General features: G+C 62.4%; 51 protein-coding genes (1 of these 51 running past the window's edge). 18 read left to right on the top strand and 33 right to left on the bottom strand.

From position 1 onward, the window contains the following. Together lexA and NKI31_RS26490 are read right to left on the bottom strand one after the other, a co-directional pair. Positions 1–246: the 5' portion of a transcriptional repressor LexA gene (gene lexA / locus NKI31_RS26495; RefSeq protein ID WP_023724387.1), read on the bottom strand. Its footprint begins 537 nt before the window's first position; only the first 246 of its 783 coding nucleotides appear in the window; the start codon lies at positions 244–246; the stop codon falls past the left edge of the window. Positions 247–450: 204 nt separating this feature from the next. After that, complete coding sequence (locus NKI31_RS26490) at positions 451–1215, bottom strand: GntR family transcriptional regulator (RefSeq protein WP_352652939.1); 765 nt, start codon at positions 1213–1215, stop codon at positions 451–453. Positions 1216–1380: 165 nt separating this feature from the next. Here NKI31_RS26490 and kynU point away from each other — a divergent pair, with 165 nt between their 5' ends. Then, positions 1381–2628, top strand: coding sequence for a kynureninase (gene kynU, locus NKI31_RS26485; protein WP_352652938.1), 1248 nt, complete (start codon positions 1381–1383; stop codon positions 2626–2628). Between the two features lie 103 nt (positions 2629–2731). Here the strand turns inward: kynU and kynA are convergent, their stop codons facing one another. Together kynA and NKI31_RS26475 are read right to left on the bottom strand one after the other, a co-directional pair. Continuing rightward, a complete protein-coding gene (kynA, locus tag NKI31_RS26480) occupies positions 2732–3568 on the bottom strand; it encodes a tryptophan 2,3-dioxygenase (protein ID WP_027049448.1) in 837 nt (278 codons plus the stop codon). Then, positions 3565–5190, bottom strand: a complete 1626-nt coding sequence (locus NKI31_RS26475) for an AMP-binding protein (RefSeq protein WP_023671045.1) — start codon at positions 5188–5190, stop codon at positions 3565–3567. The genes kynA and NKI31_RS26475 overlap by 4 nt, the downstream gene beginning before the upstream one ends. Before the next feature lie 166 nt (positions 5191–5356). On the opposite strand from NKI31_RS26475, the gene NKI31_RS26470 reads away from it, so the two are divergent. Further along, a complete protein-coding gene (locus tag NKI31_RS26470; protein WP_023736581.1) occupies positions 5357–6187 on the top strand; it encodes a hormone-sensitive lipase in 831 nt (276 codons plus the stop codon). Positions 6188–6232: 45 nt separating this feature from the next. Here NKI31_RS26470 and NKI31_RS26465 read toward each other — a convergent pair whose 3' ends face one another. Genes NKI31_RS26465 through NKI31_RS26445 form a run of 5 tightly spaced genes read right to left on the bottom strand, consistent with a single transcriptional unit; the run spans position 6233 to position 11677 of the window. Then, positions 6233–7438: a molybdopterin molybdotransferase MoeA gene (locus NKI31_RS26465; RefSeq protein WP_023806111.1), complete on the bottom strand. Its 1206-nt coding sequence runs from the start codon at positions 7436–7438 to the stop codon at positions 6233–6235. After that, complete coding sequence (moaC, locus tag NKI31_RS26460; protein WP_023738722.1) at positions 7439–7921, bottom strand: cyclic pyranopterin monophosphate synthase MoaC; 483 nt, start codon at positions 7919–7921, stop codon at positions 7439–7441. A gap of 2 nt (positions 7922–7923) precedes the next feature. Continuing rightward, positions 7924–8736, bottom strand: coding sequence for an indole-3-glycerol phosphate synthase TrpC (gene trpC / locus NKI31_RS26455; protein ID WP_023684711.1), 813 nt, complete (start codon positions 8734–8736; stop codon positions 7924–7926). A gap of 3 nt (positions 8737–8739) precedes the next feature. Continuing rightward, entirely contained in the window at positions 8740–9750 is a 1011-nt protein-coding gene (gene trpD, locus NKI31_RS26450) for an anthranilate phosphoribosyltransferase (RefSeq protein ID WP_023684712.1), read from the bottom strand. A 31-nt stretch (positions 9751–9781) separates the two neighbouring features. After that, on the bottom strand, positions 9782–11677 hold the full coding sequence (locus NKI31_RS26445; protein ID WP_352652937.1) for a peptidylprolyl isomerase: 1896 nt from the start codon (positions 11675–11677) through the stop codon (positions 9782–9784). Positions 11678–11824: 147 nt separating this feature from the next. Between NKI31_RS26445 and tpiA the strand changes: the two genes are divergently transcribed. The 5 genes from tpiA to NKI31_RS26420 all read left to right on the top strand — a co-directional run bounded on the left by tpiA (position 11825) and on the right by NKI31_RS26420 (position 16960). Continuing rightward, the gene (gene tpiA, locus NKI31_RS26440; RefSeq protein WP_023671052.1) at positions 11825–12595 is read left to right on the top strand and encodes a triose-phosphate isomerase; all 771 of its coding nucleotides are present in this window, start codon (positions 11825–11827) and stop codon (positions 12593–12595) included. 196 nt (positions 12596–12791) lie between these two features. Further along, positions 12792–13277 (top strand): preprotein translocase subunit SecG, encoded by a 486-nt coding sequence (gene secG, locus NKI31_RS26435; protein ID WP_352652936.1) that lies wholly within the window; start codon positions 12792–12794, stop codon positions 13275–13277. 201 nt (positions 13278–13478) lie between these two features. Beyond that, the gene (locus NKI31_RS26430; RefSeq protein WP_352652935.1) at positions 13479–14597 is read left to right on the top strand and encodes a L,D-transpeptidase; all 1119 of its coding nucleotides are present in this window, start codon (positions 13479–13481) and stop codon (positions 14595–14597) included. 154 nt (positions 14598–14751) lie between these two features. Beyond that, positions 14752–16389, top strand: a complete 1638-nt coding sequence (pyrG, locus tag NKI31_RS26425) for a CTP synthase (protein ID WP_081725397.1) — start codon at positions 14752–14754, stop codon at positions 16387–16389. A 25-nt stretch (positions 16390–16414) separates the two neighbouring features. Next, positions 16415–16960: a DUF1697 domain-containing protein gene (locus NKI31_RS26420; RefSeq protein WP_352652934.1), complete on the top strand. Its 546-nt coding sequence runs from the start codon at positions 16415–16417 to the stop codon at positions 16958–16960. Between the two features lie 104 nt (positions 16961–17064). Here NKI31_RS26420 and NKI31_RS26415 read toward each other — a convergent pair whose 3' ends face one another. The 5 genes from NKI31_RS26415 to NKI31_RS26395 form a co-directional block, all read right to left on the bottom strand. Beyond that, positions 17065–18522 (bottom strand): NCS1 family nucleobase:cation symporter-1, encoded by a 1458-nt coding sequence (locus NKI31_RS26415; RefSeq protein WP_023688556.1) that lies wholly within the window; start codon positions 18520–18522, stop codon positions 17065–17067. A 200-nt stretch (positions 18523–18722) separates the two neighbouring features. After that, complete coding sequence (otsB, locus tag NKI31_RS26410) at positions 18723–19511, bottom strand: trehalose-phosphatase (RefSeq protein ID WP_352652933.1); 789 nt, start codon at positions 19509–19511, stop codon at positions 18723–18725. After that, the gene (locus tag NKI31_RS26405; protein ID WP_352652932.1) at positions 19508–21289 is read right to left on the bottom strand and encodes an alpha,alpha-trehalose-phosphate synthase (UDP-forming); all 1782 of its coding nucleotides are present in this window, start codon (positions 21287–21289) and stop codon (positions 19508–19510) included. The genes otsB and NKI31_RS26405 overlap by 4 nt, the downstream gene beginning before the upstream one ends. Before the next feature lie 144 nt (positions 21290–21433). Further along, complete coding sequence (locus tag NKI31_RS26400; RefSeq protein WP_352652931.1) at positions 21434–23596, bottom strand: amylo-alpha-1,6-glucosidase; 2163 nt, start codon at positions 23594–23596, stop codon at positions 21434–21436. A 43-nt stretch (positions 23597–23639) separates the two neighbouring features. Beyond that, complete coding sequence (locus NKI31_RS26395) at positions 23640–24701, bottom strand: glycosyltransferase family 4 protein (protein ID WP_023724402.1); 1062 nt, start codon at positions 24699–24701, stop codon at positions 23640–23642. On the opposite strand from NKI31_RS26395, the gene NKI31_RS31870 reads away from it, so the two are divergent. Next, a complete protein-coding gene (locus tag NKI31_RS31870) occupies positions 24687–25193 on the top strand; it encodes a DUF982 domain-containing protein (protein ID WP_502899201.1) in 507 nt (168 codons plus the stop codon). The genes NKI31_RS26395 and NKI31_RS31870 overlap by 15 nt on opposite strands. Positions 25194–25378: 185 nt before the next feature. Beyond that, positions 25379–25537 carry a hypothetical protein gene (locus NKI31_RS26385; protein ID WP_023672685.1) on the top strand — a complete coding sequence of 53 codons (159 nt, stop codon included), beginning with the start codon at positions 25379–25381 and terminating at the stop codon, positions 25535–25537. Between the two features lie 598 nt (positions 25538–26135). Here NKI31_RS26385 and NKI31_RS26380 read toward each other — a convergent pair. From NKI31_RS26380 to NKI31_RS26360, 5 genes are all read right to left on the bottom strand, one after another. Next, positions 26136–26336 (bottom strand): hypothetical protein, encoded by a 201-nt coding sequence (locus NKI31_RS26380; RefSeq protein ID WP_081725396.1) that lies wholly within the window; start codon positions 26334–26336, stop codon positions 26136–26138. Positions 26337–26338: 2 nt separating this feature from the next. Beyond that, positions 26339–26524, bottom strand: a complete 186-nt coding sequence (locus tag NKI31_RS26375) for a hypothetical protein (RefSeq protein ID WP_023688550.1) — start codon at positions 26522–26524, stop codon at positions 26339–26341. A gap of 647 nt (positions 26525–27171) precedes the next feature. Beyond that, the gene (locus tag NKI31_RS26370) at positions 27172–28644 is read right to left on the bottom strand and encodes a protein adenylyltransferase SelO (RefSeq protein ID WP_352652930.1); all 1473 of its coding nucleotides are present in this window, start codon (positions 28642–28644) and stop codon (positions 27172–27174) included. A 282-nt stretch (positions 28645–28926) separates the two neighbouring features. Further along, a complete protein-coding gene (locus NKI31_RS26365; RefSeq protein WP_023682452.1) occupies positions 28927–30303 on the bottom strand; it encodes an NAD(P)/FAD-dependent oxidoreductase in 1377 nt (458 codons plus the stop codon). A 30-nt stretch (positions 30304–30333) separates the two neighbouring features. Next, on the bottom strand, positions 30334–31161 hold the full coding sequence (locus NKI31_RS26360) for a DUF2243 domain-containing protein (RefSeq protein ID WP_352652929.1): 828 nt from the start codon (positions 31159–31161) through the stop codon (positions 30334–30336). Positions 31162–31473: 312 nt separating this feature from the next. Between NKI31_RS26360 and ctaD the strand changes: the two genes are divergently transcribed. Then, positions 31474–33132: a cytochrome c oxidase subunit I gene (gene ctaD, locus NKI31_RS26355; RefSeq protein WP_352652927.1), complete on the top strand. Its 1659-nt coding sequence runs from the start codon at positions 31474–31476 to the stop codon at positions 33130–33132. A 104-nt stretch (positions 33133–33236) separates the two neighbouring features. Here ctaD and sdhD read toward each other — a convergent pair whose 3' ends face one another. Further along, the gene (sdhD, locus tag NKI31_RS26350; RefSeq protein ID WP_352652926.1) at positions 33237–33626 is read right to left on the bottom strand and encodes a succinate dehydrogenase, hydrophobic membrane anchor protein; all 390 of its coding nucleotides are present in this window, start codon (positions 33624–33626) and stop codon (positions 33237–33239) included. 656 nt (positions 33627–34282) lie between these two features. Here sdhD and cphA point away from each other — a divergent pair. The 3 genes from cphA to NKI31_RS26335 are packed head-to-tail and all read left to right on the top strand — an operon-like array spanning position 34283 to position 38780. Further along, a complete protein-coding gene (gene cphA / locus NKI31_RS26345; RefSeq protein WP_352652924.1) occupies positions 34283–37060 on the top strand; it encodes a cyanophycin synthetase in 2778 nt (925 codons plus the stop codon). After that, a complete protein-coding gene (locus NKI31_RS26340) occupies positions 37060–37959 on the top strand; it encodes an isoaspartyl peptidase/L-asparaginase family protein (protein ID WP_352652923.1) in 900 nt (299 codons plus the stop codon). The genes cphA and NKI31_RS26340 overlap by 1 nt, the downstream gene beginning before the upstream one ends. Continuing rightward, complete coding sequence (locus NKI31_RS26335; protein ID WP_023710470.1) at positions 37956–38780, top strand: cyanophycinase; 825 nt, start codon at positions 37956–37958, stop codon at positions 38778–38780. The genes NKI31_RS26340 and NKI31_RS26335 overlap by 4 nt, the downstream gene beginning before the upstream one ends. Before the next feature lie 196 nt (positions 38781–38976). Here NKI31_RS26335 and NKI31_RS26330 read toward each other — a convergent pair whose 3' ends face one another. After that, entirely contained in the window at positions 38977–39474 is a 498-nt protein-coding gene (locus tag NKI31_RS26330; protein ID WP_352652922.1) for a metallophosphoesterase, read from the bottom strand. Positions 39475–39513: 39 nt separating this feature from the next. After that, positions 39514–39684 (bottom strand): hypothetical protein, encoded by a 171-nt coding sequence (locus NKI31_RS26325; protein ID WP_023672674.1) that lies wholly within the window; start codon positions 39682–39684, stop codon positions 39514–39516. A gap of 935 nt (positions 39685–40619) precedes the next feature. Between NKI31_RS26325 and NKI31_RS26320 the strand changes: the two genes are divergently transcribed. Further along, entirely contained in the window at positions 40620–41444 is an 825-nt protein-coding gene (locus NKI31_RS26320; protein WP_023696169.1) for an SIR2 family NAD-dependent protein deacylase, read from the top strand. A 129-nt stretch (positions 41445–41573) separates the two neighbouring features. Here NKI31_RS26320 and NKI31_RS26315 read toward each other — a convergent pair whose 3' ends face one another. From NKI31_RS26315 to NKI31_RS26305, 3 genes are all read right to left on the bottom strand, one after another. Then, positions 41574–42641: a M42 family metallopeptidase gene (locus tag NKI31_RS26315; protein ID WP_023696168.1), complete on the bottom strand. Its 1068-nt coding sequence runs from the start codon at positions 42639–42641 to the stop codon at positions 41574–41576. Between the two features lie 47 nt (positions 42642–42688). Further along, the gene (locus tag NKI31_RS26310; protein WP_050587750.1) at positions 42689–43117 is read right to left on the bottom strand and encodes a GFA family protein; all 429 of its coding nucleotides are present in this window, start codon (positions 43115–43117) and stop codon (positions 42689–42691) included. A 69-nt stretch (positions 43118–43186) separates the two neighbouring features. Continuing rightward, positions 43187–43798: an ATP-dependent Clp protease proteolytic subunit gene (locus NKI31_RS26305; protein ID WP_023672669.1), complete on the bottom strand. Its 612-nt coding sequence runs from the start codon at positions 43796–43798 to the stop codon at positions 43187–43189. A 445-nt stretch (positions 43799–44243) separates the two neighbouring features. Between NKI31_RS26305 and NKI31_RS26300 the strand changes: the two genes are divergently transcribed. Next, positions 44244–45644, top strand: coding sequence for a Do family serine endopeptidase (locus NKI31_RS26300; RefSeq protein ID WP_023707500.1), 1401 nt, complete (start codon positions 44244–44246; stop codon positions 45642–45644). Positions 45645–45827: 183 nt separating this feature from the next. On the opposite strand, the gene NKI31_RS26295 is transcribed toward NKI31_RS26300, so the two are convergent. The 6 genes from NKI31_RS26295 to NKI31_RS26270 form a co-directional block, all read right to left on the bottom strand. After that, positions 45828–46793 (bottom strand): ABC transporter permease, encoded by a 966-nt coding sequence (locus NKI31_RS26295; protein WP_023682464.1) that lies wholly within the window; start codon positions 46791–46793, stop codon positions 45828–45830. A gap of 3 nt (positions 46794–46796) precedes the next feature. Then, positions 46797–47801, bottom strand: a complete 1005-nt coding sequence (locus tag NKI31_RS26290) for an ABC transporter permease (protein ID WP_023693472.1) — start codon at positions 47799–47801, stop codon at positions 46797–46799. Continuing rightward, positions 47798–49342 (bottom strand): sugar ABC transporter ATP-binding protein, encoded by a 1545-nt coding sequence (locus tag NKI31_RS26285; RefSeq protein ID WP_352652920.1) that lies wholly within the window; start codon positions 49340–49342, stop codon positions 47798–47800. Before NKI31_RS26285 ends, NKI31_RS26290 begins: the two co-directional genes overlap by 4 nt. Positions 49343–49402: 60 nt before the next feature. Beyond that, positions 49403–50383: an ABC transporter substrate-binding protein gene (locus NKI31_RS26280; protein WP_023672664.1), complete on the bottom strand. Its 981-nt coding sequence runs from the start codon at positions 50381–50383 to the stop codon at positions 49403–49405. A 103-nt stretch (positions 50384–50486) separates the two neighbouring features. Then, positions 50487–52106 carry a GMC family oxidoreductase gene (locus tag NKI31_RS26275; protein ID WP_352652919.1) on the bottom strand — a complete coding sequence of 540 codons (1620 nt, stop codon included), beginning with the start codon at positions 52104–52106 and terminating at the stop codon, positions 50487–50489. Next, entirely contained in the window at positions 52103–52852 is a 750-nt protein-coding gene (locus NKI31_RS26270) for an FCD domain-containing protein (protein ID WP_023707502.1), read from the bottom strand. Before NKI31_RS26270 ends, NKI31_RS26275 begins: the two co-directional genes overlap by 4 nt. Positions 52853–53039: 187 nt before the next feature. Between NKI31_RS26270 and NKI31_RS26265 the strand changes: the two genes are divergently transcribed. Then, positions 53040–54134 (top strand): mandelate racemase/muconate lactonizing enzyme family protein, encoded by a 1095-nt coding sequence (locus NKI31_RS26265; RefSeq protein WP_352652918.1) that lies wholly within the window; start codon positions 53040–53042, stop codon positions 54132–54134. Positions 54135–54425: 291 nt separating this feature from the next. After that, a complete protein-coding gene (locus NKI31_RS26260) occupies positions 54426–54836 on the top strand; it encodes a hypothetical protein (RefSeq protein ID WP_023738748.1) in 411 nt (136 codons plus the stop codon). 661 nt (positions 54837–55497) lie between these two features. Here NKI31_RS26260 and NKI31_RS26255 read toward each other — a convergent pair. Both NKI31_RS26255 and NKI31_RS26250 read right to left on the bottom strand, forming a co-directional pair. Beyond that, a complete protein-coding gene (locus NKI31_RS26255; RefSeq protein WP_245263955.1) occupies positions 55498–56235 on the bottom strand; it encodes an SDR family oxidoreductase in 738 nt (245 codons plus the stop codon). 70 nt (positions 56236–56305) lie between these two features. Further along, complete coding sequence (locus NKI31_RS26250; RefSeq protein ID WP_023710477.1) at positions 56306–56803, bottom strand: 2,4'-dihydroxyacetophenone dioxygenase family protein; 498 nt, start codon at positions 56801–56803, stop codon at positions 56306–56308. Positions 56804–56997: 194 nt separating this feature from the next. On the opposite strand from NKI31_RS26250, the gene NKI31_RS26245 reads away from it, so the two are divergent. Further along, positions 56998–57671, top strand: a 674-nt coding sequence (locus NKI31_RS26245) for an IS256 family transposase (protein WP_352652917.1), incomplete at its 3' end; no start/stop codon positions are given.

Genomic DNA, 57671 nt, shown 5'->3' with positions numbered 1-57671 from the left:
CTTCCTCGCCGCATTGAGGCCTGGTGCGATCGAGTCGGGCAGCCGCAGCACTTCCAGCGCGCGCGCCCGGTTCGGCAGCCGGCGAATGAAACCGCGCTCCTCAAGCGCCGTGATCAGGCGGTGGATGCCGGACTTGGAGGCGAGGTCAAGCGCTTCCTTCATCTCGTCGAAGGACGGCGGGATTCCGCTCTCCTTCAGGCGTTCATGGATGAACATCAGAAGCTCATGTTGTTTGCGCGTCAGCATCGCGGCCCCCAGGGGTTCTGAAACCAGAATCAAAAAAACAAACCCAGAACAAACACTATCTGTTCCAGTTGTGTTCCGCAACCTTTTAAAGTTTAATGAATGTGTTGACGTTTTGTTCAGCGTAACGTTCGGCACCGCGAGCGGCGCTCGTAGTCGTTGGCCGGCAACGGGGTGAAACGAAGACAAAGTGCCCTGCGTCGTCGGCTACGATCGCCGCTTCCTTTTCGGACGGGGCTGCGCAGCATCCGCGCCGGGTTCACTCTGGGCATAGACCTGCATCGTGTAGCCGATGTGAGCGGTCATCAGAGTTTTCGCACGTTCGACGTCGCGATCGAGGGCCGCTTCCATCAGGGCGGTATGGTGTTCGATCGCGACGGCGTCGCGCAGGGCCGCCACGGCCTTCCGGTGTCCATCCGTGCGGCCGGCGGCGGCGCGCAGCGTCGGGGCCAGACCCAGAAAGCGGTGATGGCGATGCAATTGGTCGGAAATCGTCGCATTGAAGCGCAGCAGCCAACTGGATGTCGCGGCACTGAGCAGCGCCGCATGGAAGGCATCGTGTTTTTCGTACCACGCGTCGACCGCATCATCCGATGGATCGTCGAGAACAGACCCGCACCGTGAGAGACGATAGTGGGCTGCAACGACCGCGTCTTCCCACTCGCGGTCGCCCTTCTCGACCGATTCCACCAGCAGGGGCAGTTCGACCACCAGCCGCGCACGCGCCAGATCCTCGAGCTCCGCCCGAGAGACGGGAGCGACCGCAAACCCACGGTTGCTGATGGCGGTCACAAGCCGTTCCGCATCCAGCCGCGACAGCGCCTCGCGCAACGGCGTCCAGCCGATGCCGTAGGTGTTGCGCAGCGTGCTCAGCTTCAACGGCGCGGCAGGCGCCAGCCGGGTCGCAAGAATATCGCGCCTGAGCAGGCGATAGGCCACTTCCGTCTTCGAGGTCTGCTCGTCATCCAGCATCGTGATCCATCAGACATAAACGCTCGGCGGATCATTATATATCAAAGTCTTTCAATGGGTGAATTATATAATGTTTGACAGCTCAAGGGCGACCACTCAAGATCGCCGGCATGTTTGGGCGGCAGGCTCCGCCGCGCGCGTTTGTCCATGGAAGGGCGCCGGATCATGAGCACGACACCCGATCTCGCTACAATCGAAGCAATGGATGCCGCCGATCCGCTGCGCTCCATGCGTGAACGCTTTGTCTTGCCGCAAGGCGTGATTTATCTCGACGGCAATTCGCTGGGTGCCGCGTCACCAGCCGTCTTCAGCGAATTGCAACAGGCCGCCACGCAGGAATGGGCGCAGGACCTCATTCGCGCCTGGAACACGGCTGGCTGGTTCAACATGCCGGTGGAACTGGGAGATCAGCTCGGACGACTGATCGGCGCGGCTGACGGGCAGACGGTGGTCTGCGACACAACCTCGATCAACATCTACAAGCTGCTGCACGCCGCGCTCGGCATGCGGCCGAATCGGTCGGTCATCGTTGCCGAGGGCGACAGTTTCCCGACCGACCTCTACATGGCCGAAGGCGTCGCCTCGACCCGGCCGGGAACGCGGCTGCGGCTGGAGGGCGTCGACGCGGCCGCAATCGAGGAGCTGATCGACGACAGCGTTGCCGTCATCCTGGTCAACCACGTAAACTACAAATCCGGCCAGTTGCGCGACATGGCGGCGCTGACGCGCAAGGCACATGACGCCGGCGCGCTGATCATCTGGGACCTCTGCCACACCGCCGGCGCCTTGCCGGTCGAACTCGACCGTGCCAATGCCGATTTCGCTGTCGGCTGCACCTACAAATACCTCAATGGCGGCCCGGGCTCGCCGGCCTTCATCTACGCGGCCGAGCGCCACCATGGTGATATCAGGCAGCCGCTCAGCGGCTGGTGGGGCCATGCGCGGCCCTTTGCCTTCGAGCAGGGCTTTGCCGTCGGCAGCGGGATCCGCCGCTTCCTGTGCGGAACGCAGCCGGTGCTGTCGATGCGGGCGCTCAAGGGCGCGCTCGATATCTGGAACGACGTCGACATGGCGGCGGTGCGCAGAAAAAGCATCGCACTGACCGACCTGTTTATCCAGCTCGTCGAAGCCAGATGCGGCGCCTACGGCCTTGAACTCGAAAGCCCGCGCGACGGCAGCCAGCGCGGCAGCCAGGTGTCGTTCCTCCACCCGCATGGCTACCAGGTGATGCGGGCGCTGATCGAGCGCGGCGTGATCGGCGATTTTCGGGCGCCGTCGACCATCCGTTTCGGCTTCACGCCGCTCTATGTCGGTTATGGCGATGTCTGGCAGGCGGTCGAAGCGCTGGAGGATATTTTGCGCACCGGCGCCTGGCAGGACGCCCGCTTCGCGGTGAAGACCGCGGTTACGTGAGAAACTAGAGCAATTTCAGGAAGTGTGAAGCGGTTTTCCGTCCGAAATTGCGTCAATCAAAGAGCTAGAGCATTTCGCCGTTTCCGTTAAACGGTGAAATGCTCTAGAGCCGGGTGCGGACCGTCCAGAGCTCCGGAAACAGCACGACCTCCAGCATCTTCTTCAGATAGGAGGCGCCTGAGGTGCCGCCCGTGCCGCGCTTCAAGCCGATGATGCGCTCGACCGTGGTGACGTGGTTGAAGCGCCAGCGGCGGAAATAATCCTCGAAGTCGACCAGCTTCTCGGCCAGTTCGTAGAGCATCCAGTAGCGCTGCGGGTCGCGGTAGACGGTTTGCCAGGCAGCCAGCACTTCTTCGTTCTCGACGCGCGTCTCGCGCCAGTCCGTGCGACTGGCGTCGGCGCCGATGTCGAAGCCATTGCGCGCCAAAAGCAGAAGCGCCTCATCATAGAGCGACGGCGTGGCCAGGATGGCTTCCAGCCTGTCCGTAAGGTCGGGCCGGTGCTTGTGCGGCCCGAGCATGGCAAGGTTGCGGTTGCCGGCCATGAACTCGATAGCGCGGTACTGCCACGACTGGAAGCCCGAGGATTGGCCGAGCGCGTCGCGAAACTCGGTGTATTCGCTTGGCGTCATCGTGCGCAGCACGTCCCAGGCATTGTTGAGCTGCTCGAAGATGCGCGCGACGCGAGACAGCATCTTGAAGCTCGGTTCGAGGCGGTCGGCGCGGATAGAGCGGATCGCGGCGCCGATCTCGTGTAAAGCGAGCTTCATCCACAATTCCGATGTCTGATGCTGGATGATGAACAGCATCTCGTCATGGGCCGAAGACAGCGGCGCCTGCGCATCGAGCACCTTGTCCAGCTGCAGATAGTCGCTGTAGGACATCCGCTCCTTGAACGACATCTGCGCGCCATCGGACGCCGGATCGTGCGGCTTAATCAATTGCTCTTCTCCGCGCGCAACCGGAAGCGCTGGATCTTGCCGGTCTGGGTTTTGGGCAAGGCGTCGATGAACTTCACCGAACGCGGATATTTGTAGGGCGCGATCGTTGCCTTGACGTGGTCCTGCAGGCGTTTGACGGTCAATGCGTCCGGCGAAACACCTTGCACAAGCACGATATGCGCCTCGACGATCTGGCCGCGTTCACCGTCCTCGGCGCCGGTCACCGCGCATTCGGCGACGTCGGGATGCGAGAGCAGCGCCGCTTCGACCTCGGGGCCGGCGATGTTGTAGCCGGCGCTGACGATCATGTCGTCGGAACGCGCGGCGAAGTGGAAGAAGCCATCCTCGTCCTGCGTGAACGTATCGCCGGTGAGATTCCAGCCGTCGCGGACATAGTCCTTTTGCCTGGCATCGGCCATGTAGCGGCAGCCGGTCGGGCCGCGCACCGCCAGCCGGCCAGTAGAGCCGCGCGGCAACTCCCGCATCTCGTCATCGACGATGCGTGCCTGATAGCCGCCGACGGGTTTGCCTGTGGAGGCCGGCTTCATGTCGTCGAAGCGGTTGGAGATGAAGATATGCAGCATCTCGGTGGCGCCGATCCCATCGAGGATCGGCTTGCCGGTCTTCTCAGTCCATTCCTCGAAGACAGGCGCCGGCAGCGTCTCGCCCGCCGAAACCGCGACGCGCAGCGAGGACAGGTCAGCGCCTTGATCCATGGCCTTGAGCATGGCCCGATAGGCGGTTGGAGCGGTGAAGGAAATGGTCGCTTTGTAGGTCTCGATGATGTGGATCATGTTGGGTGGCGTCGCCTGTTCCAGCAACGTCGCCGCGGCGCCGAAACGCAGCGGGAAGATGGCGAGCCCGCCAAGACCGAAGGTAAAGGCAAGGGGCGGGGAGCCGACGAAGATGTCGTCGGGCGTCACCTCCAGGATTTCGCGGGCATAGGCGTCGGCGACGATCAGCAGGTCGCGGTGGAAATGCATCGTCGCCTTCGGCACGCCGGTGGTGCCGGAGGTGAAGCCGAGCAGGGCGACATCGTCGCGGCCGGTGTTGACGGCAGTGAAGGTGACCGGCTTGTCGAGGGCGGCGCGGTCGAGTTCCGCGTCATGGTTGGCCGTGCCGTCGAAGCCAATGACCTGCTTGAGATACGCACTGCCCTTGGCGCAGGCGGTCATCTCGTCCATCAGCCTTGTATCGCAAAGCGCAACCGTGATTTCCGCCTTGTCGACGATCTTGGCGAGTTCGCCGGCGCGCAGCATCGGCATGGTGTTGACGACCACCGCGCCAACCTTGGTGGCGGCCAGCCAACAGGCGACCATGGCCGGGTTGTTGGCCGAGCGGATCAGCACCCGGTTGCCCGGCTTGACGCCATAATTCTCGACCAGGGCATGGGCGAGCCTGTTGGTCCAGTCGGACAGTTCCTTGTAGGTGCGGCGGCGGCCATTGCCGATCAGCGCGGTGTGGTCGCCGAACCCTTTTTCGACCAGCCTGTCGGTCAATTCGACGCCGGCATTTATGTGGTCGGGATAGTCGAAGCCGTCGAGCAAAAACTCCGGCCATTGCTCCGGCGGCGGCAGGTTGTCGCGCGTGAATGTGTCGATATGCGCTGATGGCCCAAGCATTTTCGGCTGCCCCTGTCTGCCTCGCGCCCATGGCTGAACAAGGCGCAGGATCGCACCAGTCGAAATTTGTTTCAAGCCTAAAATGTTTTTAGGTCGCAGGATTGACGCCGCCCTGTTCGGCGGCCATTCCTGTCGACTGAACTGAAGCCATCCGGGAGGGATGCAGATGCTCCAACATCGTGTTGCCGATTGGGACAATGCCTACGCCAACGGCGACAACATTGCCGGCAGCAATCGCTGGCCGGCCGCGTGGGACACACCGGCACAGGCTTTTCGCGACACAATGTCGGCGTCCGGTCGGGCCAAGCTCGACATCGCCTATGGCGACAGCCCGCGCAACAGGCTCGATCTGTTCCTTCCCGATGTCATGCCCAAAGGGCTCGTCGTCTTCATCCATGGCGGTTACTGGAAGGCGTTCGACAACAAGCCATGGTCGCATCTGGCCAACGGCGCGGTTGCCAATGGCTTTGCCGTGGCAATGCCGACTTACACGCTTTGTCCCGACATACGCATTTCCGGCATCGTCAGGGAAATCGCGGCGGCGATCGGCAAGGCGGCGACGATGGTCGGCGGGCCGGTGATGCTGACCGGGCATTCCGCCGGCGGCCATCTCGCCTCCAGGATGGTGACGACAACGACACCCCTGGCCGCCGATGTGGCGGGCCGCGTGCGCAATGTCGTCTCGATCTCCGGCGTCCATGACCTGCGGCCAATCATGCGCACCGGGATGAATGGGACACTGGCCATCGATGAAGCGGAAGCACTGGCCGAAAGCCCGGCGCTGCTGCGCCCGATGGATGGCGCACGCATCACCTGCTGGGCCGGCGGCGGTGAGCGGGCGGAGTTCCTGCGCCAGAATGCGCTGCTTGCCAACATCTGGATCGGCCTCGGCGCCACGACCAGCACAGTGGTCGAGCCGGACCGGCATCATTTCAGCATCGTCGACGGGCTTGCCGATCCGACACATCCGCTGACGCGGACATTGCTGGCGGAGTAACAACCAGTCTTGTCTCTTGGAATTAACGGTTTGGATCCGCGACCTTCAGCGCAACATCAGAACGCTGCAAGCGGCGCCTGCTTCTGCCGCCGGAGCGAAGGGCTCGCGCACGATCAGGCCGTTGGCGTCGGCCAGCATTCTCAGCATCGAGGAATCCTGGATGCCGAATGGTGTCGCCACCAATGCGCCGGCTTCTTCCCGGACCACGGCGCGCACATAGTCTTGCCTTAGATCATTGGCCGGCATCGCGGCGCCAAGCTGAGCCTGGCGGATGTCCTGCCGGTGGGGACGGCCGCCGAGCTGCGCCAACAGCGGCTTCAGGAACAATTGCGAGCAGACCAGGCTCGCCACCGGATTGCCGGGCAGGCCGATGCACCTGATATCGCCCAGCCGCCCGAACATCAGCGGCTTGCCCGGGCGCATGGCGAGCTTCCAGAAGTCGAGGTTCATGCCTTCGCCGGTCAGCACGTCATGAACGAGATCATGGTCGCCGACCGAGGCGCCGCCGAGCGTGACGATGACGTCGGCTTTCGCATCGACCGCCTTTTTCACCAGCGCCGCGATCGCTTCCTTGCGATCGGCCGCTATACCGAGATCGAGGGCGCGGGCGCCGACCGACTGCGCCACAGCAGCGACGCCATAGGCGTTGGACGAGATGATCTGGTCGGGGCCAGGTTCGCTGCCCGGTGGCAGCAATTCGTCGCCGGTGGCGATGATGGCGACCAGCGGCCGTTGCACCACGTTCAACCGGGGATGATTGGCCGACGCCGCCAGCGACAATGCAGCCGGATCGAGCACGCGGCCTTTCTCCAGCAGCACGTCGCCTTGGGCAAAATCCAGTCCAAGGCGGCGGATGTTGCGGTTCTTCGCCGTCGGTTCGGTGACCTCGATCCGGCCACCGCCGAGATCGCGAACATTTTCCTGGATGACGATGGTGTCTGCGCCTTCAGGCAGCGGCGCGCCGGTGAAGATGCGCACGGCTTCCGCCTTGCCGACAGCGCCGTCAAAGCCGCGCCCTGCAGGCGCCGTGCCGATCACCGAAAGCCTCGCCGGGAGGGTCGCCACATCCTGCGCCCGTGCGGCATAGCCGTCCATGGCAGATGCATTGAAAGGCGGCTGGGTACGCAGCGCCACGACCGGCTCCGCCAGCACCCGGCCGGCCGCATCCGCCAGCGCGACGCTTTCACCGGGCAACGCCACAGCGCCGTCGAGTAGGCGTTGAAGCGCCTCGGCGACTGGAACCAGCGCCATTTACGAACCCGCCTTGTAGCCGCCGGACTTGCCGCCGGTCTTTTCCACCAGCTTTATACCGGAAATCACCATGGCGCGGTCGACCGCCTTGGCCATGTCGTAAATGGTCAGGCACGCGACAGATGCCGCGGTCAGCGCCTCCATCTCGACCCCGGTCTTGCCGGTGACGCGGGCGAGCGCGGTGACCCTGAGGCCGGGCAGCGTGGTGTCCGGTTCGATGTCGACCGACACCTTGGTCAAAAGCAGCGGATGGCAGAGTGGGATCAGCTCATGCGTTTTCTTGGCAGCCATGATGCCGGCAATGCGCGCGGTACCCAGCACATCGCCCTTCTTGGCGTCGCCGTCGAGGATCATCTTCAGGGTTTCGGCCCGCATCGAGACAAAGCCCTCGGCGACCGCCGTGCGCGTCGTCTCCGCCTTCTCGCCGACATCGACCATGTTGGCCTCGCCCTTGGCGCCGAGATGGGTGAGGGCGGCTGCCATCCTCAGATGGCCTCTGCTTTCGCCTTGCCTGTCAAAAGCAGCCGCGTTGCCGCAGCGACATCCTCTTGCCGCATCAGGCTCTCGCCGACGAGGAAGGTGCTGATGCCGGTCTTTTGCATCCTGAAGCAATCGTCGTGGGTGAAAATTCCGCTCTCGCTAACCAGCAATCGGCCGCCCGGCACCATCGATGCCAGCCGTTCCGAGGTCTCGAGGCTGGTCTCGAATGTTCTGAGATTGCGGTTGTTGATGCCGATCAGCTGCGACGAGAGTTTTACCGCGCGCTGCGTCTCGGCCTCGTCATGCACCTCGATCAGCGCGTCCATGCCAAGTTCGAACGCGGTCGCTTCCAATTCGCTCGCCAAGGCATCATCGACGCTGGCCATGATGATCAGGATGGCATCGGCGCCCCATGCGCGAGCCTCGTAGACCTGGTAAGGGTCGAACAGGAAATCCTTGCGCAGCGCGGGCAGGGACACTGCCTTCCGTGCATTGGTGAGAAATTCCGGCGCGCCCTGGAAGGATGGCGCATCGGTCAGCACCGAAAGACAGGCGGCACCGCCTTTCTCATAGGCCTGCGCCAGTGCGGGCGGGTCGAAATCGGCACGGATCAAGCCTTTGGATGGGCTTGCCTTTTTGATCTCGGCGATCAGGCCGAAGCTGCCCGATCTGCGCTTCGCCTCAAGCGCCCTCCGAAAGCCACGCGGTGCGTCGGCATCCTTGGCTCGCGCCTTGATCTCGGCCAACGGTATCCGCGCCTTCGCCGCCGCGATCTCGTCGCGCTTGTAGGCCTCGATCTTGCGCAGAATGTCAGCCACGGCTCATCCGTTCGAAATCTCGACCAGCCTGTCGAGCACGCCCAGCGCCCGGCCGCTGTCGATGGCCTGTGTGGCCGCGGCCATGCCGTCGGCAAGCGTCGTCGCCTTGCCGGCCACCACCATGCCGGCGCCGGCGTTCATCAGCACCGTATCGCGATAGGCCCCGGCAGCACCTCTCAGCATGTCGCGCAACGCCGTGGCATTGTAGGCGGCGTCGCCGCCGCGCAACTCGTCCTTGGTGTGGCGCTGCAGGCCGACGGCTTCCGGGGTGAGCGTGAAATGGCGGATCTCGCCGCCGGCCAGTTCCGCCACCTGCGTTTCGCCGGTGGTGGTGATTTCGTCATAGCCATCCCCATGGACCACCCAGGCATGCTCGGTGCCCAACGCCTTCAATGTCTCGGCCACCGGCACGATCCATTCCGGCAGGAACACGCCGACCATCTGCCTGCTGACGCCAGCCGGATTGGACAGCGGTCCGAGCAGGTTGAAGATGGTACGCGTGCCGAGCTCGACGCGGGTCGGGCCGACATGCTTCATCGCAGGGTGGTGCGCCGGCGCGAACATGAAGCCGACGCCGGCCTCCTGGATGCAGCGGCCGATCACCTCTGGCAGGATATCGATCTTGACGCCGAGCGCGACCAGCACATCGGCAGCGCCCGTCAGCGACGACAGGCCGCGATTGCCGTGCTTGGCGACCGGCACGCCGCAGCCGGCAATGACGAAGGCCGAAGCGGTCGAGATGTTGACTGAATGCGAATTGTCGCCGCCCGTGCCGACAATGTCGATGGCGCCCTCAGGAGCTTCGACGCGCAGCATCTTGGCACGCATGGTGGCGACGGCGCCGGAAATCTCGCTCACGGTCTCCCCGCGCACGCGCAACGCCATCAGGAAGCCGCCGATCTGGCCCGGCGTCGCGTCGCCAGACATGATGATGTCGAAAGCTTCGCGCGCTTCCTCGAAGGTAAGCCCGGTTCCCGTGGCGACCTTGGCGATATGGGTCTTCAGGGCGCTCATTGGGCCAAGACGTTCATTGGGCTAAGGCCATTCATTGGGCGAGGGCTTGGGAAACGGCGGCCTGGTCGACGCTGACGGCGTACTGCGTCTGCAACTGCGCCACCAGCTGGTCGAGCAGATCGTCGGACATGCCTTGCGTGAAGGATTTTTGCGCATCGTCGGGTACCGAGCTGGCGTCGGCTCCGGCCGGCTCGAACACTTCGGCGACCTTGAACAGGATCTGGCCGTCGCCGATGGGCGAGGGGATCAGCCCGGTGCCGCCTTCGCCGACCCCGAACATCGCAGCAGCACCCTCCTTGCCGAAATCGACATCGTCGGCCTCGCGCTTCACGCCGCGCTTGGTCTGCTTTTCAAGCTTCAGTTCGCCGGCGATGACGTCGAGTGTGGTGCCAGCCTTGAGGCGCTTGTCGAGTTCGTCTGCTTTCGCGGTCAGCCGCTTGGTCGTTTCCTCTGTCGTCCAGTCCGCCACCACGCGCTGGCGGACTTCGTCCAGCGTGCGGTCGCGAGCCGGCGTGATCGATGTCAGTTCATAGAACACGAAGCCGTTGTTAGGCGTGGTCAGGGCTTGATTCTCGGTGTTGGGCTCGGCCTCGAACACCGCCTTGATGAGGTCCGGCGATGCCGGCAGGTCCTTGATGATGGTGCCGTCCGGCTTGAGGCCGGTGCGGTCTATGGCCTCGACGGTAACGTCCTTGAGCTTGAGTTTGGCGGCGGCTTCGGCCAGCGTGCTGCCGGCGGCGCGGGTGTCTTCGTAATTGTCGTGCACGTCGAGCAGGATGCGGCTTGCTTCGCCAAGCGCCAGATCCTTGCGGATCTGGTCTGACACTTCCGCCAGCGGCTTCACCGTCTCCGGTTTGATCTCGGTAACGCGCAAAAGCACCGGACCGAACGCGCCCTGGACGACCGGGCTGACTTCGTTGACGGCAAGCGCGAATGCGGCATCGGCGACCGCCTTGTCGGTGATCTTATCCTTGGAGAGCGTGCCGAGCAGCGTGTCGGCCGGGGTCTTGCCCTGCGCGGTGACGATCTTGTCGAAAGTGGCGCCCGTCTTCAGCGAATCGGATGCCGCCTTGGCGGCGTCCGCGGAAGGAAACACCAGCTGTTCGATGGTGCGCATTTCCGGCGTGGTGTAGCGGCCCTTGTTCTTGTTGTAGTCGTCGCTGACCTGCTGGTCGGTCACGGCGCTGACATCCATGATGTCTTCGGGCTCGAGCCGGACATAGGAGAATTTGCGGTATTCTGGCGCCGCGTAGGTTTTCTTGTTGGACTCGAAATAAGCCTGAAGCACGCTGTCGGAGGGGGCCTCGATCGGTTCGACCAACGCCTTTGGCAAGATCAGATAGTCGATGGTGCGGTCTTCGCCCCGATAGAGCGCAACTGCCTTGAAGAAGGTGTCCGGAGCCTTGAGGCCGTCCGAAACCGCTTCGACGATCTGCTGGCGCACCGCCACCTGAGCCCGGTTCTTCAGATAATCCTCCGGCCGCATTCCCAGTTCGCGCAGCCGGGATTCGAACAGCCGGCGGTCGAACTGGCCATTCGGGCCCTGGAAGGCGGGTTCCTGCCGCGTCAGTTCGGCCAGCCTGTCCTTGGAGAAGCCAAGCCCGAGCTTGCGCGCCTGTTCGTCGAGGACGGCGCCGGACACCAACTGAGCCAGCACCTGGTTGTCGATGCCATAGGCCTTGGCCTGGTCGCGGCTGATGCGCTGGCCGATCTGCTGTTGCAGCATGGCGATCTGGCGATCGTAGGCTAGGCGGTACTCGGTGATCGACACGGTGGTGCTGCCGGCGGTGATCACCGCATGATGGCCGGCCAGGAAGCCGCCCGTCATCCGCGTGGTGACGCCCCAGGCAAGGAAACTCAACACCAGCAGCGACAGCAGGGCTTTCGCGACCCAGGTCCCTGCCGCGCTTCTTAATATACCAAGCATTGTTACTTCCGATTTTTGCGCAGTTTTGCGTGCGCCCGAGTCTGAAACAAGCGCAATAGCGCCCTTCCGGCTCACTGTCGATTGCTTTGTGGCCTGATTTTGATAGGGAGGGCGAGACCCCAATGTCGCCCGGAGAACCAGATCCCCATGACGCCAGGAATTCGACCGCTCGTTGCCGGCAACTGGAAAATGAACGGCACCAGCGCTTCGCTGAACGAGCTCAGGATGATCGGCAACGGCTTCATGAGCGGGCTCGACGCCGAGACCGAAGCATTGGTCTGCGTACCGGCGACCTTGCTGTCGCGCGCCGTCGAAATCCTGTCGCGCACGCCGGTGCGGGCTGGTGGCGAGGACTGCCACATCAAGGAAAGCGGCGCCTTCACCGGCTGTGTCTCAGCCGAGATGCTGAAGGATGCGGGCGCCAGCCACGTCATTGTCGGCCATTCCGAGTGCCGCGAACAGCGCAGCGAGGACGATGCCATCGTCCTCGCCAAGGCCTCGGCGGCGTGGCGGGCAGGGCTCGTCGCCATTATCTGCATCGGCGAGACCAAGGCGGAGCGCGAAGCGGGCACAGCACTCGACGTGTTGTCGCGGCAGGTCGCCGGCTCGGTGCCACCGAGTGCAACGCCCGCCAACACCGTTATCGCCTACGAGCCGGTATGGGCTATCGGCACCGGCCTGACGCCGACCGCCGAAGACGTGGCGGAGGCGCACGCACATATCCGCCAAAAACTGGCGGAAGCGCTCGGCGCAGCCGTGGCCGGCAAGATGCGCATTCTCTATGGCGGCTCGGTCAAGGCGTCCAACGCAGTCGAACTGCTGGGCGTCAAAAACGTCGATGGCGCGCTGGTTGGCGGCGCCAGCCTGAAGGCGTCCGACTTTCTCGCCATCGCCGAGGCATACCAGAATATCGCATAGGCCCCGGAATTTCGTTGCCGACTAGTTCGGTCATAGACTTATGAACGCAGCAGTTCGGCGGAAATCGTTGCAAAGGGCGCATTGCTTCCCATATTCCGGCCACGGGCTTGGAAATGCCGTTAAAGCATTGTATGGAGCCGCCTCAAAATCACCGGCCCTGATCGCCAGGGAGCGGCAGGGCTTGCCAGGATAAAATATGGAAACCGTACTGATCGTCATCCATCTCATGGTCGTGCTCGCCCTTGTCGGCGTGGTGCTGCTGCAACGCTCCGAAGGCGGTGGTCTCGGCATTGGCGGCGGTTCCGGTTTCATGACCGCGCGTGGCGCCGCCAATGCGCTGACGCGGGCGACGGCGATCCTGGCCGCCGCCTTCTTCGTGACGTCGCTGACACTCTCGATCGTTGCCCGCTATGGCGAAAAACCGATCGACATTCTCGACCGCGTGCCGGCCGACAGCGGCAACGGCGTGCTCAATCAGTTGCCCGGCACGACGGCGCCGACGCCGCCTTCGGGCAACACCGCACCGGCCGCGCCCGCGGCCAACGGCGCCGCCACGCCGCCCGCCACCACGGCCCCGGCGACGGCTCCATCTCCGGCGACGCCACCTGCAACCGATTCGGCTGCGCCGCCGGCTACCAATGGCGTTACCTTGCCGGTCACGCCGCAGGTTCCGAACCAGTAGTCGGTAGGGTCGGATGCCGCGATCTGTTGTTGTTTCAACACAGTCGCGGCAAATGGCACACGATCACGAAGATTCGACCGCACCCCGTGCTTGAGGCCCGTACGCCACTTCGATTATAGATTGCCGGCGGCACTTTCTGCGCCCTTGGGGGGCGCCGGGCGACGCCGTGGGCAACAAGCATTGAACGATCGGATCTTCGCCATGCAGCTTCGCAGCTTCATTTTCATGGGGTTTTGTGCCGTATTCGGCATGAGCTCCGCGGCCTTCGCCGGCACTCCGGCAATGACCTCACCGCAGGCGGTTGGCAAAACCGCTGTCATCAACGTCGCCGCCAAGAGCGATGCGACGCAGCTGAAGCTTCTCAAGAAGAAGAAAAACCCGAGCCCGGATGATCTGGCTCAGATCAACAAGCTCGAAGACAAGATCGCCGCCGACAGGGATCTCGCCCGCGTCAAGGCGCTCGAGGCCCGCAAGCTGGCGATGCGCGATGCGGCGAAAGCCAGGGCCGATGCCCAGCGCCAGGCGTTCCTGGCAAGCAAGGGCAAGCCGGTCGTGGTTGCCGACGCCAAGCCAGGCAAGAAGACCACCAAGATCATCGCTCCGGTTGACCCGATCGCGCCGATCGAGCCGATCGAATCGGCTGAACCGCTTCCGGCCGAAGCGATGAATATCGCGCTGACCGGCAACAATGGCGAATTGCGCAGCGAGGCCCCGGGCCAGAAGCCGACGAGTGGCGGACTGTTCGCCGGCCTGTTCGGCGGCACGTCCTCTGCCTCGTCGATTGCCTATCTCCCCGAAACGCGCGCGCTCGACCAGGCTCTCGCCAAGCGGCAAGCCAAGAAACAGTTCAAGGTGAAGCCGGAATTCGTGCCGCAGGACGTCGAATTCAGCGGCTATGAGCCGGGTACGATCGTCATCGATACCAGCGCGCGCCGCCTCTACCTCGTCGAATCGGCTTTCACCGCCCGCCGCTATGCGATCGCGGTCGGCCGCGAAGGCCTGCAGTTCAAGGGCAAGGTTGCCGTTGGCGACAAGCAGGAATGGCCGCGCTGGATCCCGACGCTCGACATGCAGAAGCGCGAACCCAAGCATTATGGCCAGTACAAGGACGGCATGCCCGGCGGCGGCCAGAACCCGCTCGGCGCCCGCGCCATCTATCTCTACGACGGCAAGAAGGACACGCATCTGCGCATCCACGGCACCATCGCGCCGCAGTCGATCGGAACCAGCGCCTCCAATGGCTGCTTCCGCATGATCAACGAGCACGTCATGGACCTCTACAGCCGCGTCAGGGTCGGCACCAAGGTCGTCATCATCTGACGCTTTCACAAACCTGCCGAAAGGGCCGGCTTTTGCCGGCCCTTTTGTTTTGACCAAAACACCGGTCTCGAACCTCGGGACTATCGCGCCTTCTCTGGAAAAAACCTCAGCGGCGGTTTTTTCTCTGGCGGAATCAATTCGGCCGCGTTAAGCGATGACTCCCATGGCGCGATATGTATTCATCACAGGCGGCGTGGTTTCCTCACTTGGAAAAGGCATCGCTGCAGCGGCCCTTGGGGCTCTCTTGCAGGCGCGAGGCTATCGCGCACGCATCAAAAAGCTCGATCCCTATCTCAATGTTGATCCCGGAACGATGTCGCCTTACCAGCATGGCGAGGTTTTCGTCACCGATGACGGCGCCGAGACCGATCTCGATCTTGGCCATTACGAGCGCTTCACCGGCCGCTCGGCCAATCAGCAGGACAACATCACCACCGGCCGCATCTACAAGAACATCATCGAGCGCGAACGGCGCGGCGACTATCTCGGCGCCACCGTGCAGGTCATTCCGCACGTCACCGACGAGATCAAGAATTTCGTCCTCGACGGCAATGACGACTATGATTTCGTGCTGTGCGAGATCGGCGGCACGGTCGGCGATATCGAGGCGATGCCGTTCCTCGAGGCGATCCGCCAGCTCGGCAACGATCTGCCGCGCAACAACGCCGTCTATGTCCACCTGACCTTGATGCCTTACATCCCGACGGCCGGCGAGTTGAAGACCAAGCCGACCCAGCATTCGGTCAAGGAACTGCGCGGCATCGGCATTGCGCCCGATATCCTGCTGGTCCGCGCCGACCGCGCTATCCCCAAGGAAGAGCGCAGAAAACTGTCGCTGTTCTGCAATGTGCGCGAGAGCGCCGTCATCCAGGCGCTCGACGTGCCCCACATCTATGACGTGCCGATGGCTTACCACAAGGAAGGGCTCGATTCGGAAGTGCTGGCCGCCTTCGGTATCGATCCGGCGCCGAAGCCGCGCATGGAGCCTTGGCAGGCCGTGTCCAACCGCATCCACAATCCGGAAGGCGAGGTGACGATCGCCATTGTCGGCAAATACACCGGCCTCAAGGATGCCTACAAATCGCTGATCGAGGCTTTGTCGCATGGCGGCATGGCCAACCGCGTCAAGGTCAAGCTCGACTGGATCGAGAGCGAGATTTTCGAGAAGGAAGACCCGACGCCGTGGCTGGAAAAGGTGCATGGCATCCTGGTGCCCGGCGGCTTCGGCGAGCGCGGCTCGGAAGGCAAGATCCTGGCGGCGAAATTCGCCCGCGAGCGCAAGGTGCCGTATTTCGGCATCTGCTTCGGCATGCAGATGGCCTGCATCGAGGCGGCGCGCTCGCTGGCCGGCGTCGAACACGCCTCGTCGACCGAATTCGGTCCGACCGACGAGCCGGTCGTCGGCCTGATGACCGAATGGCTGAAGGGCAACATGCTGGAGAAGCGCCGCGAAACCGGCGATCTCGGCGGCACCATGCGGCTCGGCGCCTATCAGGCTGAACTCGCCAAGGGTTCGAAGATCGCCGACATCTATGGCGACACCCAGATTTCCGAGCGCCATCGCCACCGCTACGAGGTCAACATCGACTACAAGGAGCGGCTTGAGGATTGCGGCTTGGTGTTTGCCGGCATGTCGCCCGACGGTGTGCTGCCGGAAACCGTCGAATATCCCGACCATCCCTGGTTTATCGGCGTCCAGTATCACCCGGAACTGAAGAGCCGGCCGCTCGAGCCGCATCCGCTGTTCGCCAGCTTCATCTCGGCCGCGGTGGATCAGTCGCGACTGGTCTAGGGCCACGGGCGGGGTTTCGCAGTTGATGCAGACCTATGTTGCGCTGCTCTACAGCATTATCCTTGGCGAAGGCCGCCGGGTCGTCATGGCCGACCTCAAGGCGATGGCTGAACAGCTTGGGCTGAAGAACCCGCGCACCCTGGTGGCGACCGGCAATCTGGTCTTCGAGACACGGGCGACCGGCATCGCCAAGCTGGAACAGCAGTTGGAAACGGCCTTCGAAAAAACCTTCGGCCGCAATGTCGTCATCATCGTGCGCACTGCCGAGGATTGGCTGAAACTTGCCGCCGGCAATCCATTCCCGGCCGACTCTGCCGAGGCAGGCGATCAGGTGGCTGTGCGGGTGATGCGCAAGCCGGCGCCAGCGGATAGTGTGGCCGCGCTCCAGGCCTATGCCGCCGGGGACGAGAAGGTGGCTTCGGTCGACGGCGACATCTGGGTCGTCTTTTCGCGCGAGCGGCCAAGCTCGCGGCTGCTCGCTGCCATGAACCACAAGCGCATGGGCATCGGCACCGCACGCAACTGGAACACGGTGCGGAGGTTGGCTGAGATGGTAGGGAGTAGGGAGTAGGGAGTAGGGAGTAGGGAGTAGGGAGTAGGGAGTAGGGAGTAGGGAGTAGGGAGTAGGGGTTATACTATTCCCTACTGACTACTGACTACTCCCTATCTCTCATTTCACGCCTTCGCCGTCCTGGCCCCTGCGCCAAGGGCGGCGGTGCGAAGGACGTAGTAGATGACCCCTGCAATGCCGACGCCGAAGAACCAGCCATAAACGCCCCACCATGCCGGTAGCAGGTTCGTGAAGTTCGGCAGGACCGAGGAGAAGATGGCGCCGATGCCGGCGGCTATGAAGGCGTTGACGTGCCAGCCGCCCTGGAAGCGGAACTCGCCATCTTCGCGGTACAGTGCCTCGACATCGACCTCGCCCTTCCGGATCAGATAGTAGTCGACCATCATCACCCCGAAGATCGGCCCCATCGTCGCGCCGATGACGTTGACGAAAGATGCGGCACTGCCTTCCCACGGCGCGAAGGGATAGAGCACCAGCGCGATCACGGCCGCGATATAGCCGCCCTTCTTGAAGTCGATCTGCCGGGGAAAGACGTTGGAGAAGTCGAAGGCCGGCGAGACGAAGTTTGCCACCACATTGATGCCGAGCGTCGCCACGGCAAAGGTCAGGGCTGCAAGCGCTGCCAGGAACCAGCTGTCGAATTTCGCCGAGATCTGGTCGGGATGCAGCAGCACTTCGCCATACACATCGAAGGCAGCGATGGTGGTCACGCCGGCGACCAGCGAGAACAGGATGAGATTGATCGGCAGGCCCCAGATATTGCCCTTGCGCAGCGATGCCTTGTCTGGGGCATAGCGGGCGAAATCGCAGAAATTGAGATAGAGCGCCGAGAAATAGGTGACCCAGATCGCCGCCACCGCAAACAGCGACGTCCAGGAGCCGGGGGTTCCGGGTACGCCGGCATCCTTTGTCTTGTCGAGCAGCACATCCATCGGGATGTCGCTGGTAAAGGCAAATCTCCCGGATTTTACACAGAGATAGATCGCCAGGATCAACATCATCACCCACACCGCCGGGCCGGCCCAATCCTGGAAGCGGCGCACCGTTTCCATGCCGTTCTGGATGATCAGCAATTGCAGTGCCCAGATGACCACAAAACAGATCACTTCCAGACCCGTATGGCCGAGGAAATGCGTGTTGGCGTTGAAATCGGCGAACCATTGCGAGCGGATCAGCAACGCCACGATCGCGCCCGATGCCGCTGCCGTCTGCGCGCCGTACCAGAAGCAGGCGACGATGGCGCGCACCAGGGCCGGAATGTTGGCGCCCCAGATGCCGAAGGACGCGCGCGCCAGCACGGGGTAGGGCACGCCGGTCTTCACGCCGGCATAGCCGACCATGTTCATCAGCGCGTAGATGATCAGCGAACCGATGCCGATGGCGATGATGAAATTGACGAAGCCGCCGCAAAACAGGAACAGGCTTGCGGCGAGATAATAGCCCCAGAGGCTGTGGACGTCCGACGTCCAGACGTTGAAGATCGAGAACGGCCCCCAGTTTCGGACTTTGGCCGGAGCCAGATCCTCATTGTATAGATCAGGTGATGCGCCTTGTATGGTCACTGCGATGTCCCTCCCTTGATGCCGCACGCGCCCTCGCGCGTCGACTGCGCAGGTTATGCCTGACGCAGGGGAACCGGCAAGCAATCCATTTGCCGGCTTTGGCCTTAAAGATATTCAATGAGAACAGCGCTTATCGATCGGCTTTTGGCGAAGGTCGGCGCAAACGCGGCGATCTTGATTCGACCCGCAGGCGGCAGGGATCAGGACGCTTTGCGGTTGAGGGCCGGTGATGCGTCGAAATTGGCGGCAAGCCAAGCTATCGCGCAGGTGACATCATCGAGCCTGTATTGGGCCACGGTCGGCCCACGCTGCTTGACCCGGATCGAGATGCCGCCGGCCTCGTTGATCGCCTCGAAACCGTTTTCGTCGGCGGTGTCGTCGCCGAGAAAGACCGGCCGGCGTCCGGCAAAGGGCGGGATTGCCATGAAACGCCGCACGGCAGCGCCCTTGGCCGCTTCGAGCGGCATGAGTTCGACGCCGGCATTGCCCGGGATAACCCGATAGCCCTTGGGAAGCTCGGTCAAAGCTTGTTCGACAAGATGCGTTGCCCTGGCCAGCAGATGCGGCGCCGCACGCGTATGGATGGCGAGGATCGGACCCTTGCGCTCGATATGAACAAGGCCGTCATCCAGTTCGGCCTCGATGGCGTCGGCAAGGGCAGCGATATCGGCGGGAGCATCCGCGGTAACGACCGGGCCGTCCGGCGTCAGCCGGTGTTCCAGCCCATAGAGACCGGCAACACGCAGCTTCAACGGATGAAACAGGCGGTCGGCGCCCTCGACCGAGCGGCCGGTGATAAAGGCGACGGCGCCGTCCAGCCGTTTGTCGACGGCGCCTAGGAGGTTGCGCAGTTCGTCGCTGACGGACACGGCGTCGGGGTGCGCGGCGTGCTCCAGCAACGTGCCGTCGATGTCGAGGAAAAGCGCCCATTGTCCTTCCGTCAGGTCGGGTGCGGTTGGCAGGCCCGGTGCTTTCGACAGGCTATTCATGACGCCACCTTCCGCATGCGGTCGAACAGTGAGACGATGTTGCTGCCGGTGTTTGCGGGCCGCTCGGCGACACTTGTCGCTCTTTCGAGGTCGCCGCGTTTGCGCAGGCGCGCTGCATCGAGCAGCATGCTGCCGGCCCAGCGAAAGACATTGTTGTCGCGCACTATTTCGCGCATCGGGCGCATGCGTTCGCGCTGTTCGTCCGGTGACATGGTCAGCGCTTGGAACAGCACCTGGCTCATCATCGCCGCGTCGTAAGGATTTACGATCAGTGCTTCCAGTAGTTCGCGCGACGCGCCGGCAAACGTGCTGAGCAACAGCACGCCCTGTTCGTCGTCACGCGCGGCGACGAATTCCTTGGCTACGAGGTTCATGCCGTCATGCAGGCTGGTGACCATGCAGATGTCGGCGGCGCGATAGATCTCATAGACCTGTTGCTGCGAATGGTGCTCAGCCACCATGACCACGGGCTTGTAGCCGTCATGACCGTAGCGCTGGTTGAGCTCGTTGGCATAACGCAGGCATTCATCGTGCAATTGCTGGTACGCCGGCAGCGTGCCGCGGCTTGGGGCAGCAATCTGCAGGAACACTACCTTGCCGATCCACTCGGGGTGGCGCGTAAACAATTCGTCCAGCGCATGGAAGCGGTCGAGGATGCCCTTGGTGTAGTCCAGGCGCTCGACGCCGACGCACAGCTTGACGTCCGCCGACAGGCCGAACCGCTCACGCAGGCGGGCGCGGCTTTCCTCGACCGGTGGCAGTTTGGCCAGGAGTTCGGCCGGCCATTCGATGGAGATGGGATAGGCGTGCACCAGTGTCGTCCGCCCGCCATACGAGATCGCGGCGTCGGCGCGCTCGATCCGGCTTTCCAGGAACCTGTCTACGCTTTCAGTGAAATTATTGGCATGAAACTGGGTGTGAAAGCCGATGATCGAGCTCCCGAGCAGTCCATCAAGAACGCGTTCGCGCCATGGGCAGATGCTGAACACTTCGGAGTTCGGCCACGGGATGTGCCAGAAGGTGATGATGATCGCCTCCGGCAGGCGCTCGCGGATCATGCGCGGCAGGAGCGCGAAATGGTAATCCTGAACCAGCACGATCGGCCGCTCATTGCGCGCCTCGGCAACCACCATATCGGCGAATTTGCGGTTGACGGCCTCATAGGCCTCCCAGTCCGAGGCACGGAAGACCGGCCGTGTGAAGGCGATATGGCAGAGCGGCCAAAGCCCTTCATTGGCAAAGCCGAGATAGTAGCCCTGATATTCGTCGTCGCTCAGCCACACGCGGCGCAGCGTATAGGACGGATTGTCCGGCGGCACCTGAACCCGATCGTTGCTATCGACCGTCAGACGATCCGCCGTTCCGCCGCCATAGGCGATCCAGGTGCCGCTGCAGGCGCGGGTGATAGGCTCAAGGGCCGACACCAGGCCGCTGGCCGGCACCAGAAGCTCGACGCCGTCGTCCTTGATGTTGTGGATATAGGGTTCTCGGTTCGAGACGACGATGACCTGCGCGTCCGGCAGGTCGTCGGCAAGTATCTTGCGCAAGGTGTCGGGCGACCAGTTCACCAGCGCCGCGTCGGGAGATTGTCCATTCTTCTCGAACTCCCGCAAAACCTTGCGCGTCGCTTCCGATGCGACGTCCTCGCCGGCAGTCGGTGCAACCGTCAAGCTATGGCTACGACGTTGCCTGGAGATCGATAACAGAACGGCTAGAATCGAAAGGCCAAGGCTTGCAAGGATCAAGACCCAGAGCAGGGCCATGCCATAATCAGTCATTCCAATTCCAACTCAATTTTGGCCGTCAGGGCCTTTTTCTTCATGGTTCGATTTGAGTGTTCGCAGCCGACGATCGCCCGTGAGAACCTGTGTTTTTCGCAACGCACAAACCCTGGGTTCGGTTCCCGTTGAAGGCCGTTCAGATCATGTCCGCACGATCAGCGGAACCAGCCCTTCATGGCGGTCGGCGAGAAAGGCGACGACGCGGTCGCCGACGCGCTGAAAGGTAAGATCGACCCTCTTTTCGCCGACACCCAGATGCCTGAGCGTCAGCGTATCGATGCCGATCGGCAAACGGGGTCGGGTCACATGGATTTCGCCGTTCCAGCCGTCGATTTCCAGACCGAGGCACGCCTGCATCAGCATGAAGGCCGAGCCTGCGGACCAGGCTTGCGGCAGGCAGGCGACGGGGTAGGCGATCGGTGCTTCACCCGGCGAGCGGGTAAAGCCGCAGAACAGTTCCGGCAGCCGCATGTTGAAGTGCACGGCGGATTCGAACGTGCCGCTCATCAGCCGCACCACGCTGTCACGCTCGCCGAACCGCGCCAGGCCGGCGCCGCACATCGCCGTGTCGTGTGGCCAGATGGAACCATTGTGGTACGACATCGGGTTGAACAGCACAGCATCGTCGGAAAGCGTTCGCACTCCCCAGCCGGAGTGGAAGGAAGCCGAAAGCAACTGGTCGGCGACCATCTTAGCCCGCGCCGGTTCGGGCAGGCCGACATAGAGCAGGTGTCCGGCATTCGAGGTGCGCACCTTGCACGGCTCTCCGGCGCCGTCGATCGCCAGCGCATAGAACCCGAGATCGTCCAGCCAGAAATCACGCTCGACGGCGATCCGCATCTCTTCGGCGCGATTTTCCCAGTGCTCGGCCTGCGCGAACTCGCCCCGGCGGCGGGCGAGAGCGGCAAGGCCCCTGAAGGCGGCGAAGACATAACCCTGCACTTCGACCAGCGCGATCGGCCCCTTGGGAATGCGGCCGTCGGCGTGGAAGACCGAGTCGAAGCTGTCCTTCCAGCCCTGGTTCGCAAGGCCGGATTCGGCAGCGCGCTGATAGGTGACGAAGCCGGTTGCGCGGCTCGCCTCTTCCGTCCACTTGGCGGCGGCGCAGAGAGACGGCCACAGGCTGGCGATGAAGTCCATGTCGCCGGTGCGCTCGGCATAGGCGCAAGCGAGGTGGATGTAGAGCGGCGTGGTATCGACGCCGCCATAGTAGCGGCCGAAGGGTAGCTCCTGCAGCGCCACCATCTCGCCCTTGCGTGTCTCGTGCATGATCTTGCCGGGCTGCGAGTCGCTGAAAGGCGATGTCTCGGTCGCCTGGTGCTGGGCGAGGAAGGCAAGCACGCCGCGCGCCAGGCCGGGGTTGAGCCATAGCATCTGCAGCGCCGAGATGACGCCGTCACGGCCGAAGGCCGTCGAAAACCAGGGGATGCCGGCATAGGGGTAAGGGCCGGTCGACAGCTCGGTGGTCAGCAAGGCGACATCGGCGCGGGCGCGTTCGACCCAATCGTTGAAGACGCGGCCCGAACTGTGCACCGTCGCGCCATGGCGGCGCTTGGCCCGCATGCCGAAACGGGCGCGCGCCGCGGCCGCCCGGAAGCGGTCGCGGTCGGGCGCTTTGGTCAGTTCCGCGCCGACCTCGACGTAAAGCATCTTGCTGCTGCGCTTGGTCACTGCGATGAGGAAATCCGCGCGCTCGGCGCTCAGCTGGTCCGGCGGCTGCGAGAACGAGATCGCCGACACCCGCGCCAGCCCGTCCAGTCCGTCATAGCGCAGCAGCACCGAGGCAGGCTCGATCTCCGCTGCATGCGCCATTCCGCGCTTCGGCCGGGTCGAACCGCGGACCTCGAACATGTCGCGGAAATCGGCGGCAAAATGCAGCGAGACGCGGATTGCCGAATGCTCCTGGCTGTAGTTGGAAAGGGTAATGCGCTCGAACAGCCGGTCCTGCCACAACAGCCTGACGCGCTCGATATGAATGGCGCCCTGCGGGATGTCGCGGCCACCGACGCTTTGCATCGGCAAATTGGTCAAATTGCTGGTGAACAGCACATTGTCTTGGCTGAGCGAGGCGCCGAGCAGCGATGTTTGCCGGCCGCCGACGGTGAGCCTGAACTCCGACAGCACCCGGGTGTCGTCACGGAAGAAACCGTCGCCCGCGCCCCTGATATCGCCGTAGGCATCGGCCACGGCAAAACAGTCGCCTTGCTTTAGGGCAAACAGCCGGTGCGGCTCGCGCGGCGCGGTTTCGTCCAGGGAGGCAAGGGCCACGGCAGGGTCGAGCTTGCGCTCGTCAAGTTCGGTCATCAGTCACAAATCTCTGTTTCGGGCTCGGAACGTCCGCCGTCGTTCACGATGCTTTCGATTCAGCCGGGGCGCCGATGAGACGCGCATAGGCAGTGAGATAGTCGCGCGCCATCCTGTTGGCGGAGAACCGACTTTCGAAGACGGCGCGCACCTTTCGCCGGTCGAGTTGCAGCAAGGCCGGCACCGCGGCGACAGCGGCATCGAGAGAATCGACGACAAATCCGGTAACGCCATGGTCGATGACTTCCGGCAACGCACCGCAGTTCCAGCCGATGGTTGGCGTACCGCACGCCATCGCCTCGATCGCGGCAAGGCCGAACGGCTCGGGCCAGTCTATCGGAAACAGCAGACCAGCGGCATTGCCGAGGAATTCAGTCTTCTCACCCTCGGCGATCTCGCCGACATAGTCGATGCGGTCGCCATCGATCAAGGGCTCGATCGTCTCATGGAAATAGGCGCGGTCATCGTCGCCGATCTTGGCCGCCAGCTTGAGCTTCATGCCCGAGCGCAAGGCGATGTCGATGGCCCGGTCCGGCCGCTTGTCGCGCGAAAGCCGGCCGAGAAAGGCAAGGTATGGTTCGCCCGCCGCCGTCTCGAAGGTCGGCTTATAGAGACCCGTCGGCAGCCCGTGATGGATGGTGGCCAGCCAATTGGCATTCGCAAGCCCGGTCTTCTGGCTGTGTGAGATCGAGATCAGCGGAAAGCGCGGAAAACGCTCATAGGCTGGCGCTAGGTCGACATAATCGAGCCGGCCATGCGGCGTCGTCACCGTCTTGTCCGGCATGGTCTCGAAGAACGAGAAATGCAGGAAATGACTGAGGTGAAAATGAATGATATCAAAGTCGTGGGCTCGGTTCCTCACATCGGCAAGCATCGCAAGATGCGCCGCCGTGTCCGATTTCAGTGGACGCGGATCGAGGCGTAGCGCGCGTTCGCGACCTGGTATCAGTCTGGCCGACGTCCGGCTGTCGCCGCTGGCGAACAGCGTCACCTCATGGCCGAGTTCGACCAGCCCTTCGGTCAGATAGGAAACGATGCGCTCGGTGCCGCCATAGAGAAGGGGTGGCACCGATTCGTGCAAAGGGGCGACATGGGCTATGCGCATGGTTTGAACGTGTCCCTCAAGGCAATCACGAGAGCGAAATGCATCAGCCGGCCTAACGTTCCGGACAAAAGCGGGCGTCGGCAACCCAAGCCCACCAGCGCAGATTTTTTTGCAATAAGCGGAACAAACGCGCCATCCGCGAATTTAGTAGGGTTGGTTCGCGCTGCGGCCGACCAGGGAGAGAACAAAATGGACCGCTTGCATTTCTTTACGCCCGTGCGCATTGCGCGCGGGCAGGGACACCCCGTCGAGGAAGTCGATAGCGTTGCCGAAGCGATGGTCTTTTTGCAGAAATGGCCATTGGGACGGCGTGGGCCTGTGTATCAGTGCGCCGTGAATTGCTGCTCCGCGGCCCTGTCGGGCAGAATGTCGGCCGAAGCAGGCAGGAAGGCGTTTACGGGCTTTGCCCGCATCACCCGGCTGCTCGATGATGACATGGCCCTGCCGATGGGCGGCGAAAGCATGGCGGAAGTCCACGCGCTGAGGCGCTAGGCGCCGGTCCAGCCATTTGGCTATTGAACACCCGGGCTTTGGCGGCGCGGGCATCATCTTTTCCGCACCGGAGTATTCCGGCGCGGCCCTTCACCTCATGGGCCACACTGTGCTTTCATGCGGCGTTTCGCATGACCGGTGGGTGACGACCATCCACAGGCGGCCCGAACGTGGAGGGGTAGACAATGCCGAGACTGATCCTGGGAACACTCGGCGCTATCGTCATCGCCCTCATCTGGGCGGTCTTTGCCAGTTTGATGGGCGCGCCATCGATCGTGATCACGGTCGGCGCGGTCGCCATTGGGGCCGGCGTCTACACCTACGTCGACCGACGCTCGACTTGACGCGTCCCCGGTCTGCCGCGCGCTCGACCAATTGCACGCCGGTGTTGACGCGCGCGGCAGTCGCGGCGGGCATTCTTCAAGGATGAGCTTGCTGGCCGCATAGGGAGCAAAGGCGCAGACCGGGCGCCACACGTCGGACTGGGCTCACCCAGAACTTGGGAGATCGTCAAAGATCTTTCCATCCGGCCAATGTAGATCGAAACGGCGAGTCCGTGGATTTGCCGTGGAACATCGTCGCCTCGAAACACTTCGGTCGTTGCACTGCCCCATCAGTGCACGTTCCCTTGTTCTGTTGGAACTTGCCGGCTGCCGAAAGGTGGCCGGCTTTTTTGTATATAAGCGGAACCTGAAATTACGGGGCTTGTTCTGGATGCGGCAGCGAGCCCCTCGCTGCTGGTCGAGGGCCGTAACCCTTGGCCGGGCCCGCATCGCTCCGCCAGTGGTGCGGGCCCACGGCCTCCGGTTTTTTCCGGGCGTCTGGACTCGCCGATCCTCACCCTGGTCCGGCTAATGCATGTCACTCAAAAAATGGCTCGGTTGTGAGACAATGACATGCACACGCGGCGCGCTTTAGCACAATCATTCACAAGGCGTGGGTTCAACTGTTGCTACCCTTCTTGGCTGGATTGTGCGAATGATGACTGTCCTTTTCACCGCCACCCCCTGAAACTCGGCTTTTGGATCGACGGTCTTCATCCGCCGGGGGTTTGTTGACCTGCAGGGGTTTTCTGGCGTTCTCGTGCGATGCGCCTGGCCCGCCCTGCCGGATCGTGTTCGGGTGTTTCTTCGATGTGGACATGATCACCGATCCTGCTGACGGCCCTGATGAGTGGTGTTGACCTTGGTGTTGGCTTGCTGCCCTTGGCGCTCCGGATCCGGCGCTCCGTGAGTGCCGTGCTGGGCATCATCGTGGCTAACCTGTCGCCCTTCTCCTCGACCCTTCTGGCTCTGGTTCTCAGGCGGCACGGGCGGCATTTTGCTCGACATCTGCATCTCCTTGGGTTGGCATCGTGACTCAAAACCGTGATCGTGGGGGGAAGTTCCGTCTGCTTCGTCAGCACCTGTGCTTTTCGGTGCCGACGGAATCTGACTCCCAACGCGGATTTCAAGGAACGGCAGCGGCCCGCCCGCGTCGCCCCGCCAGTGGGGCGGGCCTGCAATATAAATCCTAAGCCTGGGCTGCTATCGCAGTTTATTGCGAGCTTCCGGCGACTTGCGTAGCGGGCTGCAGTGGCTTTCAGGAGAGCAGCGTGTTGTACCGGTCAATTTGGAGCGACCGAAATACAGTGCTTGACCACGTTGCTGACATGGTCGGTCCCGAGTGCGGTGTCGCGCCTGGATCGCGGCAGCAGCCTCAGGTCCTATCTGCCTGCAGCTAAAACGACGTCAAAAGACCTAAGTCTCTTTGATCGCCCTCGCTGCTCGCACGAGCGATGACCAGTCAGCTCCCATGGCAGCGACAAGGTCTCGAGCATCTTCGTCTGATATTCCGGTACGGTCTACGAGCTTCCGTGCCAGCAATTCGAATGCCAATTCTATGATCGTCATAGCTCAGCCCCTACGAGAGTGCTCGTGACGATAGCTTGCTATGGGTCTTCCGCATTTGCACATGTTAAGCGACCCTCACGAATGTTTCATGTACCGCAGAATGTCTGCAGGACGCGCTCATCCGGGCGTGGCGGCTCAGCATAGCGTTCCATTCCCGGCTGCTCATTGAAGGGACGGCTGACGACCGCCAGAATCTCCTCGAACGGTCTGAAGTCGCCGCCCAACGCCGCCTGGATCATCGCCTCGATGCGATGATTGCGGGGGATGAATTTGGGATTAACGGATTGCATGGCCGCCCGGCGCGTGGCCGTGTCGGCTGCTTCGCTTGCAATGCGCTGGCGCCACCGCGCCGACCAGGCATCGAATGAGCCTGGATCCTTAAACAACTGCCGCGCCGTGCCTTGGCCGTCCGCAGCGTCGAGGTCATCGCCCAGGCGCCGAAAGCCGAGCGTAAAGTCCGCTTCGCCGTGAGCCAGCACGTCCAGAAAGTCGGCAGCGAGCTGCAAGTCGCCTTCCGCTTCGGTCAGCAGTCCGAGTTTTCTGCGGAAGCCGCGCTGCAACACAGCCTCATAGGAGGCCTGGAACGACCTCAGCACCTCTTCCGCTTCAGACACTGCTTCATTCTCGTCCGTGCTCATGAGCGGCAGCAGGGTCTCGGCAAAGCGCGCAAGGTTCCATGTGGCGACACGAGGCTGGTTGGCATAGGCATAGCGGCCGGCGCGGTCTATCGAACTGAACACCGCGCTGGGGTCATAGGCGTCCATAAAGGCGCATGGACCATAGTCGATCGTCTCGCCCGAGATCGACATGTTGTCGGTGTTCATGACGCCATGGATGAAGCCGACCAGCATCCAGCGCGCCACCAGATCCGCCTGTGCGGCGACAACGGCCTCCAGCAAAGCCCGGTACGGCCGTGCTTCCCCCGCCAGCTGTGGGAAGTGACGCCGAATGGCATAGTCGGCCAGTATCTTGAGCGCCTCGGTGTCGTGGCGCGCGGCGAAATATTGGAACGTGCCGATCCTGATATGGCTTGCCGCCACCCGTGTCAGGACGGCGCCGGGCAGCCGGACCTCGCGATAGACCGGGTCGCCGGTGAGCACCGCCGCAAGGCTTCGCGTCGTCGGAATGCCGAGCGCCGCCATCGCTTCGCTGACGACATATTCGCGCAGGACAGGGCCGAGGGCGGCGCGGCCGTCACCGTTGCGCGAGAACCGCGTGGGTCCCGATCCCTTCAGCTGGATGTCACGGCGAATGCCGTTGACGTCCACTACTTCGCCAAGCAGCAGAGCGCGCCCGTCGCCGAGTTGAGGCACGAAGTTTCCGAACTGGTGGCCCGCATAGGCCAGGGCGATTGCCTGCAAGCCTTCCGGAAATCTGTTGCCGGCAAGCATCGCCACTCCATCCGGGCTGGTAAGCTGGTCGGCATCGAGCCCGAGTTCCTCGGCGAGGGGCCGGTTGAACCGGATCAGCCGCGGTTCGGACACCGGCTTCGGATCTGTTTGCGCGAAGAAGCGCTCCGGCAGTTGCCCATAGCTGTTGCTCAGGGCGGGAAGCCCCATCTGAATGACCGGGGGTTGTTCAGCAGTCGCAGGTGACGTCATGACAAGCTGTCTCTGAAGAGGGGTTCAACAGCTCCCTTCTCGAGGAGCCTGTGTTCATTTGTGCATATAGGGACGCAACGTCGTTGGTGCCATCCGGATCCATCAGGCCGGCACGGGATACAAGCTGGGAACCACCCGCCTCGATTATCGAGGTTCGGGCTGCCGTGGGACGCCGGGCCGTGGCGGAATCCAGAGCTGACCCCCGCATCGCCACTATCTCCGAACTGAGCACCCGGCAATCTAGTCAGTGCGGGCGGGCAATGCCGGGGCAGGGTCTGCCTTGGGTGGCAGCGGCTCTCTCGGGGCCGCTCCCGGCGACGATGTTGAACCCGGTTCGACTCGTTCCTCGGCGATAAGCCGGGCGCCACGCTCATAGGTCAGGTAGCGCCAGAGCCACTGGATCGAGACCTGGACGCGGTGCTGAAAACCGACGAGCAGATAAACATGGATGAGCGCCCAGGCAGACCAGGCGATCCAGCCTTTCAGTTTCAGCCTGCCCGATTCGAACACGGCAGCGTGGCGGCCGACAATGGCCGTGTTGCCTCGATTGCTGAAGGCAAAAGCCGGCAGCGTGTCGCCAGTATCTATCCGGCGTGCCAGTGCCATGCCGAGGTGCTCGCCCTGCTGCTTGGCGACCTGGGCAAGACCTGGCAATGGCTGGCCGTTCCCATCGAGGACCAGTGCGACGTCGCCAAGCGCGAAGACATCGGGATGGCCGACGACCTGCAGGTCGGATTCGACCTTCACCCGACCGCCGCGGTCGAGCCCGACACCAAGCTGGGCGACCAGCGGAGAAGCCGCCACCCCGGCGGCCCAGAGCGTCAAGGCCACCGGGATCACCTGGCCGCCGACGGTGATCTGATGCGCTTCGATCGCCTCGACCCGGTTGCCGAGCGCGACCTCGACGCCCAGGCTTTCAAGGCGCAGACGTGCATATCTGGAAAGCTCCGGGGCGAATCCGGCGAGCAGACGCTCGCCGGCTTCTACCAGTATGATCCTTGTCTTCTCGGGCCGGATGTTGCGGAAGTCGCGCGCCAGTGTGTGCCGGCTGAGTTCGGCGATCGAGCCCGCCAGTTCGACACCGGTCGGGCCGCCGCCGATAATGGCGATCGTCATCAGCCGGGATTGCTCGACTGGATCGGTGGTCCGTTCCGCGTGCTCGAACGATAGCAGCAGCCGTGACCGGATCGTGCGCGCGTCCTCGATGGTCTTCAAACCGGGACAAACCCGAGCCCAGCTCTCCTGGCCGAAATAGAATGGCTGCGAACCGGTGGCCAAGACCAGGATGTCGTAGGGGACCGTGGTCCCATCGGCCAGCACCAGTATCCTGGCCTCGGTGCCGATCTCGGTGACATCGCCGAAGAGGACCTGAACCGAGGGATAGCGGCCCAGGATCTTGCGGATGGGCTCGGCGATATCAGGCGCCGACAAGGCGGCGGTTGCAACCTGATAGAGCAAGGGCTGGAACAGGTGGTGATTGTGGCGGTCGATGATCGTCACCCCGATTTCCGCCTTGCCAAGCGCCTTGGCAACCTCCAGACCGGCAAAGCCTCCGCCGACCACGACGATGCGCGGTGTCAGGCTCCGGCCGTGGCTGCTCTCGGTGGCGAACTGCATGCTTGATACTCCCCTATTCCTGTCCGGAAGTCATAGCCTGGCAGGAGTGCCTCGCTGCTGGCTGGAGCTACTGCTCACTCCGGCGGCATCGGTCCAGGCAAGGCATCCGGCAATGACAGGCGTCGTGCTGACCACAAGGGCGCCGCGCGCGTGAAGGGATACCAACCCGCGCCATGAGACGCGGTCGACCGCCCAGATGGTGCCGCTGGCGTCGACCCATTTGAGATGGGCGTCGGCGACTTCAACGGCCCGCATCATCGCCGCCGGTTCCATCCCGGCCCGAAAGACGATGATGGAATTGGCGGCACCGTTGAAGAACGGGCCGGCGCCGGCTGCCAATCCCGCGAGCAGGACGATGCTGGTCAGCGCTGCCGAAGCACCGCGTGCCGGTCCGCCGCGGTTGGGCAGCACCAGCACCAACACAAGCGGCACGATGCCGAAGATGACCAGCCACGCGATATCCCAGGCGAGCGGCAAGTCGCTATTCATCTTGATCCGGTGCAGACCCAGCAGCCAGTGAAACACGACAGCATCGACGACATGCCAGACGCCGAACCCTGCGAAGGCGAGCCGCAGGATCTCCGTGGTGGTCCCGGGCCGCGCGCCGGCCGCCCTCGCGGCCACCAGCAGCACCGTGCCGGCGACGGCGAGCACATACATGAAAAGATGGAAGAGGCCGTCGGCCATGATCTGGAAGCGCAGGTCGGAACCCGCCGGATCGGCGACGCCCGAGAGAAGATGATGCCATTGCAGGATCTGATGCAGGACGATGCCGTCGAAGAAACCGCCGAGCGCGAAGCCGAGCAGCAGCCAGCCGGCTCGCGTCCTCGGGTCGAGTGTTGCGGTGATCGCGTCCATGTCAGGACCACCGGCTCCAGGCCGGGGCGTTCAGTTGCCTGGGCACCGACATGTCCGGCGGCGTGGGGTCATGGAGACCATGACGCGCCTCGAGCCAGAAGGCGGATATCAGCCCACCAACCACCGTCGTCAGAACCAGGGTCGCAGCAATTATCGCCAGCATGGACGTCGATCCTCAGCCGCGCAGGGTCGGCCGCGCGGAACCTAACAGCGGCTTCCGTGGAATGTTCCTGGCTGTCGGTTCGGTGGAGGGAACAATCAAGTTCCAGCACGGTTCGATGCTGGCGACGGACGGCTCAAGCGGAGAAGGTCATGAACGAATATACGGCGGCAGATCCGGACGGTCTCGACAGCCACCAGCCGACCGGCATCACCCGATGGCTGTTTTCGACCAACCACAAGGACATCGGCACACTCTATCTGGTCTTCGCTTTCATCGCGGGGGTGATCGGCATGCTCTTGTCGGTGAGCATGCGAATCGAGCTGCAGCAACCCGGGATCCAGTTTTTCCCCGGACTGGCGTCGATGATCTACGGTTACCAGGGCGACGCGGCGATCGACGCCGGCAAGCAGCTTTACAACGTCTTCACCACGGCCCACGCGCTGATCATGATCTTCTACACTGTGATGCCCGCCCTGATCGGCGGCTTCGCCAACTGGATGGTTCCGATCATGATCGGCGCCCCCGACATGGCCTTCCCGCGCATGAACAACATCTCGTTCTGGCTGCTGCCGCCGGCATTGATGTTGCTTTTGTTGTCGATCTTCATGCCCAGCGTCCCCGGCGGCTATGGCCCTGGGACCGGCTGGTTCCTGTACCCGCCCCTGTCGACCTCCGGCCACCCCGGTCTTGCCGTGGATCTGGTCATCCTGTCTCTGCACATCGCGGGCGCCTCCTCGATCCTGGGTGCCATCAATTTCATTACCACCATCTTCAACATGCGCGCGCCGGGGATGACCCTGCACAAGATGCCCCTGTTTGTGTGGTCGATCCTCATCACCGCCTTCCTGCTGCTGCTGGCTCTGCCGGTGCTGGCCGGCGCCATCACCATGCTCCTGACCGATCGCAATTTCGGAACCACGTTCTTCGCGCCGGACGGCGGAGGCGACCCGCTGCTGTACCAGCATCTCTTCTGGTTCTTCGGCCACCCGGAAGTCTACATCATGATCCTGCCGGCGTTCGGCATCGTCAGCCAGGTGATCTCGACCTTCTCGCGAAAGCCGATCTTCGGGTATCTCGGGATGGTCTACGCAATCGTGGCGATCGGGGTGATCGGCTTCGTCGTCTGGGCCCACCATATGTACACCAGCGGGATAGGCCTCGACACGCAGCGCTACTTCACCTTCGCCACGATGGTGATCGCAGTGCCGACCGGGATAAAAGTGTTCTCCTGGATTGCAACCATGTGGGGCGGTTCGGTCAGCCTGCGGACGCCGATGCTCTGGGCCCTCGGCTTCATATTCCTGTTCACCGTAGGCGGGGTGACGGGCGTTCAACTCGCAAATGCCGGCCTCGACCGTGAACTGCACGACACATACTTCGTCGTCGCGCATTTCCACTACATACTTTCACTGGGAGCGATCTTCGGCATCTTCGCGGGCTGGTATTACTGGTTTCCGAAAATGACGGGATATCTCTACAATCCGCTTCTGGCTGGGATCCATTTCTGGACGACCTTCGTCGGCGTGAACCTCGTCTTCTTCCCCCATCACTTCCTTGGATTGGCTGGCATGCCGCGTCGCTATGTCGACTATCCCGACGCATTCGCCGGCTGGAACATGGTGTCCTCGTATGGATCGTACCTGTCGGCCGCCAGTGTCGTGATTTTCCTCTTCGGCATCTTGGAAGCTTTCTACCGGCAAAGAGCCGCCGGCATGAACCCATGGGGGCCAGGAGCTACCACATTGGAGTGGGAGCTGACCTCTCCACCCCCTTTCCATCAATGGGACAGGCTGCCGCAAATCAGATGAGGCCGGGTTGTCGAACTCCGTTGCGCAAGCCAGCCTGGTTCGCCGCTGAGGCGAACTTCAGCCTGCCGGTGGCAGACGTTGGCTGCAACTGAGAACCGGATCGCTTATCTGAAGCTGATTAACAGCACAGCGAACAAGCTTGCGAGCGCGACTGCCCAGCAGAATAACCAATTGGCGATCAGAAGAAGCGATTTGAGCACGGTGGCATGGCAGTAATCTTCGATGATCGATTGCATTCCAAGCCGCATGTGAACGCAGCTTACGAGAATGAAGCCAATAAGGGCTGGCGCGACATAGATCGATCCTACGACGCTGAGGACGGCGTCTCGAGGCTCACCGACCAGCATTATAATGACCGCGACGATGTAAATGACAAGGATCAACAGGGCAGCAGATGTCAGCCGCTCCAGCATGAACGTTTCGGTTCCGTGTTTCGCCGATCCAAGGCCCCGCACTCGAGCTAGCGGAGTTCTGATTGAGGGTCTGTCAGCCATGGCGTTTCCCCAAAATTACTTGGTTGCCTTGCGCGCAACTCAAGCTGTTGCTGTTTCGATGCCCGGGCCGTCGGTGCCGACGGATAGTGGGCAAGCACGGTCTCCAGTCGAGCAAGGCGGGCTTTGTGGGCGTTCAGTTCGTATCCTGAACGCCATCCAATTTGCCTGGGTCTGCCATCTCTGCATAACTCGCTTTCAAGCAGCGAGATACGAAGGCGGACCGCGTCGATCTCCTTGACAAGCGCGGCCTTCACCGATTTTCGACTCTGCATGGCTGTAGTTCCGGTGCAAGGATGGTTCCAAACCTGACGCGTCTGGAAATGTTCCCGGGTGCCGAAGGCGTGCTGAAGATTAATGCCTCAGTGCTGCACCCGCACAATGGGTCGCCATGAGCAAAGCCGGGCACTAGCTCAACAGCCGCGGTGTGCCCGGCGAATGCTTGTGAAGAGGAGCGAATGCCTGGCCCGCCTCGTCCCGAGAGATAAGTAGCCCTCAGAACAGCGACCGCACGTGGCCGAGATGACCAGAGGGTGTTCTTGCGCCAACATATGTTAACGGCCACTTTTGTTTCTCTCTCCTGCAAAAATATTTGGGCTGAAAGGCCGGGAACTAACCGATCCTCCGGATGTTGCGGAGTTAGTCAGGAGAAACGGACTATGTCGGACAAAGAAATTCATCGGGGCGCCTCGCGTTTTCGCCCAATCCGCGTCGTGGACGCCCGCGTGTTTCGCGGGCCGCACCTCTATAGTATGACGCCAATGGTCCAGATTCGGATCGACCTCGGAGCCCTTGAGGCGTTCCCGACAGACAAACTGCCCGGGTTTTCCGAACAAATCGTCCGACTGTTGCCCGGCCTTGCGGGCCATGGCTGCAGCTATGGCGCCGCCGGCGGCTTCGTCCGCCGCATGCAGGAAGGAACCTGGCTCGGCCACGTCGTCGAGCATGTCGCCCTGGAACTGCAGAGCATGCTTGGTCACCGGGTGACACGAGGAAAGACACGGTCGGTCAAAGGCAGTCCGGGCACTTATAACGTCATGTTCGCCTACAAGGACGAGCTTGTCGGGCTGCTCGCCGGGCGCGTCGCGCTCGAACTGGTGGACAGCCTGCTGCCGGCCAATCTGCATGGTGTCGAGGGGCTCGGCGACATTGCGGAAACGCAGGGGCCATTCGAGTTCGCAGCCAGGCTGCAGCAGCTCAAGCTTCTGGCCGCCGAGCGTGCCTTGGGGCCTACGACTGCTTCCTTGGTGCGCGAGGCCGATAGGCGAGGCATTCCGGCGGCGCGGATCGACGACAGCAGCCTCGTGCTGTTTGGTCACGGAAAGCATCAGAAGCGCATCCGCGCCAGTTGCAGTGACCTCACTTCCGAGATTGCGACCGAGATCGCCTCGGATAAGGACCTGACCAAATTCCTGCTGCAACAGGCCGGCCTGCCGGTGCCACGCGGGGAACTGGTGCGATCGGCGCAGGACGCGGTCGCGGCAGCCGCACGGCTGGGCTACCCCGTGGTCACCAAACCACTCGATGGCAATCATGGAAGCGGCGTCAACATCGGTCTGGCAACAGAAGACGACGTCCGCTGGGGTTTCGAACAGGCGCGAGAACACAGCCGCAGCGTTATCGTCGAGCAGCATTTCGTCGGCTCGGATCACAGGATCCTGGTAATCGGCGGAAAGGTGGTGGCGCTTGCCGAGAGGGTTCCGGCCCATGTGGTCGGCGATGGCCGGAGTTCTGTCGCCGAGCTCGTCGAGGAGACGAACCGCGACCCACGAAGGGGAGAGGGCCATTCCTCGGTATTGACCCGCATCGAGATCGACGAATGTGTCGAGCATTTCCTGTCAAAATCGCAGCTCACCCTGGCGAGCGTTCCAGCGCCGGGTCAAATGGTGCTCTTGCGGCCCACCGCCAATCTCTCCACCGGTGGGACCGCGATCGACCGAACGGAAGAAATCCATCCCGAAAACGCGCTGATCGCCAGGCGGGCGGCACAGATCGTCGGTCTCGACATTGCCGGGATCGACTTCGTCTGTCCCGACATCTCACGGCCGGTCAGCGAAACCGGCGGCGGCATCATAGAGGTGAATGCCGGTCCCGGCTTTCGCATGCATCTCGAACCCTCGTCGGGGCGCGCCCGCAACGTCGCACGGCCCGTGCTCGATCTTCTCTTCAAAGGCGGCAAGGACGGCCGGATTCCGATCTTCGCGATCACCGGGACCAACGGCAAGTCGACCACTGCCAGAATGCTGGCGCACATCCTGCAGGCGAATGGCGCAACCGTCGGGCTCACCTCGACCACCGGCGTGTACCTGAACGGCGAACGAATCATCACAGGCGATTGCTCAGGCCCGCAGAGCGCCAGGATCGTGCTGCGCGAGCCGGGTGTCGATGTCGCGGTGCTGGAATGTGCACGCGGCGGCATCCTGCGCGAAGGGCTTGCCTTCGATGCATGCGATGTTGGCGCGGTGCTGAACGTCCACGGCGATCATCTCGGGCTGAGGGGCATCGACACGATCGAGGACCTGGCGGAGGTGAAATCTGTCGTGGTCGAGTCCGTCCGCCGCGGCGGATGGAGCATTCTTAATGCCGACGACGTCCACACGTCCGCAATGTCGCGAGATGCCGGCGGCAGGATCTGCTACTTCTCGCTGGCGAGCAGGAGCGAGTGGCCCGATTTCTTGCGCAGCCACCTGGCGGAAGGCGGCCGCGCCGTGATGCGGGAGCCCAGCAGCGACGGATGGGACATTTTCATCCACGAGGATGGGGAATCGATGTTCTTGATGAGCGTCGACGAAATTCCCGCGACCTTCGAGGGTTCGGCCGAATTCAACGTTGCCAACAGCCTGGCAGCCGTCGCCATGGCGCATTGCCACGACGTTCCGGCGGCAACGATCCGGGCGGCGCTGGCCGAGTTTGGCACCTCGTTCGAGCAATCTCCCGGTCGCCTCAACGTCTTCGACGGGCATGGTTTCCGCACGATCGTCGACTATGCGCACAATCCGGAAGGGCTGAAGGCGCTCGGAAAGCTCGTTTCCCACATGAGGCGCGGCTATCAGCGCACGATCGGCCTGGTCGCCATACCGGGCGACCGCCGCGATTGCGACATCCGCGAGATGGGCGCGATCGCTTCGCGGATATTCGACGTCATCGTCTTCAAGGAGGATGAGCAGGAGCTGCGCGGCCGAGCCCCCGGAGCGATCGCCGGCTTGCTGCGGGAAGGTGCCTTGAACGCCGGCTGCGCCCCAGGCCGCATACACGCCGTCTGTCCCGAGAAGGAGGCCGTCGACGTGTGTCTCCGGCTTGCTCGGGAGAACGACCTTGTCGTGCTCACCGTCGACGACGTTGAAGCCGTGTGGCGGCAGGTAACCGGCTTCGGAGGCGCGACGCCTTCGAGGGGAGGGCCCGATCAGACCCATATTCGCCATCTGAGGGCTGGCTGATGTGGTCGCTGATCCTGCACGGCGGCGCCAAGGAGATCGATCCGCAAGAGGAGGAGGCGCATCGCAACGGATGCATCGAGGCGCTCGAGGCAGGTCGGGCCATCCTGGCCGGCGGCGGAACGGCGGTCGATGCCGTGGAAGCTGCCGGTCGCGTCCTCGAGGCGGACCCGACGTTCAATGCGGGATATGGAAGTGCCCTCAATTCGGACGGCGAGGTCGAGATGTGCGCTGGCCTGATGGAGGGCAGGGACTTCAATGTAGGTGCCGTCGCAGTGATCAAGGGCGTGCGCCATCCAATCAGTGTCGCGAAGGCCATGCTGCATGAGGAGCCGATCCTGCTGGCGTCGGAGGGGGCCCGGCGTTTCGCCGCCGACAAGCAGCTGGAGCTTTGCGATCCGGCGGATTTGATCACGCCGCAGCAGCGCGACGCCTCCAGCAAGTCTGAGGCGAAGGATACGATCGGTGTGGTTGCCCTGGATCAATACGGGGACATCGCCGTGGGCACTTCGACCGGCGGACTGGACGGCAGTGCTCCGGGTCGTGTGGGGGATTCTCCGCAACCCGGTTGCGGCTACTATGCCGACAACCAATTGGGAGCCGTCGCCTTCTCGGGAGACGGTGAGCATATTGCGCGAAAGGCTCTCGCGGCCCGAGTCATGCAGGCACTCTCGGCGCGGCAGGCATTGTCCTCGGGGCAGGCTGAAGGCGGCCTGGAGCAGGTGCTGAATCCCGCGCTCAAGGAAGTCGAGGCGATCGGCGGCGAAGCCGGAGCCATCGTGCTTACCGCGACCGGCGTGTCTGGATGGGCGCATAACAGCAGGGAGTTCGCAGTCGCATTCATGACCAGCGAGGACAACCACCCACACGTTTTCCTGCGCAAGAAAGACGTGGACAAATGACCGACAAGAAGAAAAAACGATCCTCGAACGGTAAAGCCGGAACGCTCGTCATCATCGGCGGCCACGAGGACCATGATGGCGATCGTGTCATCTTGAAGGAGGTAGCGAGCCTGGTTCCGAATGGCCGCCTGGTGCTTGCCACCATCGCGTCTCATGAGCCGGATGGCTATCTCGAGAAGTATCAGAGGTCCTTCGGTGAGCTGGGCATCAAGGATGTCATCGAGCTCTACGTCAACGACCGCCTCGAGGCAGCTCATGAAAAGAAAATAAGTGCGCTCGCAGACGTGAGTGCGGTGTTCTTCTCCGGCGGCGACCAGCTCCGGATCACCAGCCAGATCGGCGACACGCCCATCGACGAGCGGGTGCACGAAATCTATGAAGCCGGAGGCGTCATTGCCGGCACCTCCGCGGGCGCGTCGGTCATGAGCGACACGATGATGGTGAAGGGGCCGAACGCAGCGTCCTTTCGGATCGGCCACATTCGGATGGCGCCGGGACTGGGCCTGCTGCCGAATGTCATCATCGACCAGCACTTTGCGGAACGGGGCCGCATTGGGCGGCTCATCGGGGCGGTGTCGCAGAACCCGCGCGTCCTCGGCATCGGCATCGATGAAGACACGGCGATCGTGGTGAAGGGCGAGATGTTCAAGGTCATCGGCAGCGGCGCTGTCTATCTGGTCGATGCAGCCGGCGTGACCCATTCCAACATCGCGGAAGGTGAGCCTGATGCCGCCCTTTCGATTCATGATCTGAGGGTTCACGTGCTGAGCTCAGGCGATGCGTTCGATCTCGCGCTGCGACGGCCGGTGGGGCTTCCGTAAGACTTCGCCACACTCAAGCTGATGGTGTGGCGCGGTCCGCGTACCGCGAAAACCGCATATATGAAGCAGTTCTCCTATTTGAAGTCGCCCAACCAGGATTGTCGCGTTGTGGCAGGCCCGGCAGGATTACAGACGGCCTCTCGTCGGCTCGAATCCCGCAAAGCTGAGACCTTCGCTCGCCCGGCGTTCTGCCGGGCTAACCCCGCCGGCGACTGGCCTGAATGGCAGCAAAGGTTACCGGACGAAACCCCCAGGCGTCGACGCCGACATCATGCTGGCGCGTCATCGGCTTCAGACGACCGTGCGAATGACCGTGCAGGTTTACCGATCTCTTGCCGATCTGGTTCCAGGTGCGAAAAGGATAGTGACACAGAACCAGCAAGCGGCCCTCGACAAGAAGCTCCATGTAGTGGTGCACGCTCGCCCAGGCCGGGTCGCCAATGGTGGCGGCGGTGTCATTGTTGCCAATAATCAGGTGCTTGGACCCGTTAAGAGACGACAGCAGTGAAGAGACGGTCTCGGCTGGACCCTTGGCGAAATCGCCGAGGTGCCAGACCTCGTCGTTCGGGCCAACCGTTTCGTTCCAAAACGCAACCAGCGCCTGGTCATGCTCGACCAACGAGGCGAAGGGACGCCGGTCGAGGCGCAGAATGCGCGGATCGTTGAAATGCGTATCGGAAGTGAAGAAGATCATGCGCCGCGGCCGGCTGCGATGCGCGATTGGCGGTCGCCTCTAACTGCCGGAGCGCTCTTCGGCTTCATCATCGATCCCGATCGGGGCTTCCCTGAGCATCTTGAGTGCCTCTTCCTTCGTAAGGCCGCACTTGCGCGCGAAGTAGAGCGCCTCGATCGCCTTTTCGCGATCCGCCGTGGATTTTGCGTGCTGTTTGGGCTTTTTGCCCATCGTTCTCTGCCACCTTCCGAGGCCACCAAACCATCACAGTGCCGCGTTGTTCCCGTGCATGGGCTGACCTGCCGGACTGCGCGAATGCCGATGTCGCCGACACCGCGCGAGCCCCAGACAGCGCGTATATCAGCCGGCTCGCGACAACGGCGGAGCGACTCCAACCCCGACAGCGTGAATTCAAACGAAAGCCCGCGCCGTGGGAGGGGCCGGCGCGGGCGATCGGGCTACCGATCTTGCAGCGCGGGGGTCGACCGCTGCATGGCTCGAACTGTGCAAGCGAGCATTTGTTCCGGGCCGCATGCAAAGCATCGGCGTTTCATTGCAATTCTGGGGGACACAACCAGCATTTCGCTTCAGTCCGCCGCCGATGTAGGAGGATGAATACCGCCTTGCGCTAATTCGTCCGCCCTGGACACGAAACCAACCGCGCATTGAGCGCGTAGCTTCGGCGATTTAAAAACACCTGCACTGGAATATTTCCGGGCGCATGGAACATCTCCGGCCGCTGATGTTTAGGCCGGAATGACGATGATCTCTGTTCTTACAATGATTTACTCTCTCGCCATCTTTATCGGCGCGAAGCGGCGCAACCTCTTGGTGAATGCGAAACTCGATAGAGTTTTGCGCAATATGGCTGGCGCAGAACTGAATCAACGTGGCCAGTAAACCGCAACACCGCCGGTTCCAGTTCACAGCCAGTGTCCTCGCGGCCGCTACCTCGGTTCGGGTGGCAAGCGGCTCGGCAGGACTGCAAGGGCCGCCCCCTCTGGGCTGGCTGGTGCACGGTCGATCCGATTTAGTCGATGACGGCGGGGCACGATGCTCCCGCAGTGCGCCGTGCTGGCTCGAATTGCGGGACCAAGTCCAAGATTCGCGCACGGGGCACGCACCTTTAGGTCCGGCCCACGCGAGTGGCTTCGGAGGACCTATCCATGAACGATGATGATCCTATAGATTCGCTCGCCAATGCAATTCGTCATCGCAGCGCAATTTTGTTTGTGGGGGCGGGGGTATCGATCAGCGTCGGACTTCCGTCTTGGGAGAAACTCATCGAGCGAATGGCAAAGGAGCTCGGCGTCGACGATGAATTTTCCACGCGACGCGATCGTTTTCAGACCTTGGCCGAATACTATCGGATCAAGCATGGCAGTATCGGACCACTTCGCAGTTGGATGGACAGAAACTGGTCTGTCGCCAAGGAACGGATCGAGAAATCGGAATTGCACCGACTCATCGTGACGCTCGATTTTCCCGTCATCTATACGACGAACTATGACCGGAACCTGGAACTCGCTTTTGAAATCCACGGTCGAGAGTACGTGAAAGTGGCCAACGCACGGCACGTTGCGCAGGCCCGTCGAGGCGTAACGCACATCGTGAAATTTCACGGCGACTTTGACGAGGACTCTTCCCTTGTCCTCACCGAAACCGACTATCTTGACCGCCTGTCCTTCAATTCTCCCCTTGATGTCCGCTTTCGCTCCGATGCTCTCGGCAGCACGATCCTGTTCATTGGCTATAGCCTCTCCGATCCAAACATCCGGCTTCTGTTGCACCGGCTTTGGCAGACCTGGCACCGGTCTGGATATGAGAAAGATCGTCCCCCTTCGTTCATCTTCATGCCCAGCCGCAACCCTGTGGAGGAGGCCGTGCTTGGGCGCTGGGGTATTTCGGTGCTCGTTGGCGCAGGTGATGATCCTGAAGCCGGTCTGACGGACTTCCTCAGGCGTTTGGTGGAAGCGGTGGGGGTGACCTGAGGCGCGCTCCCCAGTGGACTGCAGTTGGGTTTTCTCAGGTGCGCGGTGACCGACGCACCAGGCGGTGGCCGACAGGCACCAGATCAGCGACTGTTGGAGCTAGGACTTCCACAATCAATCCCGCCGCGATCATCTTGGCGTGAAGTCGATCTCCGGCGTCAATTGCCGGCAATATGCACAAACAAGGTCAATCGTCGTTTGCACATCATCCAGGCAAACAACTTCGGACGGGGTATGCATGTAACGCAAAGGCACGGAGAGCACTCCACTTGCCACGCCGCCTCGGTTCTGCTGCATGACACGCGCGTCGGTAGGGCTTGAGCTGCCCACCGCCTGAAGCTGATAAGGTAGGCCCTCTTTCTCGGCCACCGACTTCAGCAGATTGAACACCACCGGGTTGGTGTTCGCGCCTTGAGTGATTGCCGGCCCTTTCCCAAGGTCCAGTTTGCCCTGATCCTCGGCGCGAGCGCGCGGATAGTCCATCGCCACGCCCATATCGATTGCGAGGCCGGTTCGAGGTGCGATGTTGAACGCTGAGGTCATCGCGCCTCGGGACCCAATTTCCTCTTGAACCGTACCCAGGATATAGAGGCCCACGCCGGGGTGAACGCCTCCCTCCTCGGAGAGGCAGCGCAGGACCTCGGCGCCGATGAGGAGGCCAACCTTGTTGTCGAACGCTCGTCCGACAGCAAGGTTGGCCTGTAGCGCCGCAAACTCGCCGTGGATAGTGACCGCGCTGCCGACCTCTACGACCTTCAACGCTTCCTCTCGCGAACTCGCGCCGATATCGATCCACAGTTCCATCAGCGAGGGAGTCTGAGACGTGTCAGAGGCTTTGAAGGTCTGGATTGCTTTGCGACCCACGACGCCCAGGATCGGCTCCTTGCCGTGCACCCAGACACGCTGGCCGATTTCAGTGGCAACGTCCGTTCCACCTATGGTGCTGAAGAAAAGAAAGCCGTCATCGTCGATGTAATGGACGATGAAGCCGACCTCATCCATGTGCCCGGCATACATGAAGCGCATAGACGCCTCAGGATTGATGATCGCTGTGACATTGCCCATGACGTCCGTCGTCAACCTGTGGGCATACGGACGAACATACTCGCGGAAAAGCTCCGCTACGGGTTGCTCAAACCCGCTCGGCGACGGGGTCGCCACAATTTCCTTCAAGAACTTGAGTGATTCATCGCGCATCAAGCTGACTTTCACGGTTCACGGGGTGGAGGGCCATTCGAGCATGGTCATACTCGTCGGGCTTCGCGCCAATTTTGGCCTTCTTCGGTGCGATCGCCCGCGAATTGGTCAGCCCAAGGCAGGTTGTGGAGCCAGGCTTCGCGCCGGGGGGTCCAAAGCTCGTATGTCGGGAGAAGGTCGTTTGGCGCATCATCGAGAGTGCCGGTCATGATCTCGGCTTCGTCGTCGCGGAGATTCACCACGCGCGACCCGCATGCCGGACAAAAACCTCTGCCGTTGAACGCTGCAAGCTCGCCCTTGCACTGGTAAGCCGACCGCGGCCACACGGCAAAGGCACTGTAGGTGCTGCCGCTGGTTCGCTTGCAATCCTGGCAATGACACAAGCCAACGCGCAACGGCGCGCCGGTAACAACATACCTCACAGACCCGCAAAGACAGCCGCCGGTCCGCTCTATCTTGTCAACCTCGTCGTTCATGGTCGCCGCCGACATGAGTGAGGGGAAACGTGTTGGACTCCGCTCTGCCGTTTGCATCGAGGCATCAAGTTAATGGGCAATGTCTTCAACAAGGCCTAGCTCCAAAGCTCTTGCTGCCATCAGGTAGCAGCTGTTCAGGGCATGGTCGCGCAGCTCTTCCAGCGATGTTCGAGAACCTTGGACGAGATCGGCGAACCCTTCATTCTCGAGTCGCTCTGCCGTTTCCAACAGCGCAAGTTGTTCGCGAACGATCTGAAGACAGCTTCGAATTGGTCCATTCAGAACCAAGTCTTTCTCAAGCCTTCTTTCATGAATCAGCAGGACTGCTTGCGGGCAAAGGAACCTGCAGGCTTTCGGGAAAGCGGCAAGGACCGTTACCCCGGCAGAGTAAACCGTATTCTTGCCAATGATGTAGCCGTTGCGGCCTGAGTGTTTCAGAAAAAGTTTGAACTCTAGAGCTAGACGTCGCGCGCCGTCGGCGTCGCCTCCGGGCGTGTCGATTTCAACGTAGAGATCGTCTTCGCCGGAACGCACGGCTTTCAAATCGTCCAAGGCTTTGGTGACGACAGTGTCATCAATCAAGCCGTGTATACGCAAGTTTGGATCGAACAAAAGCCGGTGAAGGTCTGGAGCGGGCGGCGGGGAGACGGTGTGTTCGGCTGACTGGGGCAACAGGTCCATATAGGCATCCTCATTATGGGGGTCGAACTTAGTTGGTACCTTTTTGTTCCCTTGAGGGAGTTCGAGCGGTGGTGATCACAGCCGCGTCTCTCGGCGGCTGTGGAGCTCCCTCTTTCATTGCAGATCCTTTTCGCACCAGGCCCGGTAGAGGCACCTCAGCCGCTAGGTTGGCTCCATGGGCATTTCGGGCATTTGCCGGAGCTGACGCAGTCGCTTTGCTGATTTCTGCCACGTCCGGGACCAGTCCTGTGGACGGTTGAACTCAACGGCCTCAATGGTTCCCGGCTGCTGCCTCCCGGACCCCTGCGGTCGGGCTATTTTTCCTGGCCGTGCCATTTTTCCGGGGGGCTGAAACAAACAGCTTTGTTGGCAGTTCTAGCGTCCGGAGCACCGGCTCCGCGCGGCGCGGCCGAGCGGCCGGGGCTGTCCGGCAGGAGGTCCAGCAATGTCTCACGATATGCAAAGACGATTTGCAACGCGCTTGATCGCGGTTGCGCTGATGCTCTCGGCCAGTGGCGTGGCGCCTGTCCTGGCCCAGGATACCCCGACCGACTTCACAGCGATCATCCAGCAGAAATTGCCGGCCGTGGTCGCGATCACGACCCGGGAGGTTGTCCAGGACCAGACGACGGCGGGCGACTTTACAAGTCCGTTCGACGGCCAGGGCCTCGGACCCGTTCAGCCGCAGGTGAGGGAGGCGCTTGGCTCCGGATTTGTGATCAGTGCCGACGGCTACATCGTCACCAACAACCATGTCGTTGCCGATGCGACAGAGATCCATGTCGTATTTTCCGACAAGGAAACGGCGCCGGCGCAATTGGTCGGCCGTGACCCCGCCACCGATATAGCGGTGCTGAAGGTCGACCCGCGGCCCAACATGACCACGACCAAATGGGGTGACTCGGATGCAATGCAGCCGGGCGCATGGACAATCGCGATCGGCAGTCCCTTCGGGCTCGGAGGGACTGTCACTGTCGGCGTTCTTTCGGCCCGCTCGCGAGACATTCAAGCCGGGCCGTATGACGATTTTCTCCAGACGGACGCGTCGATCAATCGAGGCAACTCGGGCGGTCCGCTGTTCAACGCACGTGGCGAGGTGATCGGCGTCAACACCGCCATCGTCTCGCCGTCCGGCGGCAGCATCGGGATCGGGTTTGCGGTGCCATCGCGCACCGCCCAAAGCATCGCCGACCAGTTGATCAGAACCGGCCGGATCGAGCGTGGCTTCATCGGGGTCCGCCTGCAGGACATCACGCCGTCGCTGGCTGAGGCCCTCGGGATGAAAGATGACAAGGGCGCGCTGGTTGCTTCGGTCGAGCCCGGCAGCCCGGCGGAGAAAGCCGGCTTGAAGCCGGGTGACGTGATCACCCGGTTCAACGGCAAGGGCATTGAGGGTGTCCATGACCTCACGCTTGCGACGGCTAGCCAGAAGCCTGGCAGCAAGGCCACTCTGACACGGAGTAACGGCGGAAAGGACCAGGAGATCGCGCTTGTCATCGGTGAGCGCAAGGATGCGGAGGTGAAGACCGGCGCTGTTCCCGACAAGAAGTCGGCGGCCGAAGGCCTCGGCCTATCCCTCAGCCCGATTCCGGATCAGGCGCGTCAGCAGCTAGGCATCAAATCAGGAACAACCGGCGTCTTCGTCGTGGAAGTGGTTCCCGATGGCCTTGCCGCCCGGAGCGGATTGCAGCCCGGCGATGTCATCATATCGGCCAACAATCGCCGCGTGACGGAGCCTTCGGATATCGTCGAGGAGTGGGCGAACTCTCGCCGGCAGAGCAAGCCCATCCTGTTTCGGCTGGAAAGGCAGGGGCAGTCCGTGTTCGTGGCGGTCGCCGGGAAATGACCGTCTCCAGGACGGCCATGTGACTGCACCAGGATCCGCTTGCGGATCCTGCTCCAAGGGTGTCGGACCCCAGGTGCACCGGGGAAGCATCGCCGCAGAAAGTCTGCGGGATGCGCTCATCGGCCGGGTGCGCAACGCGCACTGATTCTGCAGCGCCATCGTGCTCGAAGGCGCTCGCCATCCTCAGGCAGTTTCGCGCCTTGCCGTAAGCCGTGCCTGGAGAAGGACGACGACGAGCAAAAACAGCCCGCGGATCACCGACTGCCAGTAGGCTGACAGCGAAATCCAGCCCATGCCGTTTTCGAAGTTCAGGACGTTGAAAAGGATGCCGAGCAACAGCACGCCGGCCAGCGTGGTCAACACCGAGCCAGAGCCGCCGGTCAGCAGCGTCCCGCCCACGACGACCGCTGCGATGGCAAACAGTTCCCAGCCGACGCCCTCGATCGGCTGGCCTGCGCCGAACTGAGAAGCGAGGACGACGCCGGCGAGCCCGGCCAGGCACCCGCTTGCGACATAGACGAGAAATTTGACGCCGTCCGTGCGCAGCCCCATCAGCCGCGAGGCATCCTCGCCGCCGCCGATGGCCAGCACCGTCCGTCCCGTGCTGGTGTAGTTCAGGACCACTGAGCCGACGGCATAGGCAACCAGGGCGATGACTGCCGGAATCGGGAAAATCCAGAAATTCCCTTGGCCGATGGCGGTGAAACCCGAATCGTAAGACACCGAAACGGTCTGGTTGCCGGCCAGAAGCAGCGCCGAGCCGCTTGCGGCCAGCATGGTGGCAAGCGTGGCGATGAAAGGCATCAGGTTGCCGCGCGTAACCAGGAGCGCGTTGATCAGCCCGGCTGCCAGGCCGGCGCCAACGCCCGCTGCAAGGCCTGCCACGATGCCGTGCGGGCTCGCCAGGGCTGACGCGACGCTGCCCAAGGCGGCGACGGAGCCGACGGACAGGTCTATGCCGCCGGTCATGATCACGAAGCACATGCCGAGCGCGACGAGCGCGAACATCGAGTTGTAGCGCAGAACGCTCATCACGTTGAAGAGGCCGAGGAAGCGGTCGTAGCGCAGGAATCCGAACAGGACGAGGGCTGCAAGCGCGATGACGACACCGTAAGTGCCGATGATGCGAACCAGTCTGGCGCTGTTCATGGATTACACCCGGTGTTGCTGCTGCAGCCAGACGGCGAATGCGATGATGCCGGCCTTGACGACGAGTGCAGCGGCGTCGGGTACGCCATTGGCGAGCAGCGTGTAGCGCACCAACTGGATGGTCAGTGCGCCCAGCAGGGTGCCGATGATTGTGGCCTTTCCGCCACTCAACAGCGTGCCGCCCACCGCGACCGCCGCGATGGCGTCGAGTTCCATGCCCAGCCCCACGAGATTGGCGTCGCTGGAGGAGTTGATCGCAATGACGACGAGACCGGCTAGCCCCGCGCACAGGCCGCTGATCGCATAGACAGCGAGCTTGATCCTCGATACGGCGATGCCGGCGAGTTCAGAGGCCTTTTCATTGCCGCCGACCGCCAGGATGCTTCGCCCGAACACCGTGCGGTGAAGGGCCCAAGCGGCCACCGCAACCAGCACGGCCATGATGATGACCTGCGCGGGAATGCCGAGCGGGCGGGCAAGTCCGATCCACTGGAATTGCGGCACGCGGAAGGTCTGCAGATTGCCGTTGGTCATGACCTGCGCGATCCCGCGCCCGGCGATGAACAGCACGAGCGTTGCAACAATAGGTTGGATGCGGAAACGCGAGACCAACCAGCCATTGAACAGCCCGAACAGGCCGGCGACGAGGATCGAGGCAATCATCGCGACGGCTACCGCCAGATAGATGTTTCCGACCGGGAAGATCGTGCCCATGAAGATCATCGGCGCCAATGCGCCGGAGATCGCCATCAGCGAACCAACCGACAGGTCGATGCCGCCGGTGGCGATCACCAGGGTCATCCCCACCGCGACGATCACAATCGTGCAGACCTGGGTTAGGTTGACGTTGAGTGTCTGCAGCGTCGCGAAATTGCGCGTATAGGCAAGGTTGAAGACCACCAGCAGCACAAGCGCGATCACCGTGCCGTAGCGCGCCAGGAAACCGAACACATCAAAGCGGCGGTTTCCAGCGTCGTTGGCTGCGGATGGTGTGGCCAGATCGCTCACGCTGCCTCCTTCGCCGCGCCGCCATGCGCCATCGCCGCGAGCACGTCCTCCTCGTCGGCTGCCTGGCCTTCCAGTTCGGCCACCCTCACTCCTTCGCGCAGCACGAATATGCGGTCGGCTCCTTCCATCACTTCCTCGAGTTCCGAGGAGATCATCAGCACGCCGAGCCCGTCATCGGCAAGCTTGCGGATGAGGCGCTGGATCTCGGCCTTGGCCCCGACATCGATGCCGCGCGTCGGCTCATCGAGAATGAGCAGCTTCGGGTTCATTGCCAGCCAGCGGGCAAGCAGCACCTTTTGCTGGTTGCCGCCCGACAACTCGCGGACCTTCTGGTTAGGCCCCGAGCATTTGATGTCGAGTTCACGAATGAAGCGCTCGACGATCTCCTTCTGCCGGGCCTCGTTCAGGATGCCATTGCGGCTGATTTTCGGCAGCAGTGCCAGTGTTATGTTCTCCGCGACGGTCATTTCCGGCACGATGCCCTCGGCCTTGCGGTCCTCAGTGCAGAAGCCCATCCCTGCGGCGATGGCATCGGCGGCACGTGCGGGATGGTAGGACGCGCCCTCCATCGTCATCTCGCCTGCGCTCCGGCGGTCGGCGCCGAATACGAGGCGGGCTGTTTCGGTGCGGCCGGCGCCGAGCAAGCCGGCAAAGCCGGCGATCTCGCCGCGGCGCAGGTCGAAGCTCACGTCACGCACCAACTGGCCGGCCGCCAGCCCTTGCGCGGTAAACAGCACATCACCGATCGTCGACCGATCGCGCTCGCCGAACGCGGTTGCGTGGCCTTCGACGGCTGCGACGTCGCGGCCGAGCATGGCCGCGACCAGCTCCAGCTTGCCGATGTCGCTCATCGCCGCGCTTCGCACCGTGCGGCCGTCACGCATGATCGTGACCCGGTCGCAGACCTCATACAACTCGTCGAGCTTGTGGCTGACGAACAGAACGGAGACGCCGTCGGCCTTGAGCTGACGGATAACGCTGAACAAGACCGAGACTTCACGCTCGTCCAGCGAGGAGGTCGGCTCATCCATGATCACCAGGCGGGCGGAAAAGCCGATGGCGCGGGCGATCGCCACCATCTGCTGCGTGGCGGTGTTGAAATCGCTGAGCGGGCGGCGCACGTCGATGCCGATCGAGAAGCGGCTGAGCAGGCGCTCGGCTTCCGCATGCATCGCGCTCCAGTCGAGCAGGCCGCGGCGGCGCTTCTCGCGTCCAAGGCAGATGTTCTCGGTGACCGAGCGCAGCGGTACGAGATTGATCTCCTGGTAGATGGTGCTGATACCGCTGACCTGCGCCTGATGCGGAGACCCAACCTCGAACGGCTTCCGTTCGAACAGCACCTGCCCCGCATCCCGGCGGTAATAGCCGGTGAGCACCTTGATAAGTGTCGATTTGCCCGCACCGTTCTGGCCGATGAGTGCGTGGATCTCGCCCGGAAGAACCTGGAGCGAGGCATCGGCCAGGGCAGGGATGCCGGCAAAACGCTTCTGGATGTCACGCATGTCCAGGAGCAGCGCGGCTTGGTCCGGCTGAGCGGTCATCGTCAAACTCCCAAACCCTACCCGCCGGAGCGGGTAGGGCAACTGGAAAGAAAGTGGATATCAGAACGCAATATCGAAGTCTTTCTTCGCGTTCGTGGCGTCGAAGAAGGCATCCTCGTTCTTGATGAACGGCGGGATCTTCTTGCCGGCCGCATAGTCGGCCATCGTAGCGAAGGCCTTCGGCCCGAACAGCGGGCTGCAAGCGCAGATAGCGCCGATCTTGCCGTCAATGATTGCCTGGACGCCTTCCTTCTCGCCGTCGATCGACAAGATCAGCACATCCTTGCCCGGGGTCTTGCCGGCTGCTTCCAAAGCGGCGATGGCGCCCAGCGCCATCTCATCATTATGCGCGTAGATGATATCCGCATCAGGGTGCGCCTGAAGCAGCGTCTCGGCGACCTGCCGGCCCTTGTCACGAGCGAAGTCGCCGGACTGCGATGCCAGGATGGTGAACTGCGAGTGCTTGGCGATGAAATCGTCGAAGCCTTTCTTGCGGTCGGTAGCGGCCGAGGCTCCGGTCGTGCCTTCCAGCTCGATGATTTTCGACTTGCCATTGGCGTTCTTGACCAGCCATTCGCCGACGCGGGTCGCCTCCTCGATGAAATCCGAACCGATGAAGCAGACATAATCCTCGCCCGGCTTGGCCATGGTGTGATCAACGTCGCGGTCGACCAGAAACACCGGTATGCCGGCATCGCGCGCGGCAAGAATGACCGGCACCAGGGGCTTGTCTTCGCGGGGCGGCAGGAAGATTGCGTCGACGCCCTGCGCGATCATCGAGTTCACGTCGGAGGCCTGCTTGGCCGACGAACCGGCGGCATCCGTGTAGACCAGCTGATGGCCGAGCTTGGCGGCTTCGTCCTGCATGCTCTTGGTCTCGGCAAGGCGCCACGGATTGTTGCTTTCCGTCTGGGCGAAACCGACCTTGTACTTGTCCTTCTTGGCGAGTGGCGGGAGCGCCGCGAAGGCGCGTGAGCCGAGTGTCAGCGCGACCGCGCCGGCGGCGGAGCCAACCAGTAGTTTTCGACGGGTAATGATCATGCTCTTTCCTCCTTTATTGTCGCTTTCAGCGACTGTGTAATTTCCTCACGATATCGGCCCAGACGGCTTCGGCGATGACGCCGTCGGCAAGCTGGATCCGGCGCTATGCCGCCTCCAAAATAAAGTCGGCGCAGCGGTCGCCCAGCATCATGGCGGGCGCCGCCGTATTGCCGGCATTGATGTTGGGGCAGGCCGACATGTCGGCAACCCGCAGATTGTCTATTCCGCGCACGCGCAGCGCCGCGTCCAGCACCGCCATCCGGTCGCTGTCCGAGCCCATCCGGCATGTCCCGGCCGGATGGTAGTTGGTCTTCACAAAGCGTTTGCAATGCTTTGTCATGGCTTCGTCGCTGAGATCATCCTGGCTTGGCACGGCAATGGCCTTGACCCGATCGGCGAGCGGCTTGGTCTGAAAAACCTGCAGGAAATAACGCTGGCCGGAGATCATTTCCCGCATGTCGTCGGGATGTTTAAGGAGGTTCGGCGAAACGATCGGCATGTCCTTCGGATCCGCCGAACGCAGCCTCACGAAACCGCGCGACTTTGGCTTCACCACCACTGTCGTCACGGTAAGCCCATAGGTGTTCTCGACCAAGGTCAGGATATCGCGGTCCAGATAGACGTGCGGTACGCAGAAGGCCTGGATCGTCGGTTCGCCCTCCGGATCGGCCGGATTGACGAAGGCTCCGGCCTCCACCCCCGCTGACAGGATCGTGCCGGCGCCGAAGAGCTTGAAATGCAGGCCGTTCTTGATCATCCGCCAGCCTTGGCCCTGCCTGAAATAGCCGTATGGGCCGTTTGCGGTGGCGATGATCGGCACCTCTGGATGGTCGATCAGGTTTTCGCCGACCCCGGGCAGGTCGGCGACGCAGGAAATGCCGTGCCCGGCAAGCGCCTCGGCGGGGCCGATGCCGGACAGCATGAGCAGTTTCGGCGAGACGAGGGCACCGGACGAGACGATCACGTCGGCATCCGCATGGACGGTATGCTCGGCGCCCGACGCATCCGAATAGACGACGCCGGTGACCCGACCGTTCTCGATCAGCAGCCGGCTGACTGTGCAATTGAGTTTCAGCGTCAGCTTGGGATCATTCGTCAGCGGCTCGATGAAGGCATAGGCGGCGCTGCTTCGCTTTCCCCGCCGGTTCATGAACTGGTAGAAGCCGACCCCGCGCTGCGACGGTCCGTTGAAGTCATGGTTGTACGGCAATCCAAGGCCTTGGACGGCCTGGACGAACCAACGGGAAACATCATCGATGTGGCCTGGATCCGAGACCAGCAGCGGACCTTCGCTGCCATGCAGTTCGCCGCCGAGGCGGTTGTTTCCCTCCATGCCGGTGAAATGCGGCAGCACCGCCTGCCAGTTCCAGCGCACGCCGGCATTGTTGCCGCGCAGCAGTTCGTCCCACTCCTCATAGTCGGCCGAGCGGCCTCGCATGTAGACCTGGGCGTTGACCGAGGTGCCGCCGCCCAGCACGTTGCCTTGCGAGATTTCATGGACGCGGCCGTCGAGATGGGCCTGCGGCTCGGTGCGGTGATAGCGCATGAATTTCGAGCCGTTGATCATCTTGAAGATGCCGGGCGGCATGTCGAGCAAGGGATGATGATGGGAATGGCCGGCCTCCAGCAGCAGGGTTCGCCGTCCCGCTTTGACAAGCCTTGCCGTCGCGACGCAGCCGGCTGCTCCGCCGCCCACCACGATATGGTCGTAGGACTGCGTCATGCTTCCGGCGCCTCACGGCTTTCGAATGTTCCGCGGACATACTCCCAGGCCGCCGAGAGGTGGTTGAGCAGCGCCCGCTCGGCGCCGTCAGGATCTCGCTCAAGGATGGCCGTGCAGATTTCACGATGGCTGAGGAAATTCACGCGGTTGCGCTCGGGCGACCGTGGCATGCGCATCCAATGCGGCGACAGCCATGCGGTAAATGCCTTGTGCACGACAGGCAGCACCGGGTTGCGCGCGATGTCATAGAGCGCTGCGTGGAACGCCACGTCCGTCGCATAGAATTTCTCGGAATCCGGGATGGCCGCCTCGTTCATCGCCAGCGCCGCCCTCAGGGCTGTGACGTCATCCTTGCGGGCATGGATGGCGGCGTTGCGCGCCAGCGACGCCTCGAGGAAGACGCGCATGTCGTAGAGGTTCTTCACGCCCGCCTGGTCGCTCAGCAGATGTCCTACAATGCCGTCGAGGGCGCCGAGCGCGGCATCCAGGCCAGGCCGACGCGCCACGGGCCGGAACCGCGGACGCGCTTCCACCAGGCCGCGGCTGGCCAGGCGCGCAATCGCCTCACGCACAACGCCCCGGCCGACACCATACTCGATCATCAGTTCGCGCTCGGCCGGCAGGTAGCTGCCGTCGCCAAGCCTTCCGGACGTGATGTCGGCCTCTATGCCGGCCACCATCGCGTCGGCCGCGCGGGCGGCGAGAATAGCCGCGGGCATCTCAGGACGCTCTTCCGTATCCAGCAAGCCTTTTCCTCCCAGATGGTCCTGTTATTAGAAGGTAAATCGGACCAAAGCACAAGCGGATTGATGCTTTTGTAGGACCAAAAATGACGGATTGGCTTCAGAACCGCTGAAAGATCAGCCACATTGTTGCCAGTCAGCGCTGCCGGTGCAATTATGGTCCGATGAAAAAACGTGAATGGAGCGCAGCATGAGCCGCACCGAAATCAAGGAAGTCGAGACCCGGCTGTTTCGGGTCCCACTGCGTGAGGTGATGACCGATGCCAAGCACGGCGCGCACACGCATTTCGAGCTGGTCACCGTCACGCTGAGGCTTGCCGACGGCACCGAGGGCACAGGCTACACCTACACCGGCGGCAGGGGCGGCTATGCGATCAAGGCAATGATCGATCACGACCTCGCGCCGTTCCTCAAGGCACGCGACGCAACGCAAATCGACACGATCTACGACGGCATGCTCTGGCACATCCACTATGTCGGGCGCGGCGGCATAGCTTCTTTCGCGATCTCGGCGATCGACATCGCATTATGGGACCTCAAGGGCCGGCGTAGCGGCCTGCCGCTTTGGCAGATGGCGGGCGGGGCCGGGAAGAGCGCCAAGGCCTATCGCGGCGGCATCGACCTAAACTTCACCCTCGATCAGCTTTTGGCCAGCATCGATTCCTATCTCAATGCCGGCTTCACCGGGGTGAAGATCAAGGTCGGCAAGGACGACCTTGCCGAGGATGTGGCCCGGGTGAAGGCAGTTCGCGAGCGCATCGGCCCTCATGTCACCTTTATGGTTGACGCCAACTACGCGCTGGACGTCCCGCGAGCGATCGAGGCAGCGAGAGCATTCGCCGCCTACGATCTGCTGTGGTTCGAGGAGCCCATCATACCCGACGACTATGAGGGTTACGCCAGCATTGCCAAGGCGACCGGAATGCCCCTGGCAATGGGAGAAAACCTGCATGTCATCGAGGAGTTCGAGCATGCCTTCGCTTGGTCGAATCTCGCCTACATCCAACCCGACGCCTCCAACTGCGGCGGGGTCACCGGCTGGCTGCGCGTGGCAGCGCTCTCACGCAAGGCTGGCATTCCGGTCTGCAGTCACGGGATGCAGGAACTTCATGTCAGCCTCGTTGCAGGTCAGACAAATGCCGGCTGGGTGGAGGCGCATAGTTTTGATATTGACCATTATACCACTGAGCCGCTGAGGCTTCAGGATGGTTTGGCGATAGCACCCGACGAGCCTGGAGTGGGCGTTGTCTTCGACTGGCGGAAATTGGCGGATTTTCGCCAATAGCCCCCTGAACGGCGGCACGGCCGCATGCATTTTGTCCAGATCCTCCTTCCTCGTTCCGGCAACGCGGAGAGCGCTTCGCCGAGGAAGACTTCGACCGTCTGAAGAACGAACTCGCCGCCGCCGCAGCCAGCGGGCATACCCCTTATCGGATGCCACACTTACATTTGTAATTGCAGCGACGCTTCACCGGCTTTAACTCACGCGATCATAGCAGCGACACGACAAATGCAGGCGGCCGCCCGAAAACGGGCAGAAGCTGCAAGCATTGGGTGCGCCTGCAGGGAGGCGGCGATGGTTGCAACGCGTACGGACACTGCACATCCGGTTATGGAGGACTTCATTCTATCACGGCACCGCTCACCGGTCCGCGAAGTTGGATTTTACGAGGCTATGAGTCAAACCCGACAAGCGATCGCCACATCGCGCGAGGTGCTGAGGCGCTTTCGCGAACGTCAGGGCGACGACACTCCTCGAGCAAAGAATACAGACCGTGGTCCTGTCGCCGTGTCAGCCTTCGATGCCGACATCATACGCGCTGCATGCCGAGATCTGATCGCGGAGATGAACGTGCCCGAGTGTCAATGGCGCGAGCTGGCGCGAAGTCTGGTGCGCGAATTCGTGGCCTGCGAGCAGACCGAAGCCGGTTTGGTGGATTGGATCGTCCGCCGGCCAGCGATGACGGAGACGGACGAGGCCGGCTGACCGGAGCCAACTGGCGGGGCGGCGAATGAGCCAGGAGTCAGTCGACTGCAATTAACGCGAGCAAACAGGTCTCCCGGCGACTTGTTGCGCGGGAACTGCGGTGATCCGAGGATCGGAAATTTTGGCGAGCGGCTTGGACACATCTGATCCTCCTCGTCTGTAGCGTCGCGCTCGTGTTCGCATTTGAAGCATGTAGCGAGGACTGGCCGATGGCGTGACCTTTGGTTGAGTGGAGACGAATGCGTCCAGCCTACTGTCCAAGGCACGGCGACGGCCATGTCGCGTTGCTCCCGGCCTTCGCACACAAGGAGCCCAGGCCGGATGCCAACCAGGCTGCATTAGGCCAGTGGGAACAATTTGCGCGGGCCGAGCTTGGGCTAGCGTCGTACAGAGGTGCAAGTATGCAAGATAATTTTGACCGAGCTTCATCCGTCGCGGAGGTTGCGGAATCCTTCGTGAGATCCCGGAGGCCGTTCTCTGTCGTATCGACTCGGGATGCGGTCACGATTGTCAGGAAACAGGCAGCTTTTTGCGAGCATACGGATGGCGAGCTTGCGGAGTTGGTGGCGGCAATTGCGGTCAGGCATGGTCGATTGGTCGCGTTCGATCTTGATCTCGACGACACAGGCTTGGAGATCGGTCGCGCAGCATAGCCAACGCCTCACGCAATGAGATAGCCACCGTCAACCGGCAGAATTGCCCCAGTGATGAACCCCGCGAGCGGAGAACACAAGAACAAGGCGGGGCCGGTCAGGTCGCCCGGCGTACCCCAGCGACCCATCGGAGTGCGTTTCATCAATTCCGCGTTGCGAACTGGATCGGCCCGTGGCGCGGCGGTCATGGCGGTCTCGATCCAGCCAGGCGCCAATGCGTTTACGCGGATGCCATCCCCGGCATAGGCGATGGCGAGCGACTTGGTAAGTTGCACGATGGCGCCCTTGGATGCGGCGTAAGCCGGGGCATGAGCCGCGCCGAAAAACGCGAACATCGAGGCGATGTTGACGATGGCGCCCCCGTTCGAGAGTGCCCCTCGGAACGCGCTCGCACTCCGCATGGAGCCGGTGAGATTGATATCGACCACCGTTTCGAAACCCTGGACAGTGAATTCGGCGGCGCGCAGGTTTACCCCTGCGCAATTTACGAGCGCTGCAACGGATGTGAACTGACTGGAATATCCTTCGACCGCAGTCATGTCCCGGACGTCGAGTACTGAATACGAGACGGCGGTGCCGTATGCACGAGCGGCCGCTACCTCGGCGGCCGTGGCCCCCGTCGCGTGGACAATTGCCCCGGCCTCGGCGAACGCCATGGCGATGCCGTTTCCGATACCTGTCGTGCCTCCGGTAATGACGACGGTCTTGCCCGCGAAGAAGGGCATGGCCCATATGGAGTCGGTCACCAATATCTCCTCGTTTCGCCTCTGTGGCGGACCGCGAACTCACCGCAGCGGAAGGCAAACGGGCGGATGTCTACCGTACGAATTGATCGACGAAATCGTCACCGAGACCCACGCTCGCATAGTGATTTCTGCACATGTCGATCTTGGTGAAAACGTCCTCGAAACCAATCTGCTTGTTATCCTTGTCCAGGTAAACCATGCAGCCGGAAATGTTGAAGAAGGTGATCATCTCGGGCACGTCGCTTGGAACCGTGAGCGTGTGGATTTCACCGGGCGGCTCGAAAACGTAAGATCCCGTCTCTGCCACCCAGTCGTGTTCAAGATAATGCCAACGCCCCTTGATCACATAGCCATGCACGGGGGCCGGATGCAGATGACGGCTTAATATCCCGGCCCGGCGTACGCGGAGCAGATTGCACCACTGCCCTTGCATTGTGTTGAGCATAAGTGGTCGGAACCACACGCCCTCCGCCTGTGGGACCCAGACACGCTCGTCTTCGGGGACGGCAGCGATCGCGATCTCTTTCGGTGCCAGGGGATGGGCGGAGCCGTTGAAGGATTGATACATAGGAACCTCTGTCGCCAATTCATTGGAGTCCATATCAGCGCGATCCTAACAACTGGGCCGAGTTCTGCCGAGGCGCAATCGGGCGCCCACGCATTGGGTAGTGTGCTGAGAGTTCTGCAAATTCGCTGAGAGGGGGCGGTCATGGCAGGCTGGTGATTGTTCACGTCACCTGATTCCCGCGAAGGAACGCCGCCATGACCAAGACTGAAGTTAAGACCGCCAGCGCTGCCGTCAAAGACATTTTGCTTTCGAACCCGGATGGATTGCACGAGGTGCTCCGTGCGGTGATGCAGGAGGTGCTTGAGGCCGAGATGGACGAGGCGCTGGGTGCCTCGAAGAGCGAGCGCACGCCCGAACGGCTTGGCTATCGCTCGGGCTATTACGGCCGCACCCTTGTGACGCGGGTCGGCAAGCTCGAGCTGCGGGTTCCGCAGGACCGGGCCGGGCACTTCTCCACCGAGCTGTTCGAGCGCTACCAGCGTTCGGAGCGGGCCTTGGTGGCGACGCTTGCGGAGATGTATGTGCAGGGCGTGTCGACCCGCAAGGTCAAGGCGATCACGGAAGAGCTGTGCGGCCATGCCTTCTCGGCCTCGTCGATCTCGGCCATCAACAAGCGCTTGGACGAGAGCCTGAAGGCGTTTGCCGAACGACCGCTTCAGGAGCCATTCCCCTACCTCATTCTCGATGCCCGCTACGAGAAGGTGCGTGAAGCCGGTGTTGTCATGAGCCAGGCGGTGCTGATCGCGGTCGGCATCGACTGGGACGGGCGCCGGCAGATCCTGGCCGTGGAGATGGCCAATCGCGAGAGCCGCTCGGCCTGGAGGGACTTCCTCGTCGGCCTCAAGGCGCGCGGCCTCAAGGGCGTCGA

The sequence above is a fragment of the Mesorhizobium sp. M0659 genome (genome assembly GCF_040320605.1).
GTDB lineage: Bacteria > Pseudomonadota > Alphaproteobacteria > Rhizobiales > Rhizobiaceae > Mesorhizobium.
This window is presented reverse-complemented; position numbering and strand designations above follow the sequence as displayed.

Excerpts from the sequence above, each read along its gene's own strand:
- NKI31_RS26490 (WP_352652939.1), bottom strand. The coding sequence starts at position 1,215 with ATGCTGGATGACGAGCAGACCTCGAAGACGGAAGTGGCCTATCGCCTG.
- kynU (WP_352652938.1), top strand. The coding sequence starts at position 1,381 with ATGAGCACGACACCCGATCTCGCTACAATCGAAGCAATGGATGCCGCC.
- NKI31_RS26475 (WP_023671045.1), bottom strand. The coding sequence starts at position 5,190 with ATGCTTGGGCCATCAGCGCATATCGACACATTCACGCGCGACAACCTG.
- NKI31_RS26470 (WP_023736581.1), top strand. The coding sequence starts at position 5,357 with ATGCTCCAACATCGTGTTGCCGATTGGGACAATGCCTACGCCAACGGC.
- NKI31_RS26465 (WP_023806111.1), bottom strand. The coding sequence starts at position 7,438 with ATGGCGCTGGTTCCAGTCGCCGAGGCGCTTCAACGCCTACTCGACGGC.
- moaC (WP_023738722.1), bottom strand. The coding sequence starts at position 7,921 with ATGGCAGCCGCCCTCACCCATCTCGGCGCCAAGGGCGAGGCCAACATG.
- trpD (WP_023684712.1), bottom strand. The coding sequence starts at position 9,750 with ATGAGCGCCCTGAAGACCCATATCGCCAAGGTCGCCACGGGAACCGGG.
- NKI31_RS26445 (WP_352652937.1), bottom strand. The coding sequence starts at position 11,677 with ATGCTTGGTATATTAAGAAGCGCGGCAGGGACCTGGGTCGCGAAAGCC.
- tpiA (WP_023671052.1), top strand. The coding sequence starts at position 11,825 with ATGACGCCAGGAATTCGACCGCTCGTTGCCGGCAACTGGAAAATGAAC.
- secG (WP_352652936.1), top strand. The coding sequence starts at position 12,792 with ATGGAAACCGTACTGATCGTCATCCATCTCATGGTCGTGCTCGCCCTT.
- NKI31_RS26430 (WP_352652935.1), top strand. The coding sequence starts at position 13,479 with ATGCAGCTTCGCAGCTTCATTTTCATGGGGTTTTGTGCCGTATTCGGC.
- pyrG (WP_081725397.1), top strand. The coding sequence starts at position 14,752 with ATGACTCCCATGGCGCGATATGTATTCATCACAGGCGGCGTGGTTTCC.
- NKI31_RS26420 (WP_352652934.1), top strand. The coding sequence starts at position 16,415 with ATGCAGACCTATGTTGCGCTGCTCTACAGCATTATCCTTGGCGAAGGC.
- otsB (WP_352652933.1), bottom strand. The coding sequence starts at position 19,511 with ATGAATAGCCTGTCGAAAGCACCGGGCCTGCCAACCGCACCCGACCTG.
- NKI31_RS26405 (WP_352652932.1), bottom strand. The coding sequence starts at position 21,289 with ATGACTGATTATGGCATGGCCCTGCTCTGGGTCTTGATCCTTGCAAGC.
- NKI31_RS26400 (WP_352652931.1), bottom strand. The coding sequence starts at position 23,596 with ATGACCGAACTTGACGAGCGCAAGCTCGACCCTGCCGTGGCCCTTGCC.
- NKI31_RS31870 (WP_502899201.1), top strand. The coding sequence starts at position 24,687 with ATGGGCTATGCGCATGGTTTGAACGTGTCCCTCAAGGCAATCACGAGA.
- NKI31_RS26395 (WP_023724402.1), bottom strand. The coding sequence starts at position 24,701 with ATGCGCATAGCCCATGTCGCCCCTTTGCACGAATCGGTGCCACCCCTT.
- NKI31_RS26385 (WP_023672685.1), top strand. The coding sequence starts at position 25,379 with ATGCCGAGACTGATCCTGGGAACACTCGGCGCTATCGTCATCGCCCTC.
- NKI31_RS26380 (WP_081725396.1), bottom strand. The coding sequence starts at position 26,336 with ATGTCCACATCGAAGAAACACCCGAACACGATCCGGCAGGGCGGGCCA.
- NKI31_RS26375 (WP_023688550.1), bottom strand. The coding sequence starts at position 26,524 with ATGTCGAGCAAAATGCCGCCCGTGCCGCCTGAGAACCAGAGCCAGAAG.
- NKI31_RS26370 (WP_352652930.1), bottom strand. The coding sequence starts at position 28,644 with ATGGGGCTTCCCGCCCTGAGCAACAGCTATGGGCAACTGCCGGAGCGC.
- NKI31_RS26365 (WP_023682452.1), bottom strand. The coding sequence starts at position 30,303 with ATGCAGTTCGCCACCGAGAGCAGCCACGGCCGGAGCCTGACACCGCGC.
- NKI31_RS26360 (WP_352652929.1), bottom strand. The coding sequence starts at position 31,161 with ATGGACGCGATCACCGCAACACTCGACCCGAGGACGCGAGCCGGCTGG.
- ctaD (WP_352652927.1), top strand. The coding sequence starts at position 31,474 with ATGAACGAATATACGGCGGCAGATCCGGACGGTCTCGACAGCCACCAG.
- sdhD (WP_352652926.1), bottom strand. The coding sequence starts at position 33,626 with ATGGCTGACAGACCCTCAATCAGAACTCCGCTAGCTCGAGTGCGGGGC.
- cphA (WP_352652924.1), top strand. The coding sequence starts at position 34,283 with ATGTCGGACAAAGAAATTCATCGGGGCGCCTCGCGTTTTCGCCCAATC.
- NKI31_RS26340 (WP_352652923.1), top strand. The coding sequence starts at position 37,060 with ATGTGGTCGCTGATCCTGCACGGCGGCGCCAAGGAGATCGATCCGCAA.
- NKI31_RS26335 (WP_023710470.1), top strand. The coding sequence starts at position 37,956 with ATGACCGACAAGAAGAAAAAACGATCCTCGAACGGTAAAGCCGGAACG.
- NKI31_RS26330 (WP_352652922.1), bottom strand. The coding sequence starts at position 39,474 with ATGATCTTCTTCACTTCCGATACGCATTTCAACGATCCGCGCATTCTG.
- NKI31_RS26325 (WP_023672674.1), bottom strand. The coding sequence starts at position 39,684 with ATGGGCAAAAAGCCCAAACAGCACGCAAAATCCACGGCGGATCGCGAA.
- NKI31_RS26320 (WP_023696169.1), top strand. The coding sequence starts at position 40,620 with ATGAACGATGATGATCCTATAGATTCGCTCGCCAATGCAATTCGTCAT.
- NKI31_RS26315 (WP_023696168.1), bottom strand. The coding sequence starts at position 42,641 with ATGCGCGATGAATCACTCAAGTTCTTGAAGGAAATTGTGGCGACCCCG.
- NKI31_RS26310 (WP_050587750.1), bottom strand. The coding sequence starts at position 43,117 with ATGAACGACGAGGTTGACAAGATAGAGCGGACCGGCGGCTGTCTTTGC.
- NKI31_RS26305 (WP_023672669.1), bottom strand. The coding sequence starts at position 43,798 with ATGGACCTGTTGCCCCAGTCAGCCGAACACACCGTCTCCCCGCCGCCC.
- NKI31_RS26300 (WP_023707500.1), top strand. The coding sequence starts at position 44,244 with ATGTCTCACGATATGCAAAGACGATTTGCAACGCGCTTGATCGCGGTT.
- NKI31_RS26295 (WP_023682464.1), bottom strand. The coding sequence starts at position 46,793 with ATGAACAGCGCCAGACTGGTTCGCATCATCGGCACTTACGGTGTCGTC.
- NKI31_RS26285 (WP_352652920.1), bottom strand. The coding sequence starts at position 49,342 with ATGACCGCTCAGCCGGACCAAGCCGCGCTGCTCCTGGACATGCGTGAC.
- NKI31_RS26280 (WP_023672664.1), bottom strand. The coding sequence starts at position 50,383 with ATGATCATTACCCGTCGAAAACTACTGGTTGGCTCCGCCGCCGGCGCG.
- NKI31_RS26275 (WP_352652919.1), bottom strand. The coding sequence starts at position 52,106 with ATGACGCAGTCCTACGACCATATCGTGGTGGGCGGCGGAGCAGCCGGC.
- NKI31_RS26265 (WP_352652918.1), top strand. The coding sequence starts at position 53,040 with ATGAGCCGCACCGAAATCAAGGAAGTCGAGACCCGGCTGTTTCGGGTC.
- NKI31_RS26260 (WP_023738748.1), top strand. The coding sequence starts at position 54,426 with ATGGTTGCAACGCGTACGGACACTGCACATCCGGTTATGGAGGACTTC.
- NKI31_RS26250 (WP_023710477.1), bottom strand. The coding sequence starts at position 56,803 with ATGTATCAATCCTTCAACGGCTCCGCCCATCCCCTGGCACCGAAAGAG.